General features: G+C 66.4%; 51 protein-coding genes, 4 tRNA genes and 1 riboswitch (2 of these 56 cut by a window edge). Of the genes, 36 read left to right on the top strand and 19 right to left on the bottom strand.

The features are described 5' to 3' along the window. The 13 genes from J2W23_RS00825 to J2W23_RS00765 all read left to right on the top strand — a co-directional run. Positions 1–318, top strand: partial view of a potassium transporter Kup gene (locus J2W23_RS00825; protein WP_307648040.1) — the final stretch only. Its footprint begins 1,527 nt before the window's first position; 318 of the gene's 1,845 nt are visible here — the last part of the coding sequence; its start codon lies off the left edge, out of view; the stop codon is at positions 316–318. A 108-nt stretch (positions 319–426) separates the two neighbouring features. Beyond that, positions 427–1,617 carry an efflux RND transporter periplasmic adaptor subunit gene (locus J2W23_RS00820; protein WP_176657930.1) on the top strand — a complete coding sequence of 397 codons (1,191 nt, stop codon included), beginning with the start codon at positions 427–429 and terminating at the stop codon, positions 1,615–1,617. After that, positions 1,614–4,784, top strand: a complete 3,171-nt coding sequence (locus tag J2W23_RS00815) for an efflux RND transporter permease subunit (protein ID WP_307647330.1) — start codon at positions 1,614–1,616, stop codon at positions 4,782–4,784. Before J2W23_RS00820 ends, J2W23_RS00815 begins: the two co-directional genes overlap by 4 nt. 113 nt (positions 4,785–4,897) lie before the next feature. Continuing rightward, positions 4,898–4,984: transfer RNA gene (locus J2W23_RS00810), tRNA-Leu, on the top strand. A gap of 26 nt (positions 4,985–5,010) precedes the next feature. Then, complete coding sequence (gene tig / locus J2W23_RS00805; RefSeq protein ID WP_176657928.1) at positions 5,011–6,330, top strand: trigger factor; 1,320 nt, start codon at positions 5,011–5,013, stop codon at positions 6,328–6,330. Positions 6,331–6,444: 114 nt separating this feature from the next. After that, positions 6,445–7,053, top strand: coding sequence for an ATP-dependent Clp endopeptidase proteolytic subunit ClpP (clpP, locus tag J2W23_RS00800; protein WP_307647329.1), 609 nt, complete (start codon positions 6,445–6,447; stop codon positions 7,051–7,053). A 111-nt stretch (positions 7,054–7,164) separates the two neighbouring features. Then, positions 7,165–8,430, top strand: a complete 1,266-nt coding sequence (gene clpX / locus J2W23_RS00795) for an ATP-dependent Clp protease ATP-binding subunit ClpX (protein WP_013541833.1) — start codon at positions 7,165–7,167, stop codon at positions 8,428–8,430. Between the two features lie 23 nt (positions 8,431–8,453). Further along, a complete protein-coding gene (gene lon / locus J2W23_RS00790) occupies positions 8,454–10,895 on the top strand; it encodes an endopeptidase La (RefSeq protein WP_176657926.1) in 2,442 nt (813 codons plus the stop codon). 54 nt (positions 10,896–10,949) lie between these two features. Then, positions 10,950–11,025: transfer RNA gene (locus tag J2W23_RS00785), tRNA-Gly, on the top strand. A 63-nt stretch (positions 11,026–11,088) separates the two neighbouring features. Further along, positions 11,089–11,162, top strand: a tRNA-Cys gene (locus tag J2W23_RS00780). Between the two features lie 98 nt (positions 11,163–11,260). Further along, a tRNA-Leu gene (locus J2W23_RS00775) sits at positions 11,261–11,352 on the top strand. A gap of 22 nt (positions 11,353–11,374) precedes the next feature. Continuing rightward, on the top strand, positions 11,375–12,016 hold the full coding sequence (locus J2W23_RS00770; protein ID WP_176657925.1) for a DUF6806 family protein: 642 nt from the start codon (positions 11,375–11,377) through the stop codon (positions 12,014–12,016). A gap of 37 nt (positions 12,017–12,053) precedes the next feature. Then, entirely contained in the window at positions 12,054–13,361 is a 1,308-nt protein-coding gene (locus J2W23_RS00765; RefSeq protein WP_307647328.1) for an MFS transporter, read from the top strand. A gap of 1 nt (position 13,362) precedes the next feature. Here J2W23_RS00765 and J2W23_RS00760 read toward each other — a convergent pair whose 3' ends face one another. From J2W23_RS00760 to proV, 7 genes are all read right to left on the bottom strand, one after another. Then, positions 13,363–15,567 carry an Ig-like domain-containing protein gene (locus J2W23_RS00760; RefSeq protein WP_307647327.1) on the bottom strand — a complete coding sequence of 735 codons (2,205 nt, stop codon included), beginning with the start codon at positions 15,565–15,567 and terminating at the stop codon, positions 13,363–13,365. An 88-nt stretch (positions 15,568–15,655) separates the two neighbouring features. Further along, positions 15,656–16,438 carry a hypothetical protein gene (locus tag J2W23_RS00755; protein WP_307647326.1) on the bottom strand — a complete coding sequence of 261 codons (783 nt, stop codon included), beginning with the start codon at positions 16,436–16,438 and terminating at the stop codon, positions 15,656–15,658. A gap of 13 nt (positions 16,439–16,451) precedes the next feature. Further along, a complete protein-coding gene (gene murI, locus J2W23_RS00750; protein WP_307647325.1) occupies positions 16,452–17,249 on the bottom strand; it encodes a glutamate racemase in 798 nt (265 codons plus the stop codon). 4 nt (positions 17,250–17,253) lie between these two features. Continuing rightward, entirely contained in the window at positions 17,254–18,807 is a 1,554-nt protein-coding gene (locus tag J2W23_RS00745) for a fumarate hydratase (RefSeq protein WP_307647324.1), read from the bottom strand. 65 nt (positions 18,808–18,872) lie between these two features. Beyond that, positions 18,873–19,880: a glycine betaine/L-proline ABC transporter substrate-binding protein ProX gene (gene proX / locus J2W23_RS00740; protein WP_307647323.1), complete on the bottom strand. Its 1,008-nt coding sequence runs from the start codon at positions 19,878–19,880 to the stop codon at positions 18,873–18,875. Positions 19,881–19,903: 23 nt separating this feature from the next. Next, positions 19,904–21,085 carry a glycine betaine/L-proline ABC transporter permease ProW gene (gene proW / locus J2W23_RS00735; protein ID WP_307647322.1) on the bottom strand — a complete coding sequence of 394 codons (1,182 nt, stop codon included), beginning with the start codon at positions 21,083–21,085 and terminating at the stop codon, positions 19,904–19,906. A 20-nt stretch (positions 21,086–21,105) separates the two neighbouring features. Continuing rightward, complete coding sequence (gene proV, locus J2W23_RS00730) at positions 21,106–22,359, bottom strand: glycine betaine/L-proline ABC transporter ATP-binding protein ProV (protein WP_307647321.1); 1,254 nt, start codon at positions 22,357–22,359, stop codon at positions 21,106–21,108. A gap of 502 nt (positions 22,360–22,861) precedes the next feature. On the opposite strand from proV, the gene fumC reads away from it, so the two are divergent. Beyond that, the gene (gene fumC / locus J2W23_RS00725) at positions 22,862–24,259 is read left to right on the top strand and encodes a class II fumarate hydratase (RefSeq protein ID WP_176657916.1); all 1,398 of its coding nucleotides are present in this window, start codon (positions 22,862–22,864) and stop codon (positions 24,257–24,259) included. Positions 24,260–24,314: 55 nt separating this feature from the next. Here fumC and J2W23_RS00720 read toward each other — a convergent pair whose 3' ends face one another. Further along, a complete protein-coding gene (locus J2W23_RS00720) occupies positions 24,315–24,932 on the bottom strand; it encodes an NAD(P)-dependent oxidoreductase (protein ID WP_307647320.1) in 618 nt (205 codons plus the stop codon). A 110-nt stretch (positions 24,933–25,042) separates the two neighbouring features. Between J2W23_RS00720 and J2W23_RS00715 the strand changes: the two genes are divergently transcribed. After that, positions 25,043–25,960: a LysR family transcriptional regulator gene (locus J2W23_RS00715; protein ID WP_307647319.1), complete on the top strand. Its 918-nt coding sequence runs from the start codon at positions 25,043–25,045 to the stop codon at positions 25,958–25,960. 30 nt (positions 25,961–25,990) lie between these two features. On the opposite strand, the gene J2W23_RS00710 is transcribed toward J2W23_RS00715, so the two are convergent. Further along, a complete protein-coding gene (locus J2W23_RS00710; protein ID WP_176657913.1) occupies positions 25,991–26,623 on the bottom strand; it encodes a YqhA family protein in 633 nt (210 codons plus the stop codon). Between the two features lie 147 nt (positions 26,624–26,770). Between J2W23_RS00710 and acs the strand changes: the two genes are divergently transcribed. Both acs and J2W23_RS00700 read left to right on the top strand, forming a co-directional pair. Beyond that, a complete protein-coding gene (gene acs / locus J2W23_RS00705; protein ID WP_307647318.1) occupies positions 26,771–28,768 on the top strand; it encodes an acetate--CoA ligase in 1,998 nt (665 codons plus the stop codon). A gap of 129 nt (positions 28,769–28,897) precedes the next feature. Next, complete coding sequence (locus J2W23_RS00700) at positions 28,898–29,404, top strand: LapA family protein (protein ID WP_307645042.1); 507 nt, start codon at positions 28,898–28,900, stop codon at positions 29,402–29,404. Positions 29,405–29,410: 6 nt separating this feature from the next. Here J2W23_RS00700 and J2W23_RS00695 read toward each other — a convergent pair whose 3' ends face one another. After that, on the bottom strand, positions 29,411–29,725 hold the full coding sequence (locus tag J2W23_RS00695; protein WP_307647317.1) for a c-type cytochrome: 315 nt from the start codon (positions 29,723–29,725) through the stop codon (positions 29,411–29,413). Positions 29,726–29,834: 109 nt separating this feature from the next. On the opposite strand from J2W23_RS00695, the gene J2W23_RS00690 reads away from it, so the two are divergent. The 3 genes from J2W23_RS00690 to J2W23_RS00680 all read left to right on the top strand — a co-directional run bounded on the left by J2W23_RS00690 (position 29,835) and on the right by J2W23_RS00680 (position 32,734). Next, positions 29,835–30,089 carry a TIGR04438 family Trp-rich protein gene (locus J2W23_RS00690; RefSeq protein WP_176657909.1) on the top strand — a complete coding sequence of 85 codons (255 nt, stop codon included), beginning with the start codon at positions 29,835–29,837 and terminating at the stop codon, positions 30,087–30,089. Positions 30,090–30,147: 58 nt separating this feature from the next. Continuing rightward, positions 30,148–30,972: a DUF3592 domain-containing protein gene (locus tag J2W23_RS00685; RefSeq protein ID WP_307647316.1), complete on the top strand. Its 825-nt coding sequence runs from the start codon at positions 30,148–30,150 to the stop codon at positions 30,970–30,972. A gap of 73 nt (positions 30,973–31,045) precedes the next feature. Further along, positions 31,046–32,734 carry an SMI1/KNR4 family protein gene (locus J2W23_RS00680; RefSeq protein ID WP_307647315.1) on the top strand — a complete coding sequence of 563 codons (1,689 nt, stop codon included), beginning with the start codon at positions 31,046–31,048 and terminating at the stop codon, positions 32,732–32,734. A gap of 10 nt (positions 32,735–32,744) precedes the next feature. On the opposite strand, the gene ilvD is transcribed toward J2W23_RS00680, so the two are convergent. Beyond that, a complete protein-coding gene (ilvD, locus tag J2W23_RS00675; RefSeq protein WP_307647314.1) occupies positions 32,745–34,439 on the bottom strand; it encodes a dihydroxy-acid dehydratase in 1,695 nt (564 codons plus the stop codon). A gap of 100 nt (positions 34,440–34,539) precedes the next feature. On the opposite strand from ilvD, the gene J2W23_RS00670 reads away from it, so the two are divergent. Together J2W23_RS00670 and J2W23_RS00665 are read left to right on the top strand one after the other, a co-directional pair. After that, positions 34,540–35,499, top strand: coding sequence for a LysR family transcriptional regulator (locus tag J2W23_RS00670; RefSeq protein WP_307647313.1), 960 nt, complete (start codon positions 34,540–34,542; stop codon positions 35,497–35,499). Continuing rightward, a complete protein-coding gene (locus tag J2W23_RS00665; RefSeq protein WP_307647312.1) occupies positions 35,496–36,020 on the top strand; it encodes a hypothetical protein in 525 nt (174 codons plus the stop codon). Before J2W23_RS00670 ends, J2W23_RS00665 begins: the two co-directional genes overlap by 4 nt. Here the strand turns inward: J2W23_RS00665 and J2W23_RS00660 are convergent. Continuing rightward, positions 35,980–36,924, bottom strand: coding sequence for a LysR family transcriptional regulator (locus J2W23_RS00660; protein ID WP_307647311.1), 945 nt, complete (start codon positions 36,922–36,924; stop codon positions 35,980–35,982). The two genes, J2W23_RS00665 and J2W23_RS00660, sit on opposite strands and share 41 nt — an antisense overlap. 135 nt (positions 36,925–37,059) lie before the next feature. Here J2W23_RS00660 and J2W23_RS00655 point away from each other — a divergent pair, with 135 nt between their 5' ends. From J2W23_RS00655 to J2W23_RS00615, 9 genes are all read left to right on the top strand, one after another. Further along, on the top strand, positions 37,060–37,833 hold the full coding sequence (locus J2W23_RS00655; RefSeq protein WP_176657903.1) for an SDR family oxidoreductase: 774 nt from the start codon (positions 37,060–37,062) through the stop codon (positions 37,831–37,833). 32 nt (positions 37,834–37,865) lie between these two features. Continuing rightward, positions 37,866–38,135: a hypothetical protein gene (locus tag J2W23_RS00650; RefSeq protein ID WP_307647310.1), complete on the top strand. Its 270-nt coding sequence runs from the start codon at positions 37,866–37,868 to the stop codon at positions 38,133–38,135. A 57-nt stretch (positions 38,136–38,192) separates the two neighbouring features. Beyond that, entirely contained in the window at positions 38,193–39,017 is an 825-nt protein-coding gene (lgt, locus tag J2W23_RS00645) for a prolipoprotein diacylglyceryl transferase (protein WP_307647309.1), read from the top strand. A 163-nt stretch (positions 39,018–39,180) separates the two neighbouring features. Further along, positions 39,181–39,849, top strand: coding sequence for a GntR family transcriptional regulator (locus J2W23_RS00640; RefSeq protein ID WP_176657900.1), 669 nt, complete (start codon positions 39,181–39,183; stop codon positions 39,847–39,849). 46 nt (positions 39,850–39,895) lie between these two features. Next, complete coding sequence (locus J2W23_RS00635) at positions 39,896–41,362, top strand: malonyl-CoA decarboxylase (protein WP_176657899.1); 1,467 nt, start codon at positions 39,896–39,898, stop codon at positions 41,360–41,362. Between the two features lie 83 nt (positions 41,363–41,445). Beyond that, the gene (locus J2W23_RS00630; protein ID WP_307647308.1) at positions 41,446–42,429 is read left to right on the top strand and encodes a Bug family tripartite tricarboxylate transporter substrate binding protein; all 984 of its coding nucleotides are present in this window, start codon (positions 41,446–41,448) and stop codon (positions 42,427–42,429) included. After that, the gene (locus tag J2W23_RS00625) at positions 42,426–43,199 is read left to right on the top strand and encodes an enoyl-CoA hydratase/isomerase family protein (RefSeq protein WP_307647307.1); all 774 of its coding nucleotides are present in this window, start codon (positions 42,426–42,428) and stop codon (positions 43,197–43,199) included. The genes J2W23_RS00630 and J2W23_RS00625 overlap by 4 nt, the downstream gene beginning before the upstream one ends. 23 nt (positions 43,200–43,222) lie before the next feature. Further along, on the top strand, positions 43,223–44,758 hold the full coding sequence (locus tag J2W23_RS00620) for a malonate--CoA ligase (protein WP_307647306.1): 1,536 nt from the start codon (positions 43,223–43,225) through the stop codon (positions 44,756–44,758). A gap of 125 nt (positions 44,759–44,883) precedes the next feature. Continuing rightward, on the top strand, positions 44,884–45,534 hold the full coding sequence (locus tag J2W23_RS00615) for a DUF4189 domain-containing protein (RefSeq protein ID WP_307647305.1): 651 nt from the start codon (positions 44,884–44,886) through the stop codon (positions 45,532–45,534). A 25-nt stretch (positions 45,535–45,559) separates the two neighbouring features. Here the strand turns inward: J2W23_RS00615 and J2W23_RS00610 are convergent, their stop codons facing one another. From J2W23_RS00610 to J2W23_RS00600, 3 genes are all read right to left on the bottom strand, one after another. Next, the gene (locus J2W23_RS00610; protein ID WP_307647304.1) at positions 45,560–47,263 is read right to left on the bottom strand and encodes a serine hydrolase; all 1,704 of its coding nucleotides are present in this window, start codon (positions 47,261–47,263) and stop codon (positions 45,560–45,562) included. 74 nt (positions 47,264–47,337) lie between these two features. Then, entirely contained in the window at positions 47,338–48,399 is a 1,062-nt protein-coding gene (locus tag J2W23_RS00605) for a phenylacetaldoxime dehydratase family protein (protein WP_307647303.1), read from the bottom strand. Between the two features lie 17 nt (positions 48,400–48,416). Beyond that, entirely contained in the window at positions 48,417–49,451 is a 1,035-nt protein-coding gene (locus tag J2W23_RS00600; protein WP_176657892.1) for a carbon-nitrogen hydrolase family protein, read from the bottom strand. A 168-nt stretch (positions 49,452–49,619) separates the two neighbouring features. Here J2W23_RS00600 and J2W23_RS00595 point away from each other — a divergent pair, with 168 nt between their 5' ends. Beyond that, the gene (locus tag J2W23_RS00595) at positions 49,620–50,582 is read left to right on the top strand and encodes an AraC-like ligand-binding domain-containing protein (protein WP_307647302.1); all 963 of its coding nucleotides are present in this window, start codon (positions 49,620–49,622) and stop codon (positions 50,580–50,582) included. A 6-nt stretch (positions 50,583–50,588) separates the two neighbouring features. Here the strand turns inward: J2W23_RS00595 and J2W23_RS00590 are convergent, their stop codons facing one another. From J2W23_RS00590 to J2W23_RS00575, 4 genes are all read right to left on the bottom strand, one after another. Further along, a complete protein-coding gene (locus J2W23_RS00590; protein ID WP_307647301.1) occupies positions 50,589–51,014 on the bottom strand; it encodes a universal stress protein in 426 nt (141 codons plus the stop codon). Positions 51,015–51,079: 65 nt separating this feature from the next. Further along, positions 51,080–51,901, bottom strand: a complete 822-nt coding sequence (locus J2W23_RS00585; protein WP_176657889.1) for a sulfite exporter TauE/SafE family protein — start codon at positions 51,899–51,901, stop codon at positions 51,080–51,082. A 282-nt stretch (positions 51,902–52,183) separates the two neighbouring features. Further along, positions 52,184–52,516 (bottom strand): cell division protein ZapA, encoded by a 333-nt coding sequence (locus J2W23_RS00580; protein WP_307647300.1) that lies wholly within the window; start codon positions 52,514–52,516, stop codon positions 52,184–52,186. Then, positions 52,513–52,737: a hypothetical protein gene (locus J2W23_RS00575; protein WP_013541792.1), complete on the bottom strand. Its 225-nt coding sequence runs from the start codon at positions 52,735–52,737 to the stop codon at positions 52,513–52,515. Before J2W23_RS00575 ends, J2W23_RS00580 begins: the two co-directional genes overlap by 4 nt. 116 nt (positions 52,738–52,853) lie before the next feature. Here J2W23_RS00575 and J2W23_RS00570 point away from each other — a divergent pair, with 116 nt between their 5' ends. The 4 genes from J2W23_RS00570 to J2W23_RS00555 all read left to right on the top strand — a co-directional run. After that, positions 52,854–54,452, top strand: coding sequence for a flavin monoamine oxidase family protein (locus J2W23_RS00570; protein WP_307647299.1), 1,599 nt, complete (start codon positions 52,854–52,856; stop codon positions 54,450–54,452). Positions 54,453–54,477: 25 nt separating this feature from the next. Beyond that, positions 54,478–54,897, top strand: a complete 420-nt coding sequence (locus tag J2W23_RS00565) for a c-type cytochrome (RefSeq protein WP_307647298.1) — start codon at positions 54,478–54,480, stop codon at positions 54,895–54,897. 62 nt (positions 54,898–54,959) lie between these two features. Beyond that, on the top strand, positions 54,960–55,493 hold the full coding sequence (locus J2W23_RS00560; RefSeq protein WP_373423852.1) for a RidA family protein: 534 nt from the start codon (positions 54,960–54,962) through the stop codon (positions 55,491–55,493). A gap of 64 nt (positions 55,494–55,557) precedes the next feature. Beyond that, positions 55,558–55,824, top strand: a riboswitch (cobalamin riboswitch). Between the two features lie 105 nt (positions 55,825–55,929). Then, positions 55,930–56,135 carry the start of a TonB-dependent receptor domain-containing protein gene (locus tag J2W23_RS00555; protein WP_307647297.1) on the top strand. The gene runs 1,756 nt beyond the window's last position, so only the first 206 of its 1,962 coding nucleotides appear in the window; its start codon is at positions 55,930–55,932; its stop codon lies off the right edge, out of view.

The raw sequence follows: 56,135 nt of genomic DNA, 5'->3' as shown, positions 1-56,135 counted from the left end.
CGCGTCGACGCCCGCATCCGCATCGAGGCGGAGCAACTGATGGAGGGCATCTGGGTGGTCACCGCGCGCCACGGCTTCATGGAGCGGCCCGATGTGCCCGAATTCATCCGCATCCTGGCCTACCAGAAGACGCTGGCAATCGATTCGATGAAGACCTCGTATTTCGTCTCCCGCGCCTCGGTGGGCGAGGAGAACCTGCCGGGCATGAACCCGGTTCGCCGGGTGCTGTTCGGCTGGCTGCAGCGCAATGCGGGGAGGGCGTCGGACTACTTCGAGCTGCCTGACAACCGGCTGGTCGAAATGGGGCAGCGGACGTAGGTTCGGCTGTCAACTGACCCGCGGGTCATTGACACCATTTAACGTTTACCCTAGATTACTAACCAGTGGGTCATTAAAGGCCCGGGTTTGTCCTTTCTTGGGTGTCTCATGACCGCCTCCACCGCTTTTCCCCGTGTGCGCAGCGCCTTGTGGCTGCTGATTCCGTCTCTGATCCTGGCCGGCTGTTCGCCCAAGCCGGCGGCCGAGGAGCCCGTGCGAGCGGTGAAGCTGGTGACCGTCGGCACCAGCGACTTCGATGCACAGCCCGAGTTCTCGGCCGAGGTCCGGGCCCGCGTCGAATCGCGGCTCGGGTTCCGCGTGGCCGGAAAAATCACCAAGCGCCAGGCCGATCTCGGCCAGCACGTGCAGGCCGGCCAAGTGCTGGCCCAGCTCGATCCTCAGGACTACAGGCTGGCTGCCGAAGCCGCCCGCGCCCAGCAGGCCGCCGCGCTCACCAACCGCGACCTGGCGGCGGCCGACCTCAAGCGTTACCGCGAACTGCGCGAGCAGAACTTCATCAGCGGCGCGGAGTTGGAGCGCCGCGAAACCACCTGGAAGGCCGCGCAGGCGCAGCTCGAGCAGGCGCAGGCCCAGCTTTCCTCCCAAGGGAATCAAGCGAACTACACGACGCTCGTCGCCGATGTGGCTGGCGTCGTTACCGCCATCGAGGCCGAGCCCGGCCAGGTGGTGCAGGCCGGCACGCCCGTCGTGCGCATCGCGCAGGACGGCGCGCGCGACGTGGTGTTCGCGGTGCCCGAAGACCGCGCGCAGGCGATCAAGCCCGGCTCGCCGGTCACGGTGCGCGGCTGGTCTGGCGGCAATGAGTTGCAGGGTCAGGTGCGCGAAGTGGCCGCCAGTGCCGACGCGGTCACCCGCACCTACTCGGTCAAGGTCGCGATCGACGCGGCCACCTCGCCTCCGCTGGGCGCCACCGTCTACGCGCGCCCGCAGGCGCTGGCGCACGGCAGCACCGCGGTGATCAAGCTGCCGACCAGCGCGCTGCGCCAGGAAGGCAAGGGCACGGCGGTCTGGGTGCTCGACAAATCGACGATGACGGTGCGCTCGCAGCCGGTGCAGGTGGCAACGGCCGACGGCAACGAAGCCGTGATCGGCGGCGGGCTCTCGCCGGGAATGATGGTCGTGGCCGCGGGCGTGCATGTGCTCTCGCCGGGCCAGAAGGTCACCATCTACCAGTCCAAGGAGGCGGCCGCTGCCGCCGCCAATGCGAAGGACGTCGTGCAGGCCGTCGCGCCCGTCGCCGCAACCAAGAAGGAGATCGCTGCAGGTGCCGCCAAATGACGGAAGGCGCAGCGAACACCACCGACAAGCCCGCCGCCAAGTCCGCCGGCTTCAACCTCTCCAAATGGGCGCTGGACCACGCGCCCCTCACGCGCTACCTGATGGTGGTGCTGATGGTGCTGGGCGCTTTCGCGTACTTCCAGCTCGGGCAGGACGAAGACCCGCCGTTCACCTTCCGCGCGATGGTGGTGCGCACCTACTGGCCCGGCGCCACCGCGCAGCAGGTGGCCGAGCAGGTCACCGACAAGCTCGAGCGCACGCTGCAGGAGGCGCCGTACGCCGACAAGATCCGCAGCTACTCGAAACCGGGCGAGTCGCAGATCATTTTCCAGATCAAGGATTCCTCGAAGGCCGCGGATGTGGCCAACGTCTGGTACACGGTGCGCAAGAAGATTGGCGACATGCGCAACACGCTGCCGCCCGGCGTGCAGGGGCCGTTCTTCAATGACGATTTCGGCGATGTTTATGGCGTGATCTACGCGCTGGAGAGCGAAGGCTTCAGCTACGCCGAGCTCAAGACGCTGGCCGACGAAACCCGCCAGCAGCTGCTGCGCGTGAAGGACGTGGCCAAGGTCGACCAGTTCGGCGTGCAGGACGAGAAGGTCTATGTCGAAATCTCGCAGAAGCGCCTGGCGCAGCTGGGGCTCGATTTCAACGCGGTGCTCGCGCAGCTCGGCTCGCAGAACGCGGTGGAAAGTGCGGGCACGATCCAGTCGCCGCTCGATGTGGTGCAGGTGCGCGTGGCGGGCCAGTTCACCAGCGTCGACCAGCTGCGCGACATGCCGATCCGCGGCACTTCGGGCAATCAACTGAAGCTGGGCGACATCGCCGAGATTCACCGCGGCTACATCGATCCGCCGGCCGTCAAGGTGCACCACCAGGGCAAGGAAGTGATCGCGCTGGGTGTTTCCATGGCCAAGGGCGGCGACATCATCGCGTTGGGCAAGGCGCTGAAGGTGGCGACCGCGCAAATCGACCAGCGCCTGCCCATCGGCGTCAAGCTCGCGCAGGTGCAGGACCAGCCGGTGTCGGTGGCCAGTTCGGTGAACGAATTCGTCGGCGTATTGATCGAGGCGGTGGCCATCGTGCTGGCGGTGAGCATCATCGCGCTGGGCCTGCACAAGGGCGGGCGCTTCGGCTGGTACATCGACATCCGCCCGGGGCTGGTGGTGGCGATCACCATTCCGCTGGTGCTGGCGGTGACCTTCCTGGCGATGAACTACTTCGGCATCGGGCTGCACAAGATATCGCTGGGGTCGCTGATCATCGCGCTGGGCCTCCTGGTGGACGACGCGATCATCGCGGTCGAGATGATGGTGCGGAAGATGGAGGAGGGCTACGACAAGGTCCGCGCCGCCACCTTCGCCTACGACGTCACGGCCAAGCCGATGCTCACGGGCACGCTCATCACGGCGGCGGGCTTCCTGCCGATCGGCATCGCCAAGTCGGTGACGGGCGAATACACCTTCGCGATCTTCGCGGTGACGGTGATCGCTCTGGTGCTGTCGTGGATCGTCTCGGTGTACTTCGTGCCGTACCTGGGCACGCTGCTGCTCAAGGTGAAGCCGCACGACCCCGACGCGCCGCCGCACGAGCTTTTCGACACGCCGTTCTACAACGGCTTCCGCCGCGCGGTGGACTGGTGCGTGCAGCACCGCTGGCTGACCATCGGTGCGACGGTGCTGGTGTTCGCGCTGGGCATCTTCGGCATGGGCAAGGTGCAGCAGCAGTTCTTCCCCGATTCGAGCCGGCCCGAGATCATGGTGGACATCTGGTTTCCCGAAGGTACCTCGTTCGCGGCCAACGAAGAGGTGGCCAAGCGCGTCGAGCAGCGGGTGATGAAGGAAGAGGGCGTCAAGACGGTGAGCACCTGGGTCGGCTCGGGCGTGCCGCGCTTCTACCTGCCGCTGGACCAGGTGTTCCCGCAGACCAACGTGTCGCAGCTCATCGTGCTCGCCAAGGACCTGAAGGTGCGGGAGCGCCTGCGCCTGCGCTTGCCGGTGCTGCTGGCCGAGGAGTTCCCCGAGGTGCGCGGTCGCGTCAAGCTGTTGCCCAACGGGCCGCCGGTGCCCTACCCGGTGCAGTTCCGCGTGATCGGCACCGAGCCCGCGCAACTGCGCGCGCACGCCGACGAGGTGAAGGCGGTGCTGCGCGAGAACGCCAACATGCGCGGCGTGAACGACAACTGGAACGAGTCGGTGAAGGTGATCCGCCTGGAGATCGACCAGGCCAAGGCGCGTGCGCTCGGCGTGACGAGCCAGGCCATCGCGCAGGCCTCGCGCACGATGTTCAGCGGCACCACGGTGGGCCAGTACCGCGAGAACAACCTGCTGATCGATATCGTGCTGCGCCAGTCGCCCGATGAACGCGAAGCCATCTCGGACATCGGCAACGCCTACATCCCGACGAGCTCGGGCCGCTCGATCCCGCTCACGCAGATCGCCCGGCCGGTATTCACCTGGGAGCCCGGCGTGATGTGGCGCGAGAACCGCGACTACGCAATCACCGTGCAGGGCGACGTGGTCGAGGGCCTGCAGGGCGCGACCGTAACCGAGCAACTGCTGCCCAAGCTGCGCGAGCTCGAAGCCGGCTGGCGCGCGGCGGGTCAGGGCGCCTACCGCATCGAGGTGGCGGGCGCGGTCGAGGAAAGCAGCAAGGGCTCGGCCTCCATCGTGGCGGGCGTGCCGATCATGCTGTTCCTGGTGTTCACGCTGTTGATGTTGCAGTTGCACAGCTTCAGCCGCTCGCTGCTGGTGTTCATCACCGGGCCGATGGGCATCGCGGGTGTTGCCGGCGCGCTGCTGGTGCTCGACCGGCCGTTCGGCTTCGTGGCGCTGCTGGGCGTGATCGCGCTGATGGGCATGATCCAGCGCAACGCGGTGATCCTGATCGACCAGATCGAGAGCGACCGCACGGCCGGCGTACCGGCGTGGGACGCGATCGTCGAATCGGCGGTGCGGCGTTTGCGCCCCATCGTGCTGACGGCGGCAGCTGCGGTGCTGGCGATGATTCCACTCTCGCGCAGCGTGTTCTGGGGGCCGATGGCCGTGGCCATCATGGGCGGGCTGATCGTGGCCACCGTATTGACCCTTCTGGCACTGCCGGCAATGTATGCCGCTGCATTCCGTGTCAAGCGGGGGCCAAAAGAGGCCCTGATTAGCGTTTAAAATGCGCGGTTGACCGATTTCAGGCGGGCGGTCTTTGGGTTGCAGGTATCCGGTATCGGGTGTTTGCGGCACCAGGGCCGTCCGCTTTTGCATTCACCTGAAAAATGGCAATAGCGCGGGTGGCGAAATTGGTAGACGCACCAGGTTTAGGTCCTGACGTTCGCAAGAACGTGCCGGTTCGAGTCCGGCCCCGCGCACCAGCCACACCCCTCACAAGGAAGACATCATGACCGTGACCGTTGAAACTCTCGAGAAGCTCGAACGCAAGATCACGCTGACCCTGCCGGTCGGCACCATCCAGAACGAAGTCGATTCGCGCCTCAAGAAGCTCGCGCGCACCGTCAAGATGGACGGTTTTCGTCCCGGCAAGGTGCCGATGAACGTCGTGGCCCAGCGCTATGGCTACTCGGTGCACTACGAAGTCATGAACGACAAGGTCGGCGAAGCCTTCTCGCAAGCGGCCAACGAAGCCAAGCTGCGCGTGGCCGGCCAGCCCCGCATCACCGAGAAGGAAGAGTCGCCCGAAGGCGAACTGGCCTTCGATGCGGTGTTCGAAGTGTTCCCCGAAGTGAAGATCAACGACCTGTCGGGCGCTGAAGTCGAAAAGCTTTCGGCCGAAGTGGGCGACGATGCGATCGACAAGACACTCGACATCCTGCGCAAGCAGCGCCGCACCTTCGCCCAGCGCGCGCAAGACGCCGTTGCACAAGACGACGACCGCGTGACTGTCGACTTCGAAGGCAAGATCGACGGCGAGCCGTTCCAGGGCGGCAAGGCCGAAGACTTCCAGTTCGTCGTCGGCGAAGGCCAGATGCTCAAGGAATTCGAAGACGCCGTGCGTGGCATGAAGTCCGGCGACAGCCGCACCTTCCCGCTGTCGTTCCCGGCCGATTACCACGGCAAGGACGTGGCCGGCAAGCAAGCCGACTTCATGGTCACCGTGAAGAAGATCGAAGCCTCGCATCTGCCTGAAGTCAACGAGCAGTTGGCCAAGTCGCTCGGCATCGCCGAAGCCACCGTCGAGGGCCTGCGTGCCGACATCAAGCGCAACCTCGAGCGCGAAGTGAAGTTCCGCCTGCTGGCCCGCAACAAGAACGCCGTGATGGACGCACTGGTTGCCAACGCCGAACTCGACCTGCCGAACGCCAGCGTGCAGTCGGAAGTCAACCGCATGATCGAAGGCGCCCGCGCCGAGCTCAAGCAGCGCGGCATCAAGGACGCCGACAAGGCGCCGATTCCCGACGAAGTGTTCCGCCCGCAAGCCGAGCGCCGCGTGCGCCTGGGCCTCGTGGTCGCCGAACTGGTGCGTGCCAACAACCTGCAGGCCAAGCCCGAGCAGATCAAGGCCCACATCGACGAGCTGGCCGCCAGCTACGAAAAGCCGGCCGACGTCGTGCGCTGGTACTTCAGCGACAACAACCGTCTGGCGGAAGTCGAAGCCGTCGTCATCGAGAACAACGTGACCGATTTCGTGCTTGGCAAGGCCAAGGTCAATGAAAAGTCGGTGTCGTTCGACGAACTGATGGCGCAGCAGCAACAAGGCTGATCCTGTCGCTGACCGCAACGCCAATGGGGCTTGTGCTTTGCGGCACGAGCCCCATTTCACTCAGGCGTACAGTTCATACACAGCGAACGATTCCACTTCCCGGAGAGCTAATTCATGATCGCAAACGAAATTCAAGGCCTCGGCATGGTTCCGATGGTCGTCGAGCAATCGGGCCGCGGCGAACGGTCCTATGACATCTATTCGCGTCTCCTGAAGGAGCGCATCGTGTTCCTGGTGGGCGAGGTCAACGACCAGACCGCCAACCTCGTGGTGGCCCAGTTGCTGTTCCTGGAGAGCGAGAATCCGGAGAAGGACATTTCCTTCTACATCAACTCCCCGGGTGGCAGCGTGAGCGCCGGCATGGCGATCTACGACACCATGCAGTTCATCAAGCCCGACGTGTCGACCATGTGCCTGGGCTTCGCGGCCAGCATGGGCGCCTTCCTGCTGGCGGCCGGTGAGAAGGGCAAGCGTTTCTCGCTGCCCAATTCGAAGATCATGATCCACCAGGTGCTCGGCGGCGCACGCGGCCAGGCGACCGACATCGAGATCCATGCACGCGACATCCTGCGCACCAAGGACCAGATGAACCGCATCTTGGCCGAGCGCACCGGCCAGCCGCTGGAAAAGGTCAAGAGCGATACCGAGCGCGACTACTTCCTCACGGCCGACGAGGCCAAGGACTACGGTCTGGTCGACCAAGTCGTTGCCAAGCGCGGTTAAAACTGCCCGGCGCTCTGTGGCGCAAAAGGCAAAAAGCGGCGTTTTCCACACGGGAAACGCCGTTTTTGTTTAGTTATCATTGTCCATACCCCTGTAACGAGGCATCTGTCCATGGCCGAAAAAAAAGGCTCTTCCAGCGAAAAAACGCTTTATTGCTCGTTCTGCGGCAAGAGCCAGCATGAGGTCAAGAAGCTGATCGCGGGCCCTTCGGTCTTCATCTGCGACGAGTGCATCGACCTCTGCAACGAAATCATCCGCGACGAACTGCCGGCCGGTGAAGAAGCACGCGAAGCGCGCAGCGACCTGCCCACGCCGTTGGAGATCAAGACCAACCTCGACAACTACGTGATCGGCCAGGAGCCGGCCAAGCGCATGCTGTCGGTGGCCGTCTACAACCACTACAAGCGTCTTCGCCACAAGGAAAAGGCCAAGGGTGACGACGTCGAACTTAGCAAGAGCAACATCCTCTTGATCGGCCCCACGGGCTCGGGCAAGACGCTGCTGGCGCAAACGCTCGCGCGCATGCTCGACGTGCCTTTCGTGATGGCCGACGCCACCACGCTGACCGAAGCCGGCTATGTGGGTGAAGACGTCGAGAACATCATCCAGAAGCTGCTGCAGAGCTGCAACTACGAAGTCGAACGCGCCCAGCGCGGCATCGTCTACATCGACGAAATCGACAAGATCTCGCGCAAGTCCGACAACCCCTCGATCACGCGCGACGTGTCGGGCGAGGGCGTGCAGCAGGCCTTGCTGAAGCTCATCGAAGGCACCATGGCCAGCGTGCCGCCTCAGGGCGGGCGCAAGCACCCGAACCAGGACTTCTTGCAGATCGACACGACCAACATCCTGTTCATCTGCGGCGGCGCGTTCGCGGGCCTGGAGAAGGTCATCGAAAACCGCACCGAGGCCTCGGGCATCGGCTTCGGCGCCACGGTCAAGAGCAAGGCGCAGCGCAGCATCACCGAGGTGTTCCGCGAAGTCGAACCCGAAGACCTGATCAAGTTCGGCCTGATCCCCGAGCTCGTGGGCCGGATGCCCGTGGTCGCATCGCTCGCGGAACTCTCCGAGGATGCGCTGGTCCAGATCCTGACCGAGCCGAAGAATGCGGTGGTCAAGCAGTTCACCAAGCTCCTTCAAATGGAAGGCGTGGACCTGGAGATTCGCCCGGCGGCGCTCAAGGCGATCGCACGCAAGGCGCTGGCCCGCAAGACCGGTGCACGCGGGCTGCGCTCGATCCTTGAACAGTCGCTGATCGACACCATGTTCGAATTGCCGAACGCGACCAATGTCGACAAGGTGGTGGTCGAGGAATCGACCATCGACGAAAACAAGCCCCCGCTGCTCGTGTACCGCGAAGCGGCGAAAAAGGCTTAAAGGCACCTACGCGAAGGATCTGCATGTCTGGCCACACCCCCCTGCCTCCCGAAGCACTCGACCTGCCGCTGCTGCCGCTGCGCGACGTCGTCGTGTTTCCCCACATGGTGATCCCGCTCTTTGTGGGACGCCCCAAGAGCATCAAGGCGCTCGAACTGGCCATGGAGGCCGAGCGCCGCATCATGCTGGTGGCCCAGAAGGCCGCCGCCAAGGACGAGCCCTCGGTCGAGGACATGTTCGAAGTCGGCTGCGTCTCGACCATCCTGCAGATGCTCAAGCTGCCCGATGGCACGGTGAAGGTGCTGGTCGAAGGCCAGCAGCGCGCACGCGTGAACCGCATCGATGACGGCGAAACGCACTTCACCGCCAACGTGACGCCCGTCGAGGCGCCCGAAGGCGGCGAAAAGGGCACCGAGGTCGAGGCCCTGCGCCGCGCGGTGATGCAGCAGTTCGACCAGTACGTCAAGCTGAACAAGAAGATCCCGCCCGAGATCCTGACCTCGATCTCCAGCATCGACGATGCCGGCCGGCTGGCCGACACCATCGCCGCCCACCTCCCGCTCAAGCTCGATAACAAGCAGGCCGTGCTCGACCTGGACGATGTGAAGGCGCGCCTGGAAAACCTGTTCGGGCAGCTCGAGCGCGAGGTCGACATCCTCAACGTCGACAAGAAGATCCGTGGCCGCGTGAAGCGCCAGATGGAGAAGAACCAGCGCGACTTCTACCTCAACGAGCAGGTCAAGGCCATCCAGAAGGAGCTTGGCGAAGGCGAAGAGGGCGCGGACATCGAGGAGATCGAGAAGAAGATCAAGCTCGCCAAGATGTCCAAGGAAGGCCTCAAGAAGGCCGAAGGCGAACTCAAGAAGCTCAAGCTGATGTCGCCCATGTCGGCTGAAGCCACGGTGGTGCGCAACTACATCGACGTGCTCATCGGCCTGCCGTGGAGCAAGAAGACCAAGATCAAGCATGACCTCGCGAATGCCGAGGCGGTGCTCAACGCCGACCACTACGGCCTCGAGAAGGTCAAGGACCGCATCCTGGAATATCTCGCGGTGCAGCAACGCGTCGACAAGGTGAAGGCGCCCATCCTGTGCCTCGTGGGCCCGCCGGGTGTCGGCAAGACCTCGCTGGGGCAGTCGATCGCCAAGGCGACCGGCCGCAAGTACACGCGCATGGCGCTGGGCGGCATGCGCGACGAAGCCGAGATTCGCGGCCACCGCCGCACCTACATCGGCGCGCTGCCGGGCAAGGTGCTGCAGGGGCTGAGCAAGATCGGCACGCGCAATCCGCTGTTCCTGCTCGACGAAATCGACAAGCTGGGCACCGACTTCCGCGGCGACCCGTCGAGCGCGCTACTCGAAGTGCTCGACCCCGAGCAGAACCACACCTTCGGCGACCACTACGTGGAAGTCGACTTCGACCTGAGCGACGTGATGTTCGTCGCCACCTCGAATTCGATGAACATCCCGCCGGCGCTGCTGGACCGCATGGAAGTCATCCGCCTCTCGGGCTACACCGAGGACGAGAAGACCAACATCGCGATCAAGTACCTGCTGCCCAAGCAGATGAAGAACAACGGCGTGAAGGACGACGAGCTCGCCGTCACCGAAGAGGCCGTGCGCGACATCGTGCGCTACTACACGCGTGAAGCCGGCGTGCGTTCGCTCGAGCGCGAGCTCTCGAAGATCTGCCGCAAGGTCGTGAAGGGCCTGCTGCTCAAGCAACTGACGCCGAAGGTGACGGTCGATGGATCGAACCTCAACGAGTTCCTCGGCGTGCGCAAGTACAGCTTCGGCCTTGCCGAGAAGCAGAACCAGGTCGGCCAGGTGGTCGGTCTCGCGTGGACCGAAGTCGGCGGCGATCTGCTGACGATCGAGGCGGTCACCATGCCCGGCAAGGGCGTGATCAGCCGCACTGGATCGCTGGGCGACGTGATGAAGGAATCGGTCGAGGCCGCACGCACGGTGGTGCGCAGCCGCTCGCGCCGCCTGGGCATCAAGGACGAGATGTTCGAGAAGCGCGACATCCACATCCACGTGCCCGATGGCGCAACGCCCAAGGACGGTCCGAGCGCGGGCGCGGCGATGACGACGGCCTTCGTGTCGGCGCTCACGGGCATCCCCGTGCGCAGCGACGTTGCGATGACCGGCGAGATCACGCTGCGCGGCGAGGTCACGGCGATCGGCGGCTTGAAGGAAAAGCTGCTGGCCGCCTTGCGCGGTGGCATCAAGACAGTGCTGATTCCCGAAGAGAACGCCAAGGACCTGCAGGACATTCCCGAGAACGTGAAGAACGGTCTCGAGATCGTGCCCGTGAAGTGGATCGACAAGGTCCTCGAGATTGCACTTGAGAAGATGCCGGAGCCACTGTCCGACGAAGAGGTGGCTGCTTCGGCTGCCGCGGTGGCCGAGTTGGCCAAGCAGCGTGCGGGCACCCCGGCCGCTGAGGGTTCGATCAAACATTGACGGCGTGAACTTGTCAGGCCTCGAAAAACTGGTATATAATTCGAGGCTCGAAACGCGGGAATAGCTCAGTTGGTAGAGCGCAACCTTGCCAAGGTTGAGGTCGAGAGTTCGAGACTCTTTTCCCGCTCCAGTTTTGAAAAAGGGAAGCAAATGCTTCCCTTTTTTTCGCAAGTTCGAATTCGTTTTTCTGCGTGGCGCGATAGCAAAGCGGTTATGCAACGGATTGCAAATCCGTCTAGCCCGGTTCGACTCCGGGTCGCGCCTCCACCTTCTCGTTAGACTCGATTCGATCCGACAAACAAGCCCCGCCAACCCACGTTGCCGGGGCTTGTTTTGTTTGGGTTATCGTCGATGCTCAACCTGACGCCCGGATGGTGAAATTGGTAGACACATCGGACTTAAAATCCGCCGCTTCCTTGATCGGGGCATACGGGTTCGACCCCCGTTCCGGGTACCAAACTTAAAAAAAGGAGCATTCGATGCCTCGCTACAACGCTCCATTTGAGATCCATGTGCATGGCGACGTGCCATTGCGTTCGGACGTGAGCTTCGAGCAGATCCAGGAAGCGCTCAAGCCGCTCTGGAAATATGCAGGCGCCAAGTCGCTGGCCGATGGCGCCACCAGCACCTACGAAGAAGAACCCGGCATTCGCTTCGAGCAGAAGGACCATACGTTGCAGATCTGCTGGACCGTGCCCGGCGACGAAGACTTCCGACAGGCGCTCGACGAGATGTGCATGGGCCTGAACGAACTGTCGGACCGCGGCGCAGCCATCGAAGTCACTTTCTATGACACCGACTTCGACGAGGAAGAGGGCGATCCCGACGAAGAATCGCGCGACGACTTCCTGATGCTGTTCGTCGGCCCGAACCCGGCCGCGATCATGCAGGTACAGCGGGATCTGCTGGTGGAAGACGTCGTCAATCTCATGGAACGCCATTTCGATGGCGCCGAATTGGGCGGCGTGGTCGCCGAGATCGATCGCCTCTTCAGCGACCGTTTCGATGCGCTCGTGAACTCGCTCGAAATCGGCAAGCGTCCGCGCGGCACCGGTGGTCCGGGCAGCGGCGGAAGCGGCGGTGGGCACGGCGGCGGTCGCCGTCCGCGTCACCTGCACTAACCCCGCAACCCCTCTTACTCGCCCGATCCAAGGCCGCATGGCCCTGTTTTCCGCCTCCGCGCTGCGCCCCGGCGTGCGCAAGCGCGAGGTCTTCGGCTGGGCGATGTACGACTTCGCCAACTCGGGCTACACGACGGTCGTCATCACCGCCGTGTTCGCCGCGTACTTCGTAGGCGGTATCGCGAAGGGCGCGCCCTGGGCCGCTTTTGCGTGGACCGCGGCGCTCAGCATCTCCTACGCCATCGTGATGCTCACGATGCCCGCCATCGGCGCCTGGGCCGACCTGCGCGGCGCCAAGAAGCGGGTGTTGGTCATCGCCACCACCGGCTGCGTGCTGGCCACGGCTGCACTGGCACTCACGCCGCGCTTTGCGGGGGCTTCGGGCGGCGTTGCGCTGGCCATGTTGCTGGTGATCGTCTCCAACGCCTTCTATTCCTACGGCGAGTCCCTCACGGGCGCCTTCCTGCCCGAGCTGGCAACGCCCGAAGGGATGGGCAAGGTGAGCGGATGGGGATGGAGCTTCGGCTACGTCGGCGGCATGCTGACGCTCGGCATCTGCCTGGCCTACGTGCTGTGGTCGCAGGCGAGGGGATTGCCGGCCTCGCATTTCGTGCCGGTCACGATGGTCATCACGGCCGCAATCTATGGCGCTGCGGCATGTGCCACCTTCGCACTGCTGCCCGAACGGGCAGAGCCAAAAACAGCGGGCAGTGAACTCGGCGCATGGCAGCAATTGCGAGCCACCTACAAGCAGGCACGCGCGTACCGCGACTTCATGTGGCTGCTGGTTTGCACCGTCTGTTACCAGGGCGGCGTGGCGGTCGCGATCACGCTCGCGGCGATCTACGCCGAGCAGGTGATCGGCTTCGTGGCGAGCGAGACGATGGTGCTGATCTTCGTGCTCAACGTCGCCGCCGCCATCGGCGCTTTCTCGTTCGGCTACGTGCAGGACCGCCTCGGCCACAAGGTGTCGCTCGCGGCCACGCTGGTGGCGTGGATCGCGGTCTGTGTGATCGCTTCGGTGGTGACCACCAAGGGCGGCTTCTGGTGGGCCGCAGCCATCGCAGGACTCGCGATGGGATCGAGCCAGTCCGCCGGCCGCGCGATGACGGGCTATCTCGCGCCGCCGCAGCAGCTCGCCGAATTCTTCGGGCTCTGGACCTTCGCGACCCGGCTGGCCAGCATCATCGGGCCGCTGAGCTTCGGTGCGATCACCTGGGCCACCGGCGGCAACCAGCGCATCGCGATCCTCTCGACCGCGGTGCTGTTTGTTGCCGGATTGTTGTTGCTGCTGCCGATCGACATGCGGCGCGGCCGCGAGGCCGCGCTGCGCAGCAGTTCGTAGATCAGGGCAGCTTGTCGCCGAACAGGCTGTTGTTGGTCAGCGGCCAGCCCACTGCCGGCGCATAGCGCACGGTCCAGTTGGCCGGGTTCTTCACGCGGGCCGCGAACGCGGCCAGGTCCGAGCGGTCCAGCGAGCCGGTGTAGATCGCGTTGGTCTGGTTGGCCGGCGACACCGTGAACGAGAAGCCGGTGCCCGCCGTCGTGATCGCATCGGGAATGGTGCCCGCGGCGCCGCCCAGCGTGAGGCTCGCGAGGTAGCTGCCGACCGCGGTGATCTTGCCCGCCTTTCCGATGCCCAATCCTTCGATGGTGCCACCCGTGAACGCGTAGACCGTCTCGGACTTGCCGATGCCGCCGGGCGAGCCGAGCGTGGTGCCCTTGTCCGCAATCGGATTGCCCGTGACGTCGGTCTGGATCGTCACGATGGTGCCGGCGGGCAGGTTCTGGTCCGCGGTCCAGACGAAAGCCGTCTCGTTGGTGATGTCGGTGAATTCCAGCGCGCCCGCCTTTCGGTCGCGGTCGGTGAAGGTCACCTGCGTGCCGCCGTTCACTGCCTTCAGCAGCACGAAGGCATAGGCGTCGGGCGCCTCGGCGTTGCCGGCCATGAACAACAGGTCGCCGGCGACCAGTTGCGTCGGCGCGCCGGCGGTCATGAAGCCGAGCTTCGTCGCGTCGGAGATGCCCGCATAGGCGTTGCCGCTGGGGTCGGTGATGGCGTTGGCGTCCACCGTCACGTAGTAGCCCGTTTCGGCCGTGAGCTTGGCGGTCGGCACGATCGTGAGCACGTTGAACGCCAGTTGCACGCGCGCGGCCGGGCTGGCGGCGTTGAAGGTCTCGACCACGCTGCCATCGGCCTTGTGCAGCACGATATTGCCCGCGCCCAGGCGGACCGCCTCGTTGAAGGACAGCACGATCGACGTGTCGAAGTTGACGCCCACGCGGCCCGCGGCGGGCGACGTGGTCTTCAGAACCGGGCCGGCCGTGTCCACCCACGGCTGGCCCAGGCGCACGACGAAGCCTTCGAACTTCTGCTCGGCCGGCGGCAGGTCTTTGGAGGCGGTGTTGCCGTCCCATTTCGTATCGCCGTTGTCCAGCAGCAGCTGCACCTGCGTGCCGGCCTTCACCGGGCCCGGCACTTCAACCGTCGATTCGAAGCTGCCGCCCGTTTCCTTGCGCAGCTTGTCGAGGTCGTTCGAGAGCTCGACCGGCGCCGTGCCCGGATTGCCGTTCCACGAGAAGAGCGCGAAGTTGCGGTCCACGTCCGGGCTCGCGGCGCCTGCGGGTCCGGCCACGATGAGGTAGTTGCCATCGGTGCCCTTGTCGATCGAGCGGATGCCGCGGCCACCCAGTTCCAGCTCGATGGGCGCGCCGAACGCGGCCTGCGTGGCCGTGCCGCCCACCAGCGCCGCGTAGTTCTGCACCGGCACGATCAGCGCCTTGGCGCGCGTCGATGCACCGGTCTGCGGCGCGCGGAAGCCGAGCCACAGGGCGCTGTCGCCCGGTGCGCTGGTCATGCCTTCGACCGAGAAGCCATCCACTCGCTCGGGCACGATGCCCGCACCGGCCGACACGGTAAAGCCGAAGTGGTTCGCGCCCAGGCCATGGCCGTTCGCGGCATCCCAGGCGACGAGCTGCGCCTCGAGCGCCGAGAACTGGCCGACGTAGGTGAAGGTGGTCGCGGCGCCGGTGCCTGTGACCTTGACCGCGAAGAGGTGCGAGCGGTCGGGCGCATCGCCCCCGTCCTTCTTGTTGCTGTTGGAGCCGGTGAGGTACAGCGTGTCGCCGATGCGCGTGCCGGCTTCCAGGTCGAGCTCCTTGCCGAGCTTCGGGCCGTCGAGCTCGTAGCTCCATTCCTTCACCGCGGCGCCGCCGGCACGCGGGTACACGCGCAGCACGTTGGCCTCGTCGTCGGCCACGAGCATGAAGTTGTCGGGCAGCGCGAAGGCGGTCGATGCGTCCGACGAGCCTTCGGTGGTGCCGGCGTTGGGGGTGAACGTCGCCTTCGAGATCAGCTGGTCCGGTTCCGCGGCAGGCGGCTGGGCGGGCGGCGGTGGTGCCGGCGGCGTGACCGCGGCGGGTGGCACGATCGGCAGGAAGCTGCCGCCTCCGTCGCTACCGCCGCCGCACGCAGCCAGCAGGACAGCAGACAGGGCACTGGCGAGCAGCATGGGCTTGAAGGGGATGCGGGAGGCGGAGGGAGTGATCATGGTGCGCGGTTGTTGTTCTGGACAAACCGCGCATGCTGGTACTTTCGTGTGACGGTGCCGTGAAAAACGGCACGAATTCAGCTGCCCGTCAGGGCGATTGCTGCAGCAGCGATTTCGGAACCTTGAACCGTTCGCCGTCGTAGCGCAGCGTCACAGTGCTGAACTTCGCGGGCAGGGCCTTCTCGATGCAGCCCTGGTCTTCCTGCTCCTGCGCATGGCTCTGCACGAGGGTGCGCGACAGCTGCAGGTCGGCAAAGCCGTTGCTGGTCGACTTGCCGACCGAGAGCATGGTGCGCAGCTTCTCGAAGTGGCCGGTGCAGGTCGAGTCCCATCCGCCGTTGTCGTGGTCGAGTTCGATCTCCTGCAGCACCTCGCGCAGCTTGCTGCCGTGCTGTACGTAGAGGCGCACCGTCTCGCTGGCCAGCGGGCTTCCCGGCGCGCTGCTGCCGCGGTAGCGCACGCGCACGCCGAAGGCGCGGGCGTCGGCAGCGAGCACGTAGCGCGAGGTGTCGATGCGGATGTCCTGGATCGCGGTGGTCGCGTCCTCGTCGAGCGCCTCGGGCTGCAGGAGGCGGCCGATGATGGTGTCGCGCTCGGTATTGCCGTTGTCGGGGCGCTGGATCAGCAGCACCTCCAGGTCGAAGACCTTGGCGCCCTTGTCGGTGGTTTCGCGCGGCATCGGCAGCACGACGATGCTGCGGCCCGGGAACGCCGGCCAGACCTTGCAGGCCGCGAGCCGTTCGTCGAGCGGGCGCTTGGGGTAAAGCTTGGCGTGCATGCGCTCGGCCAGGCCGCTCTCGCAGGCGGCGTGGCTCAGGCCTGCGGCACCGAGGCACAGCAGGAGCAGGGCGTGGCGCAAAAGAGGGCGCATGGCGGCGGTTGTTTCAGGCGGAAGTCGCCGTTGTACCTTGCGGCGAACTTTGCAGCCAGCGCGCGGCGGCGGCTTCGAGCACGGACTGGTCGCCGCTGCTCTGCAGGACCAACCCGCCGTCGCCGTCCGAAAGGTGGCCGGCGGCAGCCAGCACGCGCCGCGTCTGCTGCGCGACCGGCGCGCCGGTGTCGATGAATCGCAGCGTGGGCGGCGCGTGGCGCTGGAGCTCGCTCTTCACGAGCGGATAGTGGGTGCAGCCGAGCACCACGGTATCGACTTGGCCCGACGCATCGCCGAACGGACCGGCCTCGGCCATGTAGCGCGCGCAGAGTGCCGCGATGGCCTCGGTGTCGAAGCCTTCGATGGCCTTGACGAGTCCGTCGCACGGCACGGCGCGCACGGTGGCCGAGCCGGCAAACGAATCGCGCAGGCCCGCGTACTTGGCGCTGGCCAGCGTCCCGCGCGTGGCCATCACCGAGATGTGGCCCGTGCGGCTCGTCGCCACAGCGGGCTTGAGCGCGGGCTCCAGGCCCACGATCGGCAGCGTCGGATGTTCGGCACGCAGCAGGTGGATCGCCGCCGTCGTGGCCGTATTGCAGGCCACCACCAGCGCCTTGATGCCGTGCTCGGCGATCAGGTGCTGCGTCACCGTGCGCGAACGCTCGATCACATAGGCATCGCCGCGCTCGCCGTACGGTGCGAACGCCGTGTCGGCGAAATACACGAAGCGCTCGTGCGGCAGTTCGGCGCGCAACGCGGCGAGCACGCTGAGTCCGCCCACGCCGCTGTCGAACACGCCGATCGGTTTCAAGGCCTCAGGCCTCTTCCATCATGATGGTCTTGAACTCGCCGCTGGCGATGCGCTTCTGCCACTCGGCCGGGCCGGTGATGTGCGCGCTGGTGCCGCCCGCGTCGACCGCCACCGTCACCGGCATGTCGACCACGTCGAATTCGTAGATCGCTTCCATGCCCAGGTCCTCGAAGCCCACCACCTTGGCGGTCTTGATCGCCTTGCTCACCAGGTAGGCGGCGCCGCCCACGGCCATGAGGTAGGCGCTCTTGTGCTTCTTGATCGCCTCTATGGCGACCGGGCCGCGCTCGGCCTTGCCGATCATGGCGATGAGGCCGGTCTCGGCCAGCATCATCTCGGTGAAGCCGTCCATGCGCGTGGCGGTGGTCGGGCCCGCGGGGCCCACGGCTTCGTCGCCCACCGGATCGACCGGGCCGACGTAGTAGATGACGCGGTTGGTGAAGTCCACCGGCAGCTTCTCGCCCTTGGCCAGCATGCCCTGGATGCGCTTGTGCGCGGCGTCGCGGCCGGTGAGCATCTTGCCGTTCAGGAGCAGCGTGTCGCCGGGCTTCCAGCTCGCCACTTCGGCGGGCGTGAGCTTGTCGAGGTCCACGCGCTTGCTCTTCTTCTCGTCGGGCGCCCAGTTCACGTCGGGCCAGAGGTCCAGCGACGGCGGATCGAGGTACACCGCGCCGCTGCCGTCCATCACGAAATGCGCGTGGCGGGTGGCCGCGCAGTTGGGGATCATCGCCACGGGCTTGCTGGCCGCGTGGGTCGGGTACATCTTGATCTTGATGTCCAGCACGGTGGCGAGGCCTCCCAGGCCCTGCGCGCCGATACCGAGCGCATTGACCTTCTCGTACAGCTCGATGCGCAGCGCCTCGACCTTGGTGAGCTCTGCGCCCGAGGCCTTCTTGGCCTGCAGCTCGTGCATGTCGAGGTCGTCCATCAGGCTTTCCTTGGCCATGAGCGCGGCCTTCTCGGCGGTGCCGCCGATGCCGATGCCCAGCATGCCGGGCGGGCACCAGCCGGCGCCCATGGTGGGCACGGTCTTCAAGACCCAGTCGACCACGCTGTCGCCTGGGTTCAGCATCACGAGCTTGCTCTTGTTCTCGCTGCCGCCGCCCTTGGCCGCGACCGTCACCTCGACGGTGTTGCCCGGCACGATCTCGGTGAAGATCACCGCGGGCGTGTTGTCCTTGGTGTTCTTGCGGTCGAACTGCGGATCGGCCACGACCGAGGCGCGCAGCGTGTTGTCGGGGTGGTTGTAGCCGCGGCGCACGCCTTCGTTGACGGCGTCGTCCAGCGAACCGGTGAAGCCGCCCCAGCGCACGTCCATGCCCACCTTGAGGAACACGTTGACGATGCCGGTGTCCTGGCAGATCGGGCGGTGGCCCGTGGCGCTCATCTTGCTGTTGGTGAGGATCTGCGCGATGGCGTCCTTGGCGGCGGGGCTCTGTTCGCGCTCGTAGGCCTTGGCCAGGTGGGCGATGTAGTCGGCGGGGTGGTAGTAGCTGATGTACTGCAGCGCGGCGCTGATCGATTCGATCAGGTCGGCCTGCTGGATCGTGGTCGTCATGGTGGGGGGCTTTTTGTAGTGGGAAACACGGGAAAACGCCCCCCGATTATCTCAGCCGCCGCCAGTTACCTCGCCGCAGCCCTCGCCTCGGCGATCCAGCCGTCGAACAGGGCCTGGTGCACCCGGATCCAGCCGTCCGCATGCCGCTCCACATCCTGCTGCGTGTTGGCACCCTCGCTCATGCGCAAGTTCTGGGCATTGATGTCGCCAATGGGCAGCTTCATCACCTCGAACAGCTTGCCCGCCGCCGGGTTCTTCTCGACGAAGGCCCTGTTCGCGACGATCTGCTCCCGGTTGGCCTGGAAGCCATAGTTTTTGCCATTGGGCAGCTGCGTGTCGACATTGCCGCCTTCCTGCGAGGACGAGAAGGGCACCTGCAGCCACACCACGTCCGCGCCGGGGCGCAGCACGGCGCTCACCCAGTAGGGCGTCCACGTGTAGTACAGCACCGGTTTGTCCTGCTTGAAGCGGGCGATGGTGTCGGCCATCAGCGCGGCATAGCTGCCCTGCTTGTGGCTGACGGTGTCGCGCAGCTTGTAGGCGGTCAGGTGGTTCTCGATGGCCAGTTCGCAGCCCCAGCCGGGGTTGCAGCCCGTGAGGTCGGCCTTGCCGTCGCCGTCCGCGTCGAAGAGCTTGGCAATCGCCGGGTCCTTCAGCTGCGCGATGTTGGTGATGTTGTATTGCTCGGCCGTCTTGCGGTCGATGAGGTAGCCCTGCACCGCACCGTCCGAGTACACGCCGGTGCGCGAGAGCTTCGCGTCGCCGCCGCTGTTCTTGTAGAAATCGGCGTGCAGCAGGCTCCAGTGGTTGGCCATGAAGGTGGCGTCGCCGTTGGCAATCGCCAGGTGCTCGGTGGCCGGCTCCAGGTCCTTCATCGGCTCGACGGTGTAGCCGAGCTTTTCGAGCGCGCGCATCACCAGCAGTGTCTGGAAGGCTTCTTCGGCGAGCGAGCTCTTGAGCGGCTGCACGGTGACGCCCTTGCCGGGCAGGTCGCCAGCGGCCTGTGCGGCCATGCCGAAGGCGACGAAGCCCAAGGCCAGAAGGCTGCGCGCGATGAAACTTGTTTTCTTCATGCGTTGAATTACTCCGTGGTGGGTCATTGCGTTTGCGTGGACAGGGCGGGAACAGGCGCGTTCGCACCCCGCGACGGCGTGCCTAGCAAGCGCTGCAGCACGCGCAGCGAGAAGCCGGCCGGTCCGGTGTGCCACCAGCGCCGTCCCGCGCTGCGGCGCGATTTGCCCATCGCCTGCGTCAGCCGGTCGAGCGAAATCGCCAGCAGCACGATGCCCAGGCCCCCCACGGTCGCGAGGCCCATGTCCAGCCGCCCGATGCCGCGCAGCACCATCTGGCCGAGGCCGCCCACGGCGATCATCGAAGCGATCACCACCATCGACAGCGACAGCATCAGCGCCTGGTTGATGCCCGCCATGATCGACGGCATGGCCAGCGGCAACTGCACCTTCACCAGCATCTGCCAGGGCGAGGCGCCGTAGGCGCGCGCGGCCTCGATCAGGTCGGGCCGGACCTGGCGCAGGCCCAGGTTCGTCAGGCGCACCAGCGGAGCCAGCGCGAAGATGATCGTCACGATCACGCCCGGCACGTTGCCGATGCCGAACAGCATCACCACCGGCACGAGGTACACGAAGGCCGGCGTGGTCTGCATCGCGTCGAGCACGGGCCGCATGATCCGCTGGGCCCGGTCGCTGCTGGCCAGCAGCACGCCCAGTGGCAGGCCGATGATCATGCAGAAGACCAGCGAGGTCAGCACCAGCGACAGCGTGACCATCGCCTCGGGCCAGATGCCCAGCATCGCCACGAGCAGCAGCGCGACCGTGGTGCCGATGGCAAGCGCGCGGCCCGCGAACTGCCAGGCGAAGAGGCCGATGAGCGCGATCATCGCGAGCGTCGGCAGGCCGGTCAGCAGGCCCTGCACCCAGTTCAGTGTGCTGTCGATGGGCAGGCGCACCGTCTGGAAGAAGGGGCGGAAATGCTCGACCACCCAGCCGAGGCCCTGGTTGATCCAGGATTCGACGGGGAGCGAGCCGTCCCAGAGGCGGTGCAGTTGGAAGCCGCTGGCGGCGCTGTCGGCCTGTCCGGCGAGCTGATGCGCCGCGTTCACCGGGGCATCGAGCCAGGCGCTGGTGGCGGAGGTGTCGGGGGCGGCCGAAAGCGCCTCCCACGGATCGACAAAAGCGGGGGCCGGGACGGGGGGCGTGTTCAAAGCGGCGCCCAGGTCGGGCGCGTTCATGTCGGAAGAAGGAAGCGTGGTGTCGTTCATCGTTCAGGGTCCTTCGTGATTCAGTGCGGCTCGGCGGCGAGTGCGGGGGCGGCGTGGGGCGAGACGGGCTCGATCGGCGGCGTTTCGCGGTCCAGGAACTTGAGCAGCGTCGTCTTGCTGATCGCGCCGCAGAAGCGGCCGTCGCCCGCCACCACCGGCAGCGCGCACGGCGCCTGCGCGAGCTGGCCGATCAGGCCGGCCACCGGCGCCTCCGCGTCGATGCGCGGCAGGTCGGCGAGAAACGCGTGCTGCAGCCCCAGCGGACCCGAATGCCCGTCGAGCGCGCCGCGCAGCGTGTCTGCCGACACCACGCCAAGGAAGCGCTTGTTCGGGCTGGTCACGTAGGCGAAGTCGCGGTCCTGGTCTTCCAGCAGCTTGAGCGCCGCGCGCGCACCGCGCTCGGGGTGCTCGCACACGACGGTGAGCGACTTGCGCGCGATGTCCGCGGCCTTGAACACGGCGGCCGCGTCCACGCCGCGCACGAAGCTGCGAACGTAGTCGTCGGCGGGGCTGCGCAGGATCTCGTCCGGCGTGCCGACCTGGATCACCTGGCCGTCTTTCATGATCGCGATGCGATCGCCGATGCGCATGGCCTCGTCCAGGTCGTGCGAGATGAAGACGATGGTGCGGCGCTGCTCCTGCTGCAGGCGCAGCAGCTCCGACTGCATCTCGGTGCGGATGATCGGATCGAGCGCGGAGAAGGCCTCGTCCATCAAGAGGATCGACGGGTCCGAAGCCAGCGCGCGCGCCAGGCCCACGCGCTGCTGCATGCCGCCGGAAAGTTCGTCGGGGTAGCTGTCGCCCCAGCCCGCGAGGCCCACCTGCGCGAGCGCCTTGTCGGCTTGCGCGAGGCGCTCCTTCTTGTTCGTGCCCGAGAGCTCGAGGCCGAAGGCGGTGTTCTCGCGCACCGTCATGTGCGGCATCAGCGCGAACGACTGGAACACCATGCTGATGTCCTTGCGGCGCAGCGCACGCAGCCTGGCGTCGGAGTGCTCGTTGATGTCCGCGCCGTCGATCACGATGCGCCCGGCGGTCGGCTCGATCAACCGGTTCAAGAGGCGCACCAGCGTCGATTTGCCCGAGCCCGAGAGGCCCATGATCACGAAGATCTCGCCGGCCTGGATCTCGAAGGTGGCGTCGAACACGCCGATCGACTGGCCCGTCTGCGCGAGGATTTCCTTTTTCGAAAAACCTTGCCGGACCAGTTCGAGGGCGTGCTCGGGCGAATCGCCGAACACCTTGAAGACATGGTCGATGAGAATTCCTTTGGCCATATGCCGGGGCTCCTTGTTGAAAGGTTGGACACAGCACCGTCCCCCAAAAGCACGGGACGGCAACGGTCACGCCATCAGCCGATGGGCTGCCCGAACAGAGAGCGCGTGAAGAAGACGCGTGCAATGGCCCGGCGAGCTTTTTGGGCTGCCGACAGGCACTGAGGACGACGTGGCGACGAAACCAGTGCCCGCCGAAAGGTGGCGTGGCAGTGGGGCCGGAAAGATCCGGCCGGTTTGCCGGGCAGGCCCGGCGGAGAGAACCTTGCACCGCGACGGGATTCGTAGATCCGCGAGTAGTGCAGGGGCAACCAACATGACTTGTTGATCGTCTGAAGCTGCTGATCATAACTTTTTTGCATGACGCGAGTCAAGGCAGCAGGCGTACCGTCATGCCGGCGGCGGCCCAATGGCCCCGTCAGATGCGAGCTATTCTTATTGGCCGATACTCTGGCCCGCGCCCGACCAGGCGGCGCAACCATCCAAGACTGCGGAGCTTTTTCTCATGACGACTTCCCCCAAGACCCGCGCCGAGCGCGATACGTTCGGTCCGATCGACGTGCCGGCCGACAAGCTGTGGGGCGCGCAAACGCAGCGCTCGCTGCAGAACTTCGACATCTCCGGCGAGCAGCAGCCGCGCGAGATCATCAAGGCGCTGGCGCAGGTCAAGCGCGCATCGGCCGTGGTGAACCACGCGCTGGGCTTGCAGGACGAGAAGAAGACCAACGCCATCGTGGCCGCGGCCGACGAAGTCATCGCCGGCAAGCACCCGGGCGAATTCCCGCTGGTGGTCTGGCAGACCGGCTCGGGCACGCAGACCAACATGAACGTCAACGAGGTACTGGCCAACCGCGCGAGCGAAATCCTCGGCGGCGAGCGCGGGGAAGGGCGCCTCGTGCACCCGAACGACGACGTGAACCGCAGCCAGTCGAGCAACGACGTGTTCCCGACCGCCATGCACGTGGCCGCCGTCGAGGCCATCACGCACAAGCTGCTGCCCGCCATCGCCAAGCTGCGCGGCACGCTGGAGCAGAAGTCCAGGGACTTCGCCGACATCGTGAAGATCGGCCGCACCCACCTGCAGGACGCCACGCCCCTCACGCTGGGCCAGGAGTTCTCGGGCTATGTCGCACAACTCGCGCATGGCGAGGCGCATGTGCGCGCCGCGCTGCCGCACCTGAGCGAGTTGGCGCTGGGCGGCACGGCCGTGGGCACCGGCCTCAATGCGCCGAAGGGCTATGCAGAACAGGTGGCAGCCGAACTGGCAAAGCTCACCGGCCTGCCGTTCGTGACCGCACCGAACAAGTTCGAAGCCATGGCCAGTGTCGATGCGCTGGTGCACGCCCACGGCGCGCTCAAGACGCTCGCGGCCAGCATGAACAAGATCGCCAACGATGTGCGCTGGCTCGCGAGCGGCCCGCGCAGCGGCATCGGCGAGCTGAGCATTCCCGAGAACGAACCGGGCTCGTCGATCATGCCGGGCAAGGTCAACCCGACGCAGAGCGAGGCCGTCACGATGCTGGCCGCGCAGGTGTTCGGCAACGACGTCGCCATCAACATCGGCGGCGCCTCGGGCAACTTCGAGCTGAACGTGTTTCGCCCGATGGTGGCCCACAACTTCCTGCAGAGCGTGCGCCTCTTGGCCGACGGCATGGTGAGCTTCAACGACCACTGCGCCGTGGGCATCGAGCCGAATCGCGAACGCATCACCGAGCTGGTTCAGCGCTCGCTGATGCTGGTGACGGCGCTGAATACGCACATCGGCTATGACAAGTCGGCCTACATCGCCAAGAAGGCGCACAAGGAAGGCACGAGCCTGCGCGAAGCGGCGATCGCCTCGGGGCACCTGACGGCCGAGCAGTTCGACCAGTGGGTGGTGCCGGAGAACATGACCGGTCGTTGATCCGACCCGCCCGTGAAAAAAGGACCCGCGAGGGTCCTTTTTTATTGCAGGCCGATCAGTAGCCGATGGTGTAGCGCTGGCGGGAATGCGCCGGCTTTTCGAGCTCGTCGATGAACGCGATCGCGTAGTCCTCGAACGTGATCCAGCTGCGGCCCTCGGCGCTCACGAGCAGGTCGTCCTTGCCGAGGCGGAACTTGCCGGTGCGCTCGCCTTCGACGAATTCGGCGGAGGGCGACAGGAAGGTCCAGTCGAGTTCCTTCTCGCTGCGCAGCGCATCGAGGAACACGCCGCCGGCGGTGGCTTCGGCGCGGTACGCATCGGGGAAGTTCGGCGTCTCGATGACCTTGAGGCCCGGCGCCGCGAAAAGGCTGCCGGCGCCGCCGACCACCAGCAGGCGCTTGACGCCCGCGCGCTTGACCGGCTCGATGATGGCAGCGGGCGGCACGGTGGCGAAGTGCGCGGCGCTGAACACGGCGTCGTGGCCGGCCAGGGCTTTTTCGAGCGCGGGGGCGTCGAGTGCGTCAACGTCCACGGCCTTCACATTGGCGCGGCCCGACAGCTTTTCGCTGGCCTTGCGTGCGATGGCGGTCACGGTGTGGCCGCGGCGAAGCGCTTCTTCGAGAAGGCGGCCGCCGGCGCGTCCGGTGGCGCCGATGATGGCGATGTGGCTCATGAATGACTCCAGAAAATGTCGGAAGTGGATGGGATGAACCTCATCTTAGGTTTCTGGTTTCGAAAGAAATACCTCGAAATCCGCGCTTCTTTATTCCTAAAATCGTTCAAATGGACCGATTGAACGCAATGCGGGTGTTCGTGAGCGTGGTGGATTCGGGCAGCCTGTCGGCTGCGGCCGAGAAGCTCGACATGTCCCGCCCGGTGGTCACGCGCTACGTGGCCGAACTCGAACAATGGACCGGCGCACGGTTGCTGCATCGCACCACGCGCCGCCTGAGCCTCACCGCTGCCGGCGAGGAACTGCTGCCGCGCTGCCGCCAGGTGCTCGAACTCGCGGGCGACATGCAGGCCGCGGTGCGGCATCCGGCCGAGGCGCCGCAGGGCCAGTTGCGCATCACGACCGGCACCTCGTTCGCGCAGGCGCAGTTGGCCGATGCCATCGCGGACTACGTGCGGCTCTATCCGGGCGTGGCGGTCGACCTGGTGCTGCTGGACCGGACCGTGAACCTGGTGGACGAGCGCATCGACCTGGCGATTCGCACGGCGGCGGAGATCGATCCCAACCTGATTGCGCGCCGGCTCACCACCTGCCGCTCGGTGGTCTGTGCCTCGCCTGCCTACCTGAAAGAGCACGGCAAGCCGCTGCGCGTGGACGAACTGGCCCAGCGCAACTGCCTCACGCATTCGTACTTCGGCCACAGCCTCTGGAATTTCACCCGCAAGTCGGATGGGGAGCCGCTGTCGGTAGCGGTGAACGGCAACGTCTCGGCCAACGATGCCGCGAGCCTGATGTGCCTTGCGCGGGCGGGGGCGGGCATCGCGATGTTGCCGACCTACCTGACGGCGGAGCTGGTGCAGTCCGGTGAACTGGTGCCGCTCTTCGATGATTGCGAACCGCAGGTCGTCGGCATGTACGCGGTGTACACCTCGCGCAAGCACATGCCGGCCACGCTGCGCACGATGCTCGACTTCCTGGCCAGGCGCTTCACCGAAGTGCCGTCGTGGGACCTGCCGCCGCCCCGCTGAGGCGAGGCAGGGTGGCGCGATCCCGCTCGATCAGTGGCGGGTGCCGGCGGCCGCCGCCTGGTTCATCAGCTTGTCGGTGTAGGCAATCGCCATGGCCGAGAACAGGAAGGCGATGTGGATCACCGTCTGCGCAATCAGCACGCGGTCGGTGTAGTTGTCCGCGTTGATGAAGGTCTTCAAGAGGTGGATCGAGCTGATGCCGATGATGGCAGTGGCCAGTTTCACCTTGAGCACCGAGGCGTTCACGTGGCTCAGCCACTCGGGCTGATCGCGGTGGCCTTCCAGGTTCATGCGGCTCACGAAGGTCTCGTAGCCGCCCACGATCACCATGATCAGCAGGTTGGAGATCATCACCACGTCGATCAGCGCCAGCACCACCAGCATGATCACCGTCTCGTTGAGCGTGCCGACCGGCGCGGTGGTCTTGTAGCCGATGCTGGTGATGAGGGCCTGCAGCGCGGTCTGGCTGCCGAACGCGGCCTCGACCAGGTGCAGCAACTCGACCAGGAAGTGCACCACGTACACCGCCTGCGCCACGATCAGGCCCAGGTACAGCGGCAGTTGCAGCCAGCGGCTCGCAAAGATCAGCCGGGGCAACGGGCCCATCGGATAGGTACGGGCGGCGGGCGGGTTCAGGGGGTCGAAAGGATCGGGAGCGGACATCGGGTGGGGGTTTGTGGACGACCGGCGATTTTAGGGGTGCCCCCGTGACGCACTCGTGATAACCCTGCGAACTAACATCGGACGCGTCAGTGACCCGTAAGTGCGCCCGTCGACATTACGGCCGCATCCACCCTGGAGACAAAGAGAATGAGCAGCGCATCCAAAAACATTGAATCCGTGCTGGTAGAGAACCGCGTGTTCCCGCCCGACGCCCGCGCCACCGAAGGCGCCCGGATTTCCGGCATGGCCGCCTACGACGCGCTGTGCAAGGAGGCCGAACAGGACTTCGAAGGGTTCTGGACCCGCCTGGCCAAGGGCAACCTGCAGTGGACCAAGCCCTTCACCCGGACGCTCGACGAGTCGAAGGCCCCGTTCTATGAGTGGTTCGGCGACGGCGAGCTCAATGCCAGCGCCAATTGCCTGGACAAGCACATCGGCACCCCCGTCGAGAACAAGACCGCCATCGTGTTCGAAGCCGATGACGGCACCGTCACCAACGTCACCTACAAGGAGCTGCTCGCTCGCGTGAGCCAGTTCGCCAATGCGCTCAAGGCCGAAGGCATCCAGAAGGGCGACCGCGTCATCATCTACATGCCGATGACCGTCGAGGGCGTGATCGCCATGCAGGCCTGTGCGCGCATCGGCGCCACCCACAGCGTGGTGTTCGGCGGCTTCTCGGCGAAGGCGCTGCAGGAGCGGATCATCGATGCCGGCGCCGTGGCCGTCATCACCGCCAACTACCAGCTGCGCGGCGGCAAGGAGCTGCCGCTCAAGGCCATCGTGGACGACGGCATCGCGCTCGGCGGCTGCGAGTCGATCAAGACGGTGTTCGTCTACGAGCGCACGCCCACCGCGTGGAACCGCGTCGAGGGCCGCGACAAGACCTTCACCGAAGCGCTCAAGGGCCGGAGCACCGAGTGCCCGCCCGTGCCGGTGAACGCCGAGCACCCGCTGTTCATCCTCTACACCTCGGGCTCCACCGGCAAGCCCAAGGGCGTGCAGCACGCCACCGGCGGCTACCTGCTGTGGGCCAAGCTCACGATGGACTGGACCTTCGACATCAAGCCCGAAGACGTTTTCTGGTGCACGGCCGACATCGGCTGGATCACCGGCCACACCTACGTCGCCTACGGCCCGCTCGCGGCCGGCGCCACGCAGGTGGTGTTCGAGGGCATCCCGACCTTCCCGCACGCGGGCCGCTTCTGGCAGATGATCGAGAAACACAAGGTTTCGGTGTTCTATACGGCGCCGACGGCCATCCGCTCGCTCATCAAGGCGGCCGAGGGCGACGAGAAGGTGCATCCGAAGAACTGGGACCTCACCAGCCTGCGCATCCTCGGCTCGGTCGGCGAGCCGATCAATCCCGAGGCATGGATGTGGTACCACCGCAATATCGGCCACGAAAGGTGTCCGATCGTCGACACCTTCTGGCAGACCGAGACCGGTGGCCACGTCATCACGCCGCTGCCGGGCGCGACGCCGCTGGTGCCGGGTTCGTGCACGCTGCCGCTGCCGGGCATCATGGCCGCGATCGTCGACGAGACCGGCAAGGACCTGCCCAACGGCGCGGGCGGCATGCTGGTCATCAAGCGGCCGTGGCCCTCGATGATCCGCACGATCTGGAACGACCCCGAGCGCTTCAAGAAGAGCTATTTCCCGGAAGAGATGGGCGGCACGATCTACCTGGCCGGCGATGGTGCGGTGCGCAGCGAGGACCGCGGCTACTTCCGCATCACCGGCCGCATCGACGACGTGCTGAACGTGTCGGGCCATCGCCTGGGCACGATGGAAATCGAATCGGCGCTGGTGTCCAAGACCGACCTCGTGGCCGAAGCCGCGGTGGTGGGGCGCCCCGACGATGTGACCGGTGAAGCTGTCTGCGCCTTCGTGGTGCTCAAGCGCGCACGGCCGACGGGTGAGGAAGCCAAGCAGATCGCCAACGAACTGCGCAACTGGGTGGCCAAGGAAATCGGGCCCATCGCCAAGCCCAAGGACATCCGCTTCGGGGACAACCTGCCCAAGACGCGCAGCGGCAAGATCATGCGGCGCTTACTGCGCAGCATCGCCAAGGGCGAGGCGATCACGCAGGACACCTCGACGCTGGAAAATCCCGCGATCCTCGAACAGTTGTCAGAACGCCTGTAGGACGTGGCCGTCTCTCCGTCCGGCAGCGCCGGACGGGCCCTTTGCCTGAGGTAAAACCAACCCGTTGCCGCGCGCCTCGACGCGTGCGGCGCCGGTTGTTGTGTTCGATCTTTTCAGAGGAGGCCCCCCATGGGCGTGAGATCCGCTTTCCTGTTCGTCATCGTGCTGCTGATCGCAGCGCTCGCCGCATTGAACTGGGGGACGCTGTCGGCCCCCACCGATGTGTGGCTGGGCTTCATGACCGTCTCGGCGCCGCTGGGGCTGATCATGCTGGGCCTCACGGTCGTGCTGGCCGCCTTCTTCCTGGTCTACGTGCTGTACCTGCACAGCTCGGTGTTGCTGGACACCAAGCGCCACACGAAGGAAATGCAGGTCCAGCGCGACCTCGCCGACAAGGCCGAGGCCTCGCGCTTCACCGAGCTGCGCAATTTCCTCGAGGCGCAGGAGAACAAGCACATGGCGCACAACGCCGACCGGCATGCGGCCCTGGTGGCGCGCATCGACCAACTCGAGACGGCGGTGCGGGTGCGCTCCGAGCAGACCGACAACACATTGGCCGCGCACATCGGCCAGCTCGAGGACCGCATCGAGCGCCGGCCGGTGGTGGTTCCGGCCGACATCAATCCTCAGGGTTGAGCCGCTTCAGCGCGGCGTTGCAAGAATCCAAGCTGCCAGCTTCTTCGCGTCGGCTTCGCTGACCTGGTTGTTCGCTGGCATCGGCACCGGTCCCCACACGCCGGAGCCACCCTTCACGATCTTGGTGGCGAGGGCGTCAACGGCGCCCTTGTCGTCCTTGTATTTCGTGGCCACGTCCTTGAAAGACGGGCCGAGCACCTTGCGGTCGACCGCGTGGCAGCTCATGCAGTTCTTCGACGTGGCCAGGGCCAGGTCGGCAAAGGCGGGCGCCGCGAGGCCAAGGCCAAGGCCCAGGGCTGCGGCGAACAGAACTCTTTTCATGGGGGGATTTATTTCGTAAGGGCTGGGTTACATTCGATGCCAACGCGATTGTAGGTAGCGCCGCCCGCCGGCGTCCGGATGCGTTGACAACAACCCGGAGGGATTCGCGATGTGGTTTCTGCTGTTGGGCCTGCTGAGCCTGGCCCTCAAGTATTTCGAAGTCGGCATGGTCGCCGGCTGGAGTTGGTGGATTGTGCTGTCGCCGTTCGCACTGGCCGTCGCGTGGTGGGCCTGGGCCGATTCGTCGGGCTACACCAAGCGCAAGGTGATCGAGCGCGAAAACCGCCGCAAGCAAGCGCGCATCGATCGCCAGAAGTCCAACATGGGCCTGCCGACCAGCAACGGCCAGCGCCCGCGCCGCTGAGCGCCTAGCCGCTCCCCGGCACCACCGTCCCGCGCCGCATTTCGAAAGAAAGCGCGCCATGGATGACGAAGCCGCCACCCACGCACTGCTCGTCTTCGGGCTCTCCCTCTTCGTGGGGCCGGCCATCGGCGCGCTCGTGGGCTGGCGCAAGAAGTTCTTCTGGGGTGTCGGCGTCGGGGCGCTGCTGATCGGCTGCGCGGGCCTCTACGGCGCCGTGACGGTCGGCTGGCAGCGGTATCAATCGATTGCCGACACGGTCCTCTTGCAGGGGCGGCTGCTCGAATTCGTGGAAGAGCGCAGCAAGGACGACAAGGGCCGAACGACGGTCACCCGTGCCCCCGTCGTCGAATACACCGCATCCGATGGGCAGGCGCGCCGCGTGAAGGGGCTCGGTGGCGGGCTTTCCGACAAGGAACCGGGCGACCCGGTCGACGTGCGCTACAAGCCGGCCGATCCGGCGCAGGCCCTGGTGGCCGATTTCCAGAACATGTGGGGCATCGTCTGGGGGCTCGGCCTCTTCGGCGGTTTTCCGACGATGTTCGGCCTGTTCTTCACCGGCATGGCGATCAAGGAAGGGCGCCCTGCATCCAATGCATGGAAGAAGGAACCCGAGGCCACGCCCTCGCAAAAGCGATGGCGCACGCGTGGCACGGTGCTGGCCAACGTGGTGTTCCTCGCGGGCTTCGCCGTGTGCTTTCTCTACCCCGGCGAGAACTTCCTGAAAGGCCTCGGCGCCGGGTTCATGACCATCGGCACCGGCGCGCTGCTTCACTTCGTGGTGCAGAGCTTTCCACCAGCCATGCCCTTCGAGTCCCGCAGCATCCTGGGCATCGTCGGACTGGGGTTCATCGCCTTCGGCAGTGGCGCGTGGTTGATGGGCTGACCCGGGCCCGTGTGTGAAACTCCCCACAGCGCGCCGCATGCACCGCGGCCGTTCAAGAGAGGGGAGATCGACGATGTCCAAGCGCATTTCATCGAAAGGGCTCGCGCCCGTCCTGCGGATCGCCATGGGCCTGCTGATCGTGCTGGCCATGGGCGCGGCCGGCTGGCTGCATCGGTCGCCATGGATCGTGCTGCTGGCGACCCCGCTCTTCACCGTGCTCTATGCGCTAGGCAAGTGGACCGCCGGGGTGCAGGCATGGCGGCTTGGCGGGGTACGGCGGATCGCGCTGTCGGTGCTCGTGACGCTGCCGATCCAGGCAGTGGTGGCGGGCGTGTTCTATCTGCTGGGGCTGGGCCTGAGCATGCTGCTGGCACCCGCCGCGCCGATCGCCGCGCTCTCTGGTGCCGACTTCCGGTGGGCCGCGACACTGTTCGTGGTGGCGGTCGTCGTGAGCGCAGTGATCATCCGGCTGGAGGTCGCGGCACCGTCCGCGGCGCACGAAGCGCCGGCCGCCGCCTCATCGCCCGATGGCGAACCCGAACTCGACATCGACCCGGCGCCGTTGCGCCCCGACAACTTCTTCGCCTCTCCCGCCTACTGGCGAACCAACGCCGCGCGGGAAGCGCTCGCGCAGCGCGGCACGACGGTCGAGAAGCCGCCGTTCGCGGCGAGCGAGGAAATGATCGCGGCCACCGAGGCGAGGCTGGGTTTCCGCCTCCCCGATACGCTGCGCCAGTTGTATGGCCGGATGAACGGCGGCTACGTGGGCTGGCTGTACGTGCCGCTGAAGGCCGATGCCGGTCCCTTCTACGACGACTGGCGCGGCGCTTTCTCCATCGACTATTCGAGCCTCGCGGCGCTGGACAAGCTGCGCACAGTGGCCGAACACTACGAAGACTTCACGCATGAACCCGAGGACGTGCCGGCCGGCGCTGACAAGCTGGTCGTGCTGCAGGCCCGTTATGGCGACATGACCCTGCTCGACTACACGCGCGGGCCGCAGGCGCGGGTGCTGATCGTGGACTTCGGCAAGCAGCCTGGCGTGGAGCCGGTCGACGTCGCCTTCGAGAACTTCGACGATTTCTTCGCGGCGCTGCGCCGCGAGCGCCCGCATCGCGGCGGGGCGCGAACCGTCGCGCGCGATCTCGGCCCACCGCTCGGCGACGCGCCCGAGGCGCTGCGCACGCCGATGTTCTGGGGCGAGGCGCAGCCCCATTTCTTCTATCTCAATGCGGTGCAGCGCAAGGACGGTTCGGAACCGCAGCTGCTGGCCGACGACGCGCTGATTGCGCAGACCGAGGCGCGGCTGGGCGTGCGGCTGCCGAGCGCGCTCGTGGCGCTGTGGCGCGTGAAGAACGGTGGCGGCGTCTCGTGCCGCTGGGTCGACATCGCCGACAGCGAGGAACAGCCTTACACCGAGGCCCTGCGCTACCTGATGCCGATGGAGCACCTCGCGAGCCTCGCCGAGCTGTCGGACCGCATCGTGTTCCCGCCCGGTGAAACGCCATGGAAGGCGAGCTTCGAGGAGCCGCAACAGCTCGTGGTGCTGGAGGCCGACCACGGCAGGGTGGTCATGCTCGACTATCGCGGCCGCACCGCGGACGACCCGGCCGTGCTGGTCGTGGACGACCTGGACCGCGGTCCGCCGCGCGAGCTGCTGTGCTTCGAAGGCTTCGACGGATTGCTGCGGCGCCTGCGCCCGAAATCCCTCGGCTACGAGGACGTGGCGAAACCGTGGCAGCCGCCGGCTGCCACGGCCTGAATGCCGAGGCTCAGAACTTGTCGAGCACAGCGCCCGAGCTCGCGCTCGATGCGTTGAACGCGAACTTGGCCTGCACGCCGCGCGTGTAGCGCGGAGCAGGCGCCTTCCAGCCTTCGCGGCGCTTGGCCAGCTCGGCTTCGGGCACGTGGAGTTCGAGCTGCAGCTTGTGCGCGTCGATGGTGATCGAGTCGCCTTCGTTCACGAACGCGATCGTGCCGCCGGCCGCCGCTTCGGGCGCCACGTGGCCGACCACCATGCCCCAGGTGCCGCCCGAGAAGCGGCCGTCGGTGATCAGGCCGACGCTTTCGCCCAGGCCCGCACCGATCAGCGCGCCCGTGGGCGCGAGCATTTCCGGCATGCCCGGTCCGCCCTTGGGGCCGAGGTAGCGCAGCACCATCACGTCACCGGCCTTGATCTTGCCGTCCAGGATGGCCTTGAGCGCCGACTGTTCGTCGTCGAACACGCGCGCCGGGCCGGTGATGACCGGGTTCTTCAGGCCCGTGATCTTGGCGACCGCGCCTTCGGGCGACAGGTTGCCCTTCAGGATGGCCAGGTGGCCTTCGTCGTACATCGGCTTGTCGATCGGGCGGATCACGTCCTGGTCGGCGCGCGGCACGTCGGGCACGTCCTTGAGCACTTCGGCAATCGTCTGGCCGCTGATGGTGATGCAGTCGCCGTGCAGCAGGCCCGCGTTCAGCAGCACCTTCATGACCTGCGGAATGCCGCCGGCCTTGTGCAGGTCGACCGCGAGGTACTTGCCCGAGGGCTTCAGGTCGCAGATCACCGGCACCTTCTTGCGGATGCGCTCGAAGTCGTCGATCGACCATTCGACGCCGGCCGTGTGCGCGATCGCCAGGAAGTGCAGCACCGCGTTGGTCGAGCCGCCCGTGGCCATGATCACGGCCACGGCGTTCTCGATGGCCTTCTTGGTCACGATGTCGCGCGGCTTCAGGTCTTTCTTGATCGCCTCGATCAGCACCTTGGCCGATTCCTTGGCCGAGTTGGCCTTCTCGTCGTGCGGGTTCGCCATGGTCGACGAGTAGGGCAGCGAGATGCCCAGCGCCTCGAATGCACTCGACATCGTGTTGGCCGTGTACATGCCGCCGCAGGAGCCCGTGCCGGGAATGGCGCGCTTCTCGATCTCGTGCAGGTCTTCGTCGCTCATGTTGCCGGCGGCGTTCTGGCCCACGGCTTCGAACACGCTCACGATGTTCAGGTCTTGCCCCTTGTAGCGGCCGGGGAGGATCGTGCCGCCGTAGACGTAGATGGCCGGCACGTTGGCGCGCAGCATGCCCATGAGGCCGCCGGGCATGTTCTTGTCGCAGCCGCCGACCACCAGCACGCCGTCCATCCACTGGCCGCCGACGCAGGTCTCGATGCAGTCGGAAATCACCTCGCGGCTCACGAGCGAGTACTTCATGCCCTCGGTGCCCATGGCCATGCCGTCGGAGATGGTGGGCGTGCCGAACACCTGCGCGTTGCCGCCGGCTTCCTCGATGCCCGCGATGGCCGCGTCGGCCAGCTTCTGCAGGCCCGAGTTGCAGGGGGTGATGGTGCTGTGGCCGTTGGCGACGCCGACCATCGGCTTCTTGAAGTCGCTCTCTTCGTAGCCCATGGCGTAGAACATCGAGCGGTTGGGGGCGCGGCTCTTGCCTTCGACGATGTTGGCGCTGCGGCGGTTGATCTGGATTGGCTTGGTGTCCATGGTGTCTCTTCTATCGTGGGGAGATCGGGGACGCCAAGTATCGGACTTCTGATTGATTGGTTCCAATCCAATTTCATACCCGCATTGATATGCTCAGCATATGAATGAAGCATTGATCGACCTGCGGGCCTGGCGCCAGTTCGTCGCCGTGGCGGAAGAGCTGCACTTCGGCCGCGCCGCCCTGCGCCTGCACATGACCCAGCCGCCGGTGACGCAGGCCATCGCCCAGCTCGAGAAGACGCTGGGCGTCGTGCTGTTCGACCGCACCCGAAGACGCGTGGCACTCACGCCCGCCGGCGAGGCGCTGCTGCCCGATGTGCGCGAGCTGCTGGCGCGCGCACAGGCGCTGCCGGCCCGCGCGCGCGCCGCGGCGGCGGGGCAGGTGGGGCGCGTGCGCATCGCCTTCGTCTCGACGGTCGGTTTCGAGCAACTGCCGGCCTGGGTGCGCGAATTCCGCGTGCTGTGCCCCGAGGTGGCGCTCGAACTGGTCGAGGCCACCGGCGACGTGCAGCTCGAAGCCTTCGCGCGCGGCGAGATCGATGCCGGGCTGATGCTGCATTCGCCCGGTGCGGCGCCGCCGGGGCTCACGCGGCTGGCCGTGTCCGAGGAGCCGCTGGTGCTCGCGCTGCCGGCCCGGCATGCGCTGGCCCGCACGGAGAAGCTGCTGCTGGCCGACGTGCTGGCCGAGCCGCTGGTGATCTTTCCGCGCCGCATCGTGCCTTCGCTGCACGACGCGATCTTCGGGCTCTACCACGTGGCGGGCCGCGTGCCGCAGCTCGCGCAGGAGGCGATCCAGATGCAGACCATCGTCAACCTCGTTTCCGGAGACATCGGCGTGGCGTGGGTGCCGGAGAGCGTCACGCAGTTCCGGCGCGCTGGGGTGGTTTACCGCCGTGCCGCAGAATTCGCTCCGGCCGCCCGGCGCCGCAGCGCTCCCGCGCTCCCGGTGTGCGAGACCAGCCTGGTCTGGCCCGAGGGTGCGAACAACCCGGCGCTCGCACGCTTCGTGGCATTCGTGCGCGAGCGCGGTGCCAGCCGGAAAGAAGGAGGAGTCGAATGAAGAAGATTCTTGGCGCTGCTCTGGCGGCCGTCCTGTTGCATGCCGCTGCCGTCAGCGCGCAAACGCCGCCGGCCACGCCTCAGTTCAAGGACTACCCGGCCGAGGCGCCGTACACCGGGCGCAATCACCCGCTGGTGATGGACGACGAGTTCTCCCGCTCCTACCGCACGCGTTTGCGAGACGCCATCGCCAACGGCAAGCCAGAGTTCGCCGGCCGCTACATCGTGGCGCGTTGGGGCTGCGGCACCGGTGGCTGCAACGTCGGCGCGGTGATCGATGCGTCGACCGGGCGCGCCATACCGATGCCCGGCGCGGTCATGAGCGTCTATCCGCTGAAGCCGGAGTTCGAGAAGGAGGATGGGCAGGAGCTTATCTACCGGCTGTCAAGCCGGCTGCTGGTTCAGGCGGGCACCATGGACCGCGAAAACGGCAGGGACGTGGTCGAGTTCCATGAACTGCGCGACGGCGAGTTCCACCTCCTCAAGACCGTGCCTTACGGCCGGGCGAAGAGCGAGCGCTGACAGGCTTGTCGAGCGATTCGGCGAGCAGCGTCTCGAGCCATCCGGCAAAAGCCTGCATCCGCCGCGAGAGGTTGCGCCGGTGCGGGTACACCAGTTGCACCGGCAGCGGCTCGGCGCGCGTCTCTGGCAGCACCTCGACCAGCTCGCCGGCCGCGAGGTGCCCGCGCACGTCATAAGCCGGGATCTGGATCAGCCCCAGCCCCGCCAGCGCGCAGGCGATGTAGGTCTCGGCATTGTTGGCGGCTACCTGGCTGCGCATTCGCAGGGTTGCGGTCTCGCCATCGTGCTGCCATTCCCACGGCGCGGCGCGGCCGCTGGTCGGTGAGGCGTAGTTGACCGCGATGTGCGCGGGCAGATCGGCCGGCGTTTGCGGCGTGCCGTGGCGCGCGAGATAGGCGGGGCTCGCGCAGTTGATCAGCGTGAAGTGCCCGAGCGGCCGAGCCACCAGGCTGCTGCTGGCCAGCGGCCCGACGCGCAGGGCGCAATCGACGCCTTCGAGCACGAGGTCCACCGCGCGGTCGCTCGAACCCAGCTCCAGCTCGATGGCCGGGAAGCGCGCGAAGAAATCCGGCAGCGCCGGCGCGATGAGTAGCCGCGCGATGCGGCTCGGCACATCGACCTTGAGCCGCCCGCTCACGTTGCTGTGTGCCGGCAGGAACTGCTGCTCGATGTCCTCCATGTCGGTGACGAGCGCGCGGGCGCGCTCCAGCAGCGCTTCGCCGTCGGGCGTGAGGCCGACGCGCCGCGTGGTCCGGTGCAGGAGGCGCGAACCCAGCCGCGCTTCGAGCTGCTGCACCGCCGTGGAGATGGCGGCGCGCGGCAGCGCGAGGCGGTCGGCCGCACGGGTGAAGCTGCCGGTTTCGGCGACGCTGAGAAAGACCTTGAGCAGGTCGATGCGGTCCATGGAGGTGTTACCGCGATTGTTCGTGAATTCCTGAACAGTCTAGCGCCGCTCGATCGCTTTATCTGGGTGCTTTCAATCAATAGACTGGGGTTTCCCGTCACACATCCACGCTTTTTTTCAACAGGAGTTCATTCCATGTCCGCACGCACCCTCAAGAACAAGGTCGCCGTCATCGCCGGCGGTGGCAAGAACCTCGGCGCACTCATCGGCCACCAGTTTGTCGACGGCGGCGCCCGCGGCATCGCCATCCACTACAACAGCGACGCCTCGCGCGGCGATGCCGAGAAAACCGCCGCCGCGCTCAAGGCCAAGGGCGCCGACACGCTGCTGGTGCAGGGCGATCTCTCGGTGGTGGAGAACAACGTCAAGCTGTTCGACCAGGCCGTGAAGCACTTCGGGCAGGTCGACATCGCGATCAACACCGCGGGCGTGGTCATCAAGAAGCCGATCCTCGACGTGACCGAGGCCGACTACGACAAGAGCTTCGATGCCAACGCCAAGGCCGCGTTCTTCTTCATCCAGCAGGCCGGCCGCACGATGGCCGACGGCGGCAGCATCGTGACGATCGTGAGCTCGCTGCTGGCGGCCTACACCCCGTTCTATTCGATCTACCCGGGCTCCAAGGCCGCCGTGGAGCACTACACCCGCGCAGCCTCCAAGGAGTTCGGCGACCGCGGCATCTCGGTCAACGGCATCGGCCCCGGCCCGATGGACACGCCGTTCTTCTACGGCCAGGAGAGCAAGGAAGCCGTCGAGTACCACAGCAGCGCCGCGGCGCTCAGCAAGTTCTCCAAGAAGGGCCTGACCGACATCGAGGACATCGCGCCCATCGTGCGCTTCCTGGTCACCGAAGGCTGGTGGATCACCGGCCAGACGATTTTTGCCAACGGTGGCTACACCACCCGCTGATCCCGCAAGATCGCGCCCGGAGGACAACGCATATGCACACAGTCATGGTGATGGGCGGCGGCTTCGTGCTGCTGGTGGTGTTTCTTCTGGCCAGCCGCTTCGTCGGCGACGGCTCTTCGCTGGCGCTGGCCACCGCCGCCAAGTGGTTCATTCCGGCTTGGTTCATAGGCGCCGGCATCAACATGGCGGTGGGCGTGATCAAGGCGGGGTACTCGGTGGCCGAGGAACTGCCGATCTTTCTGCTGATCTTCGCGGTGCCGGCCGTGGTGGCGGGGTTCCTGTGGTGGAAGTTCGGGCGCTGACATTGCCCTGAATGTCCCCGTGCCGGCCGCGACATTCGGCGCGGGCACAATCCGCGGATGCTCATGTATCCGCAGATCAATCCCATCGCCTTGCAGTTGGGGCCCGTCGCCATCCATTGGTATGGCCTGACTTATTTAGCGGCCTTCGCGCTGTTCTATTTCCTCGGCACGCGCCGCCTGCACCATGAGCCGTACCGCTCGCTGGTCGGGCAGGGCGCTTGGCAGCGCAAGGACATCGAGGACATCCTTTTCCTCGGCGTGATGGGCGTCATCGTCGGCGGGCGCCTGGGCTACTGCCTGTTCTACAAGCCCGAGTTCTATCTCACGCATCCGCTGGAAATCCTCTACGTCTGGCAGGGCGGCATGAGCTTCCACGGCGGCATGCTGGGGGTGATCGGCGCGATGGTGTGGTTCTCGCGTTCGCGCGCGCGGCCGTTCTGGCAGGTGATGGACTTCGTTGCGCCTTGCGTGCCGACCGGCCTCGCCGCGGGCCGCGTGGGCAACTTCATCAACGGCGAACTCTGGGGCCGTTTCAGCAGCCCCGACTTGCCTTGGGGCATGGTGTTTCCGCAAAGCGGCTCGATGCTGCCGCGCCATCCCTCGCAGATCTACCAGTTCCTGCTCGAAGGCCTGCTGCTGTTCGTGATCATGTGGCTCTATGCGCGCAAGGAACGCAAGCAAGGGCAGGTGGCCGCGGTGTTCCTGATCGGCTACGGCGCGCTGCGCTTCTTTGCCGAGTACTTCCGCGAGCCCGACGACTTCCTCGGCCTCCGGGCCTTGAGCCTGAGCCAGGGGCAATGGCTCAGCGTGCCGATGGTGATTGCCGGCATCGCGCTGTGGTTCTGGTTCGGTCGCTCGAAGGCGGTCACCGCACGCGCCTGAGTTGAGCGCCCCGGGGCGACCCGGGCGCTGCGGGCGATCTCAGGGTAATCACGGGCCGCGCGGGGCGCCCGTGACACTTGCGCCACATTGTTTGCGCGCTCACAATTACGCGTAATTACAGGAAATTACGCCAAACCACCCACGGTCGAGAGTCCCCATCTCCATGCGCCTGGTCCCCAACTCCCTGCACGACGAAGTCGCCGCGACGCTGCGCGAGCAGATCTTCGAGGGGGCGCTGGCGCCGGGCAGTTTCCTTGACGAGGTGGCGCTGTGCGAGCGGCTCTCCATCTCCCGCACGCCGCTGCGCGAGGCGCTCAAGGTGCTCACCGCCGAAGGGTTGCTCCGGCACGAACCGCGGCGCGGCTGCTTCGTCAACGAGGTGACAGAGCGCGACCTCGACGAGATCTTCCCTGTGATCGCGCTGCTCGAAGGCCGTTGCGCCTACGAGGCCGCCCGCAACGCCAGCGATGCGGAGCTGCACGAACTCGACGCGCTGCACGAACGCCTGGAGCGCCACGCCAAGGCGCGCCGCATCAACGACTACTACGCCACCAACCACGTCATTCACGAGGCGATCATCAAGCTCGCCGACAACCGGTGGCTCGCGCAGGTGATCGGCGACCTGCGCAAGATCTTGAAACTCGCGCGCCTGCAGCAACTGCATGCGCCGGGCCGGCTCGACCAGAGCCTGTCGGAGCACCTGGCTGTGTTCGCCGCCCTCAAGGCGCGCGACAGCGAAGGTGCCGATGCCGCCATGCGCACGCACCTGACGCGGCAGCGCGAAGCGCTGCGCGAAGTCGCGCGGCAACAGAAATCCAGGGTGATGCCGTGACCATTTGCCGCGGCGCGCCCGAACCCATCTACAGGGGAGTCCATCGATGAGTGCGACCGAATGGTTCCAGGCGCGGCTGCGCTCTGGCGAAAAGTCCAAGGTGCCCGTGGCGCCCGAAGGTGCCGCGAAGAGCGGGCCCAAGAATGCGGCCAAGCCCAGCGAGCGCTCGACCGCCGAGCGCCTGCAGGTCACGCTGCGCAAGGCCGACGAGGCGCTGTCGCCGCGCGCACTGCGCCGCGTGCTCGCCGACCTGCAGGCCGTGATCGATCCGCGCGTGAGCGAGGTCGAGGGCGGCCGCCGGGCCCACGCCATCGCACAGGCCTACGCCGCGGCCACCCCCGAGGAGCGCCGCGACTATTGGGCCCTGATGAGCGAGCATTTCGCCGCCGATGCGCAAAAGCTCAAGACCGCGCGCGACCAGCACCAGGCCGCGGTCGGCACGCCCGACGAAGGGCAGGCCGAATTGAAGCTGCGCCGCGCGCTCGTCTCGCCGCGCATGCGCCTCTTGCAGCGCTTTGCGGTCGAGCCCACGGGCATGCGCTTCCTGGTCGACCTGCGCGCCGACCTGCTGCCTTGCCTGAAGGCCGACAAGCGCCTGCTCGCGCTCGATGCCGAGCTGGAGCAACTTTTCTCCACCTGGTTCGACGTCGCCTTCCTCGAGCTGCGCCGCATCGACTGGGATTCGCCGGCCTCGCTGATCGAGAAGCTCATCCGCTACGAGGCGGTGCACGACATCAAGAGCTGGTCCGACGTGAAGAACCGTCTGGACGACAGCGATCGCCGCTGCTATGGCTTCTTCCATCCGCGCCTGCCCAACGAGCCGCTGATCTTCGTCGAGGTGGCGCTGGTCGACCGCATCAGCGACGGCATCACGCCGCTGCTCGACGAGGCGGCCGTGCCGGTGCTGCCCGCCAAGGCGACCACCGCGATCTTCTATTCGATCAGCAACACCCAGAACGGCCTGCGCGGCGTGAGCTTCGGCGACTCGCTCATCAAGCGCGTGGTCGAGACGCTGCAGGACGAGCTGCCGCGCCTGAAGACCTTTGCCACGCTCTCGCCGATTCCGGGCTTTCGCACCTGGCTCGCAAAGAATGCCGCCGATCTCATGCCGCGCCTGGACGAGAAGCGCGAGGCCGAGCTTGGCCGCCTCGTCGGCTCGGTGCCGCCCACGGCGGAGCGCCTGCTTGCTGCCGTGGAAGCCGCCGCCACCTTCGATGCCAAGTCGCCGCTGCGCCAATGGCTGCTGCAGGCCGCCGCCGAGTACCTGGGCCGTGCGCTGGTCGACGGCACGCCGGCCGACCCGGTTGCGCGCTTCCATCTGGGCAACGGCGCACGGGTCGAACGGCTGAACTGGGCCGGCGATCCGTCGCCCAAGGGGCACAAGCAGTCGTACGGGCTCATGGTCAATTACCTGTACGACCTCAAGCGCCTCGACAAGCATCGGACCTGGCTGGGCGACGGCAAGGTCGCGGTATCGGGAGACATCGAAAGCCTGTTCTTCAAAAAAGGCTGAACGTTCGAAAACAAGGCGGGCGCGGAGAAGGCGCCTAACGCCGCATGGGGCGGCAAAATCCACAACGATCGGAGAAGAGACAAATGAACCAGAGTTTTCAGCGACGTGACGTTCTGCGCGTGGCCGCCGCCGGTGCGGCCGTTCTTTGCGGCGCCGCGCGCGCGCAGGGCTGGCCGACCAAGCCGGTGACGATGATCGTGCCGTTCCCGGCCGGGGGCGGCACCGATGCCTTCGCGCGACCGCTGTCGGGCCAGTTCACCAAGGTGGCAGGCCAGACGCTGGTGATCGACAACCGCGGCGGCGCCGGCGGCACGCTGGGCGCGAGCATCGCGGCCAAGGCACCGGCCGACGGCTACACGCTCTTCATGGGCGCCGTGCACCATGCCATCGCGCCCTCGGTGTACCCCAAGCTCGACTACGACATCGAGAAGGACTTCGTGCCGCTGATGCTGCTGGCCAACGTGCCGCAGGTGGTGGTCATCAACCCCAAGCGCGTGCAGGCCAACACCATCCAGGAATTCATTGCGCTGGTAAAGCGCAACCCGGGCAAGTTCAACTACGGCTCGGCCGGCTCGGGCACCTCGCACCACCTGGCGGGCGAGCTCTTCAAGATCCAGACCGGCACCTTCATCACCCACATCCCGTACCGCGGCGCGGGCCCGGCGCTGTCGGACCTGATCTCGGGCAACGTCGACCTGATGTTCGACGGCTTGGGCTCTTCGGCCCAGCACATCAAGAGCGGCCGCATCAAGGCGCTGATGGTCGCCGGCACCAAGCGCAACCCGGCCTTCCCCGATGTGCCGTGCGCAGCCGAAGTGGGCCTGCCCGACTACACCGTCACCACCTGGTATGGCCTCTGGGCGCCCAAGAACACACCGGCCGAAGCGCAGGCGCGTGCGGTCGACGACATGAAGAAGGCACTCGCCACCGACGAGCTCAAGGCCATCTGGGCGCAGAACGGCTCCGAGATCCCGACCCTCACCATGGCGGCCTACGGCGGCTTCGTGAACGCCGAAATCAAGCGCTGGGCCACGGTCGTGAAGGCGTCGGGCGCCAAGCTCGAATGACGGCTGCGGGCACTGTGTTGCTGCGCCGCGAAGGCGCGGTGGCGGTCGTCACGCTGTCGAACGCGGGCCGCCTCAATGCGATGACGCGTGCGATGTGGCGCGCGCTGCGCGTGGCGTTCGCGGAGCTGGACGATGCCGGCCTTCGATGCATCGTGATCCGCGGGGAGGGCGGCGCCTTCTGCGCGGGCGGCGACATCTCCGAGTACCCGTCGTTCCGCTTCGAAGAGCCGAGCCTGCGCGAGTTCCACGAAAACGAGGTGTGGGCCGCGCTGCAGGCCTTGCTCGATTGCCCCGTGCCGCTGGTCGCGCAGATCGAGGGCGCCTGCATGGGGGCCGGCATCGAGATCGCGAGCTGCTGCGACATTCGCATTGCCGGCGCCTCCGCGAAGTTCGGCGCGCCGATTGCCAAGCTGGGCTTTCCCATGGCACCGCGCGAAGCGGCGCTCGTGCATGGCGCCGTCGGCGACGTGCTCGCGCGCGACATGCTGCTGGCCGCCGGCGTGCACGGCGCCCAGCGCCTGTACGACGCGGGCTTCCTGCTGCAGGTGCTGCCCGACAACGAAGTCGCGACCGCCGTGCAGGTGCACGCCGACCGCATCGCCGCGCTCGCGCCGCAAGCCGCGCGCCTGCACAAGCGCACCTTCGCCATGCTGAAGGCCGGCGCGCAATCCACGCAGAGCCTGCTCGCCACGGCCTACGACTACGCCGATTCCGCCGAGCACCGCGAAGGCATTGCAGCCTTCCTTGCCAAGCGCACACCGAATTTCTGAAGTACTGGTTCAAAGACGAAGCGATGAAGAAGCCAACCAACGCCAACCTGTTCGCCGCCTTGCGCGCGGCCTTTCCCGCCGACCTCGACGGCATCGCGGTCGAGACGGACAACGGTCTTTTCTACTCGTGGCGCGACCTCGAACGCGCGAGCGCGATGATCGCCAACCTGCTCGATGCGCTGAAGCTCGAGAAGGGCGCGCGCATCGCGGTGCAGGTCGAGAAATCGGTCGAGGCGATGCTGCTGTACCTCGCCACGCTGCGCGCGGGCTACGTGTTCCTGCCGCTCAACACCGCCTACCAGAGCGCCGAGATCGAGTACTTCATCGGCAATGCCGAGCCCGCGGTCGTGGTGTGCACGAGCTGCAATGCATCGTGGGTCGGGCCGATCGCCAATGCGGCGGGCACGCGGCATGTGTTCACGCTCGACGACGACCGCACCGGCACGCTGCTCGAAGTGGCGGCGCAGTGCAGCGACAAGCACACGCCCGCGAAGAAGTCGCAGGGCGACCTCGCCGCGATCCTCTACACCAGCGGCACCACCGGCCGCAGCAAGGGTGCGATGCTCACGCACGGCAACCTGCTGTCGAACGCCGAGGTGCTCAAGGACTACTGGGGCTGGACGCCCGGCGATGTGCTGGTGCACACGCTGCCGATCTTCCACGTGCACGGCCTCTTCGTCGCGCTGCACGGCGCGCTGCTCAACGGCAGCAAGATGCTGTGGTTCTCCAAGTTCGACCCGAAGCGCATCGTCGCCAAGCTGCCCGAAGCCACCGTGTTCATGGGCGTGCCCACGCTCTACGTGCGCCTCCTGGCGGAGCCGGGCCTCACGCGCGAGGCGGTTCGCAACATGCGGCTCTTCGTCGCGGGCTCGGCGCCGCTGCTCATTGAAACCTTCGACGAGTGGAAGACGCGCACCGGCCACACGATCCTCGAGCGCTACGGCATGAGCGAGACGGTCATGCTCACCTCCAACCCCTACAAGCCCGAGCAGGGCGAGCGCCGCGGCGGCACGGTCGGTTTCGCCTTGCCGGGCGTTCAATTGCGCGTGCGCGACGACAAGGGCAACGACTGCACCACCGACGAGATCGGCGGCATCGAGGTCGCCGGCCCCAACGTGTTCGCCGGCTACTGGCGCATGCCCGAGAAGACCAAGGAAGAGTTCACCGCCGACGGCTTCTTCAAGACCGGCGACGTCGGCAAGATCGACGGCCGCGGCTACATCACCATCGTCGGGCGCAGCAAGGACCTGATCATCAGTGGCGGCTACAACGTCTACCCGGCCGAAATCGAGGGCTACATCAACGAGATGGCGGGCGTGGCCGAGAGCGCGGTGATCGGCGTGCCGCACCCCGACTTCGGCGAAGTGGGCGTGGCCATCGTGATCGCCAAGGCGGGCACGGCCATCGATGCCGATGCCATCGTGGCGGAGCTCAAGTCGAAGCTTGCGAACTTCAAGATTCCCAAGCGCTGCTTCGTCGTGCCGGAGCTGCCGCGCAACACGATGGGCAAGGTGCAGAAGGCGCTGCTGCGCGCCGAGCACAAGGGGCTGTTTGCCTAGGAAACTAGAGAAAAAGTCGTCACCCCGAGGCGCCTGCTCGTTACTTTGGGCACTGGCGCCCGCGCACTCCCGCCGCTAGCATTTCGACGCGAAGTTGCTCGTGCCGAAAGAATGGGATGCTTTCAATGAATCAACGCGCCATGCAAGCGATCGTCGCAGTCTGGATGTTCTGCATGGCTGGCTCGGCCGTTGCGCAATGCCAGGCCGGCATGCCCACCGTTCCGGGTGCGGGGTGCGTCCCGCGCGACTACATCGAGAACAGCAACAGGGGCGGCGGATACCAGCAGCAGCCGCAGTACGCTCCCGAGGTACCTGGGCCGCGCTACAGGGATTCCCCCCCACCGCCGATCCTTCCGGTCATCGAGTACGGCGCCCACGCGATGACGACGGACAACGAGTCGCTGTTCGGTGGAACGGGCACCCTCAGTTCGAACAGCGCGCAAAAGCTCGTGCTGGACTTCTGCCGTCAACGGACCGGCAAGGAATGCAAGGTGCTCGCCGTCTTCAAGGACACCTGCCAAGGCTTTGCGTTCGATCGGAAGAACACGCCTTACCGGGGCGTCGACAACGATCCTCGCAAGGCCGTGCGCGAAGCCATGGGTGCCTGCATCCGTGCCAGCGGCAAGGCGGGGCAGTGCCGTCTGTGGAAGCTGCCGATCTGCGCCGGCAACGATTACGTGGGGTCCGACTTCAACGCCTCGAAGAAATGGGATTCCAACGAGTACGAAGCCCAGGTGCGCTCATGGACGGCCACCGCGGAACGCGAGCTGCGGTAAGGCGGCCAGCCAACTAGGTGCCGAACTAGGTACCGGGCGCTCTCGGCGCAACGGCCGTGAGGCGCGGCTCGTGAAAGATCAGCGCGTCCACCGTCTCCGGTGACGGCCGGCGGAACTCCACCCCGAAACCTTCCAGCGTATCGACCTTGAACCGGCGTCCATCGGCCGGATGGAGGCGGTAGGTCGGCTGGCCCGGGATCGTCATGTTGAGTTCGCCGTGGGCATCGAGGCGGATCTCGATCACGCGGCCTGCGTGCAGGTAGTCACCGGCACACAGCCGGCGGAACGCGAGGTCCAGCACATCGCCGGCCGCGATGCGGCGGAACACGATGTCGTCCACCATCTGCTCGAAGGGAATCTCGAGGCGGTCGATGTGGCCGTGCCGGTCGTAGCGGAAGGTGACGGTGTGGTCGCTGGGATGCAGCACCGTCGGCCGGTCGGGCGTGACGAAGACGTCGTAGTGCCGATGCCCAAGCTTCTCCGCAATGCCGCGCCAGCGCCACGCGAGGCCGTCCGCTTCCTTGTCGATGCGGATGCGCCCATAGGCCGGGTGTTCGTAGTCGCCGGCATAGTCGTCCAGCGGATGGCTGGGCAGGGTGTTGCCGTGGCGCACGTCGGCCCTGGCCTTTTTATCGAGCTTGATCTGCTCGACGGCTTGCCTGCGCTTCGGTGCGAGCCTGCCGAACCAGTCGACGGGGTCGCGGCCGCAGAGGCGGTCGAGCGCCGCGAAGGTGAGGATCGGCGTGGCTCCGCCCGGCGCGCGGTTCGTCAGCACCACCACGCCCGCACGGCGTTCGGGCTGCAGCGTCATGAGCGTGCTCCAGCCGGTCCAGGAGCCTGAATGCGCGATCGTGCGCTCGCCGCGGTATTGCTCGCAGAAGAGGCCCAGGCCGTAGTGCGAATCGCCGATCTCGGTGTATTCGGAACGGCCCATGTGCACGCGCGGCGTCGTCATTTCTCGCAGTGACTTTGCGGAGAGCAACTGGCGGCCGTCCGCTTTGCCGTCCAGCAGGAAGCGCGCCCACTTTGCGAGGTCGGCCACCGAGGCGTTGATGCCGCCGGCAGGCGTGGCGCGAATGGGCGACAGCGGCGTGCGGTAGCGCGCATCGCCGTCCATCGCATGCGGGCGGGCACCGTCTTCGGCGGCGCCGAGCGCCTCGATGGAAAAGCCGAAGTTCCTGAAGCCCAGCGGCTTCATCAGGCGCTCGGTCGTGAAGTCTTCGTAGCGCTGGCCGCTGATGCGCTCGGTGATCATTCCCGCGACGAGGTAGCCCAGGTTCGAGTACTGGAAGGTGTCGCGCAGGTCCTTGCTCGGCGCGAGATGCCTGAGCGCCGCGAGCATCTGCGCGTTGCTCAGGTCGCCGGGCATGTGGATCCAGTCGTGGCGCGGCAGGCCGCTGTGGTGGCACAGCAGGTCGCGCACCGTGAGCCGCCCGGTCGCCACGGTGTCGTGCAGGCGGAATTCGGGGAGCACCTCGCGCACCGGCCGGTCCCAGTCGAGCTTGCCTTCGTCGACCAGCAGGCCGAGCCCGGCGGCGGTGAACGACTTGGTGATCGAGCACAGCAGGAACTGCGTGTCGGTGGTCACGGGCAGGCCGGTGTCGGTGTCGCGCACGCCGTAGCCCTTCAGCAGCGCCACCTCGCCGTCCTGTATCACCGCCAGCGCGAGGCCGGGGACTTGCCATTCCTGCATCGAGGCTTCGACGAGGCTTTCGAGTTCGCTCCACATGGTCGGGGTCCTTGCCTTGCGGCCTTGAGAAACAGGGGGCGAATCCTAAGGCAATCCCGCGCGTGGAATTTCTCCTATGTCGAAGCGAGCCCGTTCATGAGCCCGCTGCGCGCGTGGCAGTTGATGTATTCGTAGCTCTGCTCGTCGGCCTTGAGTACCGACACTTCGTGGTACACGCGCAGCTGCAGCTGGAAATTCAGCGCCTGTACGTAGCGCATGAAGCTGCCGAAGATCGCGACGTGCGTGGGGTGCGACTCGGCCCAGCGCTCCATGTCGGCGAGCGAGCGCCAGTAGCTCAGGCCGAACGATTTCTGCTGCGGCGCGCCCTTGGCGTCGAGGTGGTGCATGTAGCGGTTGCTGTAGCAGCCGATGCCCAGACCCTGGTCGCGCAGGAACGCCATGCCTTCGCGCAGCACCGGTTCCATGTCTTCGAGGTAGAGCGTGCGCTCCTGGCCGGTGGTGTCGGTCCATTCCTGGCCGGAGCGGATCATCGCGATGTTCTCGTGGCCCGCGATGCGCACGCGCTGGCCCGGCGCGGGCGTGCCAGCCACCACGGCGCGCGTGCCCGAGGGCGACAGCGCATCGGTCTGCGAAAGCGGGATGCGGTCGCGCATCGATCCCCAGTAGCCGTGCTCCTGCAGCTCGCCGCTGACCTCTCCCATCACCACGCCGACGCCCTCGAAGCGGTCCGGCGTGTTGAACATGGTCTCGAAGTGCGCGACGCGCGGTGAGGCGATTTCGCGGAAGTAGCCGAGGCCTTCGTTCAGCCGCTCGTCGGAGCGCCACCATGCGTCGACGGCAGGCGTGGCGCTCCAGCGCGCGAAGGCCGCGGCGTCGTCCCAGTAGGCGATGGCGACCATGTTGTCGAAGCCATCGGCATCGACGTAGTGCGCGAGGTCGTGATGACCCGGCCCATCGGGCAGCGCGAAGTCGCGTGCGATCTTCGTCAGCGCGGCGCAGGCGCGGCCCTGCATCTCGGGGCCGCGCGACTGCACGCCGAAATAACCCATCACCACCTGCGTCACCGAGGTCGGCGCGCGGGCCGACCAGACGGGGTAGGGCGGCGTGTAGTCGTCCTCGACGCGGCGGTGCCGCGTGCGGGGGCATTTCAGGTGCTCGGCGATGGCGGATTCCATGGCGGGACTCCGGGCGGTCAGGCGGCGAGCTGCAGGCGCGGCTCGGTGCCCGCGGTCACTGCTTCGGGCGCACTGCTCTCGGGCTCCGGCGTGCGCTGGAAGACCACGGGCTCGCGGCGCGTCCTGTTGAGCAGCAATTGCGTGACATCGGGTCGAGAGTAGTGGCCGCTCGGATCGGCCGCCGCCTTGGCGAGCGAGATCATTCCCAGGTCGATGTCGGCGATCACCAGGCCCTCCTGGTCTTCGGCCAGCGGCGTGCCGAGCGGCGACCCGTCGGGCGCGAAGATGCGCGCAAAGCCGCCGCCGGTGCGCAGCATCTGCTGCTTGCCGGCATCGGTGCACATGAGGTCGCTCATCGCGGGCGAGACGGTCGCGCACGGCGCGATCACGAAGCACTGCCCCTCCGCGGCGTAGACCTGGCTCGCCGCGTTGTTGACCTCCGGCCCGAGCGCGTAGGCCGCGCCGCGGTAGAGCGAGAAGCTGGGCCATGCGCCGCAGTGGATCTGCTCGTTCTGCGCATACATCGCGTACTTGCTGAGCGGCTGCAGGTGCTCCCAGCACGAGAGCGAGCCGACGTTGCCGATGGCCGTCTCGGCCACCGCGAGGTCGGAGCCGTCGCCTTCGCCGAACACGGTGCGCTCCACGTGCGTGGGCTTGAGCTTGCGGCGCGTCTGCACGGTGTGGCCCTGGTCGTCGATGAGTGCCTGCGCGATGTAGAGGCTGCCCGCGGCCTTCTCGCTGTAGCCGAGCGACACCCAGATCCTGTGCTTGCGCGCCGCGTCCCTGATGCGGTCGAACTCCGCCGAGCCGACCACCAGCGAGTTGTCGTGGTAGCGCTGCACGAACTGCATGCCCCAGGCGGGCGAATCGAGCCAGATCCACCACGGGTAGCCGGGCACCCAGGTCTCGGGAAAGGCAATGAGCTTCACGCCCTGGCCCGCAGCCTCGGCCATGAGGTCGATGGTCTTGTCGATGGTGCCGTCGAGGTCGAGGAACACGGGCGCGGCCTGCACGGCGGCGACGCGGAGCTTGGGGTGAACAGTGGTGGGCATGGCGGCCTCCGGAGTTGGTGGATGAAACAACTTCGCACACCGCCAACACGGGTTTGCGCGGTGGCATGCGGGTTGCTTGAAGCGTAGATTCGCCGCCGCGGAACGCCTTGATCCGAACTGGCGGCGTTCTTGTTCCAGCGTTGCATGTACGCGTTTTCCGGGGGCCCCATGAACCAGTTGCTCAGCACCGATGCCGTGGCGCGCGACCAGCGCCTGGCCTACTGGACCGACATGATCTGCAACGTCTACGTGCAGCTCGGGTGCGACCCGGTGCGGCCGGACGACATCGGCCGTTTCGAGGGCAGCATCCGCCAGCACTCGCTGCCGAGCCTCGATGTGTCAGTGGTCAAGTCGGGCGCCCAGAAGGTCATGCGCACGAGCGGGCACATCGCGCGCTCGGGCGACGACTATTTCCTCGTGAGCATCCAGGCGCAGGGCCGCGGCGTGGTGCGGCAGGATGGGCGCGATGCGGTGCTCTCGGCCGGCGACTTCGCGCTGTACGACAGCACGCGGCCCTATCAACTGCTGTTCGACGACAGGTTCGAGCAGATCGTGCTCAAGCTGCCCGGCGAGCGGCTTCGCAGCGAGCTGCGCGACACCGAGGCGCTGACGGCGACCACGGTGTCAGGCAAGGAGGGCGCGGGGCATCTGCTGCTCGGCATGATCCGCACGCTGCGCGAAGACATCGACACGCTGCAGCCGGCATCGGCACTGGCTGTGGCAAATGGCGTGCAGAGCATCCTCGTGGCGGGCCTGCAGACGCTGCCGGCGGCGCGTGCGCCATCGCTCAGCAACCTCACGGCGTACCACCTCGCGCGCGTGAAGCGATGCATCGACGAGCAGTTGGCCGATCCGTCGTTGTCGGTGGGCAGCATCGCGGCGTCGCTCGGGGTGTCGGCGAGCCATGTGCATCGCGTGTTCAAGAGCGAGCCGCTGACGCCTTCGCAGTACATCTGGGAGCGCCGGCTCGAAGCGTGCAGCCGTGACCTGCTGGAGCCGCGTCTCGCAGGCAAGCCGGTGGGGGAGATCGCGTATGGGCGCGGCTTCAACGATGCGGCGCATTTCAGCCGCGCGTTCCGCGAGCGCTTCGGCTGCTCGCCGCGCGAATGGCGGCAGCAGCGGGCGCAGTAGGGCCTTCTACTGGACGAGAAGAACCGAGGTGTCGGTCTCGCCGATCACCTTGGTCGCGACCGAGCCCATCAGCGCGCGTCCGAAGATGCCGTGGCCGTGGGTGCCCAGCACGATCAGCTCGGCATGCGCGGCGGTGGCCGACTTCAGGATTTCCTCGGCCGGGTGGCCGTGGCGCTCGTCGATCGTGTAGTTGCCGATGCCCTTGTCGGCCAGGAGCGCCTTCACCGGATCGAGCACCTTGGCACTTTCCTCGGCGTAGTACTCGTTCACGATCTCCTTGCTGAGGTGCCGTGTCACGTGGCCCGAGATGCCGGTGCACACATGGACCACGATGAGCTCGTGCCCGTCCACGAACATGGTGCGGTTTGCGACGAGGTAGTCGAGCGCCTTGCGGGTGTAGGCGCTGCCATCGACGGCGATGAGGATTTTCATGAAACCGTTATACGGCCGCATTCCGTGGGTCGCAACGGGTCACACCCCCGGACCATGGGGGTTTTTCAGCCGCGAAGGCCCTTCCAGAGCATGTAGGCGGCCAGCAGATAGAGGATGCTCGCGAACACCCGCTTGAGCTTCTTCACCGGCAGCGTGTGTGCGGCCTTGGCGCCCAGCGGTGCGGTGAACACGCTGCACAGGGCAATCACCACCAGAGCCGGCAGCCAGATGTAGCCGAAGGAGCCCGCCGGGAGGCCCTGCACTGTCTGGCCGCTGATCGCGTAGCCGAGCACGTTGGCCACCGCGATGGGAAAGCCCAGCGCCGCGCTGGTGGCCACCGCGTTGTGGATCGATATGTTGCACCACGTCATGAACGGCACGCTGATGAAGCCGCCGCCCGCGCCCACCAGGCCCGAGATGAAGCCGATCACGCCGCCGCCCGCGAGCTGGCCTGCGGTGCCCGGCATCTGGCGCGTGGGCTTGGGTTTCTTGTCGAGGAACATCTGCGTGGCCGAGAAGCCGACGAACAGCGCGAAGAAGATGGCGAGCGCCGTGCCCTTGAGCAGCGCGAACACGCCCAGGCTCCCGGCCAGGCTGCCGATCACGATGCCAGGCGCCAGGCGCTTGACGATGTCCCAGCGCACCGCGCCGCGCTTGTGGTGCGCGCGCACGCTGGAGACCGAAGTGAAGATGATGGTGGCCATCGACGTGGCGATCGCCATCTTCACTGCGAGGTCGGACGACACGCCGCGATGGCCCATGATGATCGTGATGAAGGGCACCATCAGCATGCCCCCGCCGATGCCCAGCAGCCCCGCGAGAAAGCCGGTACCGAGGCCGAGTGCGGCCAGTTCAAGAATCAGGAGGGGGTCGAGGAATTCGGTCACGCTGCGGGTCTTCGGACAAAGCAACGGCCCCGAGCAGTGCGTGCTGGGGGCCGTGCCGATGGAAAAAGGTGTCTGCAAGTGGGCGCCGAACCCGCATCCTGAACCAGGGTTCAGGTGGGCGAGGGCAGCAAGACTTCGGGTTCATCTGACGCGAGATGATCACGCCCGTCAAGCGATGTACCAAGCCCGGCTCCGGAGAGCATTGGAACAAGGAAATATTAAGCCCGACGCGCACCGCAGACAGTTCGGATTTTACGCTCCGTATGAGTCCATGGTGTTCATTCAGAGCAAATGACCATCGCCGGCCAGCGCCTGATCGAGCTTTTGAATGAGCTGGGCGGCCTTGGCATCGACCTCGCCGGGCTCGGTCGTGGTAGAGGCGGGCGCTGCGGCAGGTGCTGCAACCGCGGCTGCTTGTTGTGCCGCAAGGTCGAAGGCGAGATTCAGCGAGGCCAGCACCGCAATGCGATCGCGCGCCTTGACTTTTCCTGCATCGCGGATCTTGCACATGGCGGCATCCACGCGTTCGACCGCATCGCGCAGTTGCGGCTCGCCGCCGTCGGGACAGCCGAGCAAATAGCTCTGGCCCATGATCTGTACTTCTATCTGCTTCATGCGGTGGAGTCTTCGGGAGGTGGTTCAGCCGGCAGCCGCTCGAGCAGCGCATCCAGGCGCGTGCGTGCCGCAGCGAGCCGCGACTTGAGCCCGTCGCGTTCGCGCACGAGCGCATCGACCTGTTCCTGGAGCAGCGCATTGGTGCGCTGTACCTCTTCGTGACGCACGAGCAAGCGTTCCACACGCTCGGCGATCTGATCGATGGGGCTGGAGGCGGGCATGGTTGGCGATTGTAGTTTCCCGGGGAAATGGGGCCCGCCGGCAGGGCGCGCGGTGCCTTGTCTGGCATGGATTCTGCTGCCTTCACAGTGGCCTTTCAAACATTTATAGCCACCTCATGACCACGAAGAACAACACTCTATTCAGTCGGCGTGACCTGCTCACGCTCATCGGCAAGACCGCCGGCGGCGGCGCGATGTACCAGGCGATGACCTCTCTCGGTTTCGCCGCCGAGTCCAGCTACAGCGGCCCTCCGAAACTCGATGGCGCAAAGAAGGGCGCTTCGGTGCTGGTTCTTGGTGCGGGCCTGGCTGGCATGGCCGCTGCGCTCGAACTGCGCAATGCGGGCTACTCGGTGAAGGTGCTCGAGTTCAGCAACCGCGCAGGCGGCCGCTGCTGGACGCTGCGCGGCGGCGACACCTTCACGGAGCTCGGCGGTGCCGTGCAGCAGTGTGGCTTCGCGAAGGGCGAGTACTTCAATCCTGGTCCGTGGCGCATACCTTTTCATCACCATGCGGTGCTCGGCTACTGCAAGCGGCTGGGCGTTGCGCTCGAGCCCTTCATCCAGGTCAACTACAACGCGCTCGTGCATTCGAGCAAGGCCTATGGCGGCAAGCCGCAGCGCTATCGCCATGTGCAGGCCGACTACCAGGGCTACGTGGCCGAGCTGCTCGGCAAGGCGACGCAGCAGGGCAACCTCGATGCGGCGCTGACGAAAGAAGACAAGGAAAAGCTGCTCGAGGGCCTGCGCCGTTGGGGCGCTCTCGATACGCAGTTCCGTTATCGCGAAGGCACCGTCAGCAGCGATCGCCGCGGCTACGAAATCGATGCCGGCGGCGGCCTCATGCCGTTGGCCAAGCCATCGAAGCCGCTCGACATGAGCGAACTGCTGCAATCAAACCTTTGGCGTTACATCGCGAGCGGACAGGACTACGAATTCCAGAGCGCGATCTTCCAGCCCGTGGGCGGCATGGACATGATCGCCAAGGCCTTCCAGAAAGAAGTCGGCAGCCTCATTCGCTACGGCGCGAAGGTCACCAAGATCGAGCAGAACGACCGCGGCGTCACCGTTACCTACACCGATGAAGCCAAGGGCGGCGCGGTCACGCAGGCCAAGGCCGACTGGTGCCTGTGCACCATTCCGCTGTCGGTGTTGAGCCAGATCGAGATCCAGGTCGGCGCACCGATGCAGGAGGCCATCAACGCCGTGCCTTATGGCGCATCGGTGAAAGTAGGTCTGCAGTTCAAGCGCCGCTTCTGGGAAGAAGACGAACACATCTACGGCGGCATCAGCTACACCGATCTGCCGATCTCGCGCATCTCGTACCCCTCGACACGTTACGGCGCCAAAGGCAAGGCGGTGGTGCTCGGTGCCTATGTGTTCGATGGCCCGAACTCCTATGAATTCACCGCGATGGCACCCGAGGAGCGCGTGCGCCGCGCGGTCGAGTACGGCACGCAGCTGCATCCGCAGTACGCGAGCGAGTTCGACAACGGCATTTCGGTCGGCTGGCACCGCGTGCCGGGCACGCACGGCTGCTACGGCATGTGGACCGACGAGACGCGCCAGAAGCACTACAAGAACCTGTGCCAGGTCGACGGGCGCATCGCGCTCGCGGGAGAGCACGCTTCCTACATTCCGGCCTGGCAGGAGGGGGCGCTGCTCTCGTCGCTCGATGCCATCCAGCGGCTGCATGCCCGCGCCGTCGCCGCGTGACCGCCTAGTGAAGGACACACCCACCATGAACAACAACCTCACGACCTTCAAGCGCGCGGTGCTCGGCCTTTCGTTCGGCGCCGTCGCTTCGATGAGCGGGCACGCCTTCGCGCAATCGCCCGAGCCCGCGTTCTCCGTCGGCCCGCGCTTCCAGGAGAGCTCGGGCGAATCGATCTACCGCGCCACCTGCCAGGGCTGCCACATGGCGCAGGGGCAGGGCGCGAAGGGCGCGGGCGCCTACCCGTCGCTCGCATCGAATCCGCGGCTCGCGAGCGCGGAGTACCCCCTCTACGTGGTCATCAACGGCCAGAAGGGCATGCCCGCCTTCGGCAAGATGCTGAGCGACGAGCAGATCGCTGCCGTGGTCGGCTATGCGCGCACGCATTTCGGCAACCAGTACGCCGATGCGATTCCCGCGGAGAGCGTCAAGAAGCTGCGGCCTTGACTTCACCGCGACCTCCGGCAGATCCTTCCTTCATTCATCCACCCCGCAGAGAGACAACACGCATGACCATGACCCTCCTCACCCAGACGAAGAAACTGGCGCTCGCCGCCGCCCTGTTCGCAGCCGCTTGCGGTGCGGCGCACGCGGCCGACGAAGTCATTCGCCACCGCATTCCGAACTCCACCTTTCCGATCGCGGCCGCGGTGGAGGTTCCTTCGTCCTTCACCAACGTGTACCTCTCGGGCCAGGTGCCGCCGCTGCAGGACGCGGCCGCGCCCAAGAACAGTGCCGCGGCCTACGGCGGCGACACCAAGGGCCAGACCATCGGCGTGCTCAAGGCCATCGAGAAGAGCCTCACGGGCCTGGGTCTCACGATGGGCGACGTGGTGAAGATGCAGGTGTTCCTGGTGGGCGATCCGGCCAAGGACAACAAGATGGACTTCGCCGGCTTCATGGAGGGCTACACCCAGTTCTTCGGCACCACGGCGCAGCCCAGACTGCCGGTGCGCTCGACGATGCAGGTGGCGGCGCTGGTCAACCCGGCGTACCTGGTCGAGATCGAGGTGACGGCGGTCCGCCCGGCCAAATCGAAGTAGCCTCCCTGGCGGTACGAGTGGCGCAGCAGCCACAACTTTCGACTTAGCGCCGCCGCCGCAGGGCCTAAAATCCCGCCCGTTGGTGCTCGCGCCGTGGTTCGCACGGTGCAGTTCAACGGGAAGCAGGAGTGAACGCCCCCGAGAAGTCCGCAAGCCGGACATCGGACCCAGGCCGAAGCCGCCTGCGCTGCCCCCGCAACGGTCAAGCAGACGACGCCGCAAGGCGCCACCCCTTTCCATCCAGCCACTGGGCGCCCTGAAACAGGTGCCTGGGAAGGCGGCAAGGGGCCGTTCTGCCAGCCCGGATACCGGCCAACAAGGCGGCTGCCGCATGCATGAACGAACGAATAAACCGGTTCATGCCTGTGGCGGTCATTGCGCCCAGGGCGCCGGCGGGGAGGCCGGCCAGGGGCATTGACGTTCGTTCGGCTCACTCATGATTTCCTGCGTTTTCCATTCCCGCGCCTCTCGCGGTCGCGCGCCTGCGCCCATTCGCCATCGCGGCCTTGCCTGCCTGCCGCTTGCGCTGGCCTCGGCCTTCGGCGGCCTTGCATTGATCCAGTTGCCCACACTTGCGCATGCGCAGGAAAAAGCAGCAGCCACGCTCGGCGAAACGGTGGTCACGGCCAACCGCACGCCGCA

Origin of the sequence: Variovorax boronicumulans, from assembly GCF_030812215.1 — a bacterium.
In the GTDB taxonomy this organism is placed as follows: Bacteria; Pseudomonadota; Gammaproteobacteria; order Burkholderiales; family Burkholderiaceae_C; genus Variovorax; species Variovorax boronicumulans_C.
This window is presented reverse-complemented; position numbering and strand designations above follow the sequence as displayed.

Coding starts and splice junctions, on each gene's coding strand:
- J2W23_RS00680 (WP_307647315.1), top strand. CDS start 31,046: ATGTCCAAGCGCATTTCATCGAAAGGGCTCGCGCCCGTCCTGCGGATC.
- J2W23_RS00570 (WP_307647299.1), top strand. CDS start 52,854: ATGACCACGAAGAACAACACTCTATTCAGTCGGCGTGACCTGCTCACG.
- J2W23_RS00745 (WP_307647324.1), bottom strand. CDS start 18,807: ATGACGACCACGATCCAGCAGGCCGACCTGATCGAATCGATCAGCGCC.
- proV (WP_307647321.1), bottom strand. CDS start 22,359: ATGGCCAAAGGAATTCTCATCGACCATGTCTTCAAGGTGTTCGGCGAT.
- J2W23_RS00815 (WP_307647330.1), top strand. CDS start 1,614: ATGACGGAAGGCGCAGCGAACACCACCGACAAGCCCGCCGCCAAGTCC.
- J2W23_RS00670 (WP_307647313.1), top strand. CDS start 34,540: ATGAATGAAGCATTGATCGACCTGCGGGCCTGGCGCCAGTTCGTCGCC.
- J2W23_RS00630 (WP_307647308.1), top strand. CDS start 41,446: ATGAACCAGAGTTTTCAGCGACGTGACGTTCTGCGCGTGGCCGCCGCC.
- J2W23_RS00820 (WP_176657930.1), top strand. CDS start 427: ATGACCGCCTCCACCGCTTTTCCCCGTGTGCGCAGCGCCTTGTGGCTG.
- J2W23_RS00655 (WP_176657903.1), top strand. CDS start 37,060: ATGTCCGCACGCACCCTCAAGAACAAGGTCGCCGTCATCGCCGGCGGT.
- J2W23_RS00580 (WP_307647300.1), bottom strand. CDS start 52,516: ATGAAGCAGATAGAAGTACAGATCATGGGCCAGAGCTATTTGCTCGGC.
- J2W23_RS00590 (WP_307647301.1), bottom strand. CDS start 51,014: ATGAAAATCCTCATCGCCGTCGATGGCAGCGCCTACACCCGCAAGGCG.
- J2W23_RS00695 (WP_307647317.1), bottom strand. CDS start 29,725: ATGAAAAGAGTTCTGTTCGCCGCAGCCCTGGGCCTTGGCCTTGGCCTC.
- J2W23_RS00690 (WP_176657909.1), top strand. CDS start 29,835: ATGTGGTTTCTGCTGTTGGGCCTGCTGAGCCTGGCCCTCAAGTATTTC.
- fumC (WP_176657916.1), top strand. CDS start 22,862: ATGACGACTTCCCCCAAGACCCGCGCCGAGCGCGATACGTTCGGTCCG.
- J2W23_RS00620 (WP_307647306.1), top strand. CDS start 43,223: ATGAAGAAGCCAACCAACGCCAACCTGTTCGCCGCCTTGCGCGCGGCC.
- tig (WP_176657928.1), top strand. CDS start 5,011: ATGACCGTGACCGTTGAAACTCTCGAGAAGCTCGAACGCAAGATCACG.
- J2W23_RS00635 (WP_176657899.1), top strand. CDS start 39,896: ATGAGTGCGACCGAATGGTTCCAGGCGCGGCTGCGCTCTGGCGAAAAG.
- ilvD (WP_307647314.1), bottom strand. CDS start 34,439: ATGGACACCAAGCCAATCCAGATCAACCGCCGCAGCGCCAACATCGTC.
- clpP (WP_307647329.1), top strand. CDS start 6,445: ATGATCGCAAACGAAATTCAAGGCCTCGGCATGGTTCCGATGGTCGTC.
- J2W23_RS00625 (WP_307647307.1), top strand. CDS start 42,426: ATGACGGCTGCGGGCACTGTGTTGCTGCGCCGCGAAGGCGCGGTGGCG.
- J2W23_RS00595 (WP_307647302.1), top strand. CDS start 49,620: ATGAACCAGTTGCTCAGCACCGATGCCGTGGCGCGCGACCAGCGCCTG.
- J2W23_RS00610 (WP_307647304.1), bottom strand. CDS start 47,263: ATGTGGAGCGAACTCGAAAGCCTCGTCGAAGCCTCGATGCAGGAATGG.
- acs (WP_307647318.1), top strand. CDS start 26,771: ATGAGCAGCGCATCCAAAAACATTGAATCCGTGCTGGTAGAGAACCGC.
- J2W23_RS00715 (WP_307647319.1), top strand. CDS start 25,043: ATGGACCGATTGAACGCAATGCGGGTGTTCGTGAGCGTGGTGGATTCG.
- J2W23_RS00575 (WP_013541792.1), bottom strand. CDS start 52,737: ATGCCCGCCTCCAGCCCCATCGATCAGATCGCCGAGCGTGTGGAACGC.
- J2W23_RS00665 (WP_307647312.1), top strand. CDS start 35,496: ATGAAGAAGATTCTTGGCGCTGCTCTGGCGGCCGTCCTGTTGCATGCC.
- clpX (WP_013541833.1), top strand. CDS start 7,165: ATGGCCGAAAAAAAAGGCTCTTCCAGCGAAAAAACGCTTTATTGCTCG.
- J2W23_RS00765 (WP_307647328.1), top strand. CDS start 12,054: ATGGCCCTGTTTTCCGCCTCCGCGCTGCGCCCCGGCGTGCGCAAGCGC.
- J2W23_RS00760 (WP_307647327.1), bottom strand. CDS start 15,567: ATGATCACTCCCTCCGCCTCCCGCATCCCCTTCAAGCCCATGCTGCTC.
- J2W23_RS00565 (WP_307647298.1), top strand. CDS start 54,478: ATGAACAACAACCTCACGACCTTCAAGCGCGCGGTGCTCGGCCTTTCG.
- J2W23_RS00710 (WP_176657913.1), bottom strand. CDS start 26,623: ATGTCCGCTCCCGATCCTTTCGACCCCCTGAACCCGCCCGCCGCCCGT.
- lgt (WP_307647309.1), top strand. CDS start 38,193: ATGCTCATGTATCCGCAGATCAATCCCATCGCCTTGCAGTTGGGGCCC.
- J2W23_RS00605 (WP_307647303.1), bottom strand. CDS start 48,399: ATGGAATCCGCCATCGCCGAGCACCTGAAATGCCCCCGCACGCGGCAC.
- J2W23_RS00615 (WP_307647305.1), top strand. CDS start 44,884: ATGAATCAACGCGCCATGCAAGCGATCGTCGCAGTCTGGATGTTCTGC.
- J2W23_RS00700 (WP_307645042.1), top strand. CDS start 28,898: ATGGGCGTGAGATCCGCTTTCCTGTTCGTCATCGTGCTGCTGATCGCA.
- J2W23_RS00650 (WP_307647310.1), top strand. CDS start 37,866: ATGCACACAGTCATGGTGATGGGCGGCGGCTTCGTGCTGCTGGTGGTG.
- J2W23_RS00770 (WP_176657925.1), top strand. CDS start 11,375: ATGCCTCGCTACAACGCTCCATTTGAGATCCATGTGCATGGCGACGTG.
- proX (WP_307647323.1), bottom strand. CDS start 19,880: ATGAAGAAAACAAGTTTCATCGCGCGCAGCCTTCTGGCCTTGGGCTTC.
- J2W23_RS00660 (WP_307647311.1), bottom strand. CDS start 36,924: ATGGACCGCATCGACCTGCTCAAGGTCTTTCTCAGCGTCGCCGAAACC.
- lon (WP_176657926.1), top strand. CDS start 8,454: ATGTCTGGCCACACCCCCCTGCCTCCCGAAGCACTCGACCTGCCGCTG.
- J2W23_RS00755 (WP_307647326.1), bottom strand. CDS start 16,438: ATGCGCCCTCTTTTGCGCCACGCCCTGCTCCTGCTGTGCCTCGGTGCC.
- proW (WP_307647322.1), bottom strand. CDS start 21,085: ATGAACGACACCACGCTTCCTTCTTCCGACATGAACGCGCCCGACCTG.
- J2W23_RS00640 (WP_176657900.1), top strand. CDS start 39,181: ATGCGCCTGGTCCCCAACTCCCTGCACGACGAAGTCGCCGCGACGCTG.
- J2W23_RS00560 (WP_373423852.1), top strand. CDS start 54,960: ATGACCATGACCCTCCTCACCCAGACGAAGAAACTGGCGCTCGCCGCC.
- J2W23_RS00685 (WP_307647316.1), top strand. CDS start 30,148: ATGGATGACGAAGCCGCCACCCACGCACTGCTCGTCTTCGGGCTCTCC.
- J2W23_RS00720 (WP_307647320.1), bottom strand. CDS start 24,932: ATGAGCCACATCGCCATCATCGGCGCCACCGGACGCGCCGGCGGCCGC.
- J2W23_RS00600 (WP_176657892.1), bottom strand. CDS start 49,451: ATGCCCACCACTGTTCACCCCAAGCTCCGCGTCGCCGCCGTGCAGGCC.